This window comes from Pseudorhodoplanes sp. (assembly GCF_050250235.1).
GTDB lineage: Bacteria > Pseudomonadota > Alphaproteobacteria > Rhizobiales > Xanthobacteraceae > Pseudorhodoplanes.
Genome location: NZ_JBFWPA010000052.1, coordinates 1 through 49,038 on the forward strand (window position 1 = coordinate 1; position 49,038 = coordinate 49,038).

Here is a 49,038-nt window from a genome sequence, read left to right on the forward strand (position 1 = left end):
GGCCCGGCGGTCCGGCCGCCCTAATCGCACGGCTTCGGATCGGTGCTGATCAATCGCAGCATTCCTTACGATCTCGGAGGAGAGAGCGACATCAGCTTCGACGCCGGCGGGGTCAGCGCGCGCTTTTTGATTCCGGCCAAATACATCACGCATGCTTTGAAGTCGGAGCGGCGCAGCACCACGGAGGCGATCACCGACGCACCGCACGAAACGCTGGACGGTTTAAAGCTCCTGCTGGTCGAGGATCAGCTCGTGATCGCGATGGACGTCGAGATGATGCTTGCGGGCAAAGGCGCCGCTACTATCGAGACTGCAGCCTCGCCGGGCGAGGCGCTGCGCAAGCTTGCGAATTTCGAGCCTGACGCTGCAGTCCTGGACGTCAACCTCGGCACCGAGACCTCGTTGCCGGTCGCGGAAGAACTGACCCGCAGGAAGATTCCGTTCGTGTTCGCGACCGGCTACGGCGACAACATCATGGTGCCGCAGTCGTTCGCGGCGCCCACCATTCGCAAGCCCTACAACGAAACCGCCTTGGCCCGCGCCCTCAACAAGGCGATCAAGCAGGCGGGGCGATAACGGGCCACAAGCCCGCTTACCGTGTGACCGGGCGGTGGCGCAGATCCAGTGGCTCGAAAGCCCAGCGAGCCACGCTCGACGCGGTCATCGGCCGAAGCGCGGATTGCGCATGCAGGAACTGCCGGTGCCAAACGCTGCCTTCCGGCATTGCTCCAGCGTGTGATAGCCGCAGGACTGACCGCCGCTCGGCCCGCGCAGGCACCATTTCGTCTCCGGACGCGATCGCCGCTGCGCTTCGGCGATGTCGGGCAGCGCCGCGATCGCCGCTGTCGCAATCGCAGTCATCAGCAGCGCCTGTTTCACCAATCCGGTCATCAGCAAGATTTTCTCCGCGTCCCTGAATTCCGGGTTCGCCTCCCGCGCAGGCAACCCGGAGTGACAACCTACCCGATCACCGGGATACCGATCATCGCCTCTTCGAGCTTTTCCTCGACGGTCAGCGGCTTCGGCTGGCGCGCCAGCGCCTTCTTGTTGATCTTGCGCTTGGCGATATCGGTCAGCTTTTTGTCGGTCGCCTTCTCTTCCTTGAGATTGTCGAACAGAAGCTTCGCGACGTCAGCATAGCCGAGCAGCTTCGCCCATGCGGTCAGCGTGCCATAGCGGGTGATCTCGTAATGCTCGACCGCCTGGGCGGCCGCGATCAGCGCCGCGTTCAGAACCACGGTGTCGCCGACATCGCCCACGATCTCGTTCGCTTCTTCGATGATGCCGTCGATCGCCGGGCATTTGGTGCCCTGCGGGGTGCGCTTGATCTTCTTGAAAACCCGATCGAGCCGTTTGATCTGCGCCCTGGTCTGGCGCAGATGCATCTGGAAGGCGCGCTTCAACTCGGCGTCGGACGCCTTCTCGACCATGTCGGGCAGCGCCTTCTCGATCTGGTGCTCGGCGTAATAGATATCCTGCAGCGAATGGACGAACAGATGCTCCATCGTCTCGATGTCTTCGGAAAACCAGCCCATGCCAGGGACTCCCTTCGCGTTCATTCGATCGAGATCAATAAGAAGCGGGGCGCAAGACAAGTTCCCGGCGCGACTGTGCGCCGCGCCGGGTGTGACAACAGGTTACGACAGCAAGCCTCAGGCCTTGGCCGGCTCGGCCGGCGCCGGCGGCGTATTGGCGCTCTCGCAATAGATCGCGGCGGTGATCAGCGCCACACCGGTGAACAGCAGGTTGATCCCGACCAGGAGGCCGAGCACCCAGATGGCGCTGCCTGGCAGCCCGGCAAAGATGATCACGCCCAGCGCGATATCGACCAGCGCCGAGAACAGCATCCAGCCCCAGGCCTTCGGGATGGCGTTGCGATAATGGAAGGCCATGATGCCCTTGGTGACCCCCGTGGCCAGCAGATAGGCCGCAAGGATGATGGTCAGCGTCAGGACGCCCCTGATCGGATTGAACAGGATCACGCCGCCCGCAAGCACGCAAACGACCGCGGTCAGGAGATTCCACCAGAAACCGGGCGAGCTCGACCCGGACTGGAACACCGAGATCAGCCCGAAAATGCCGCCGGCGATCAGCAGCCAGCCCACCGTGATGGTGGTGGCGAGAGTCGCGATGCCGGGCAGGATGATCGATGCCGCCCCCAGCAGGATCAGGATCACGCCGTAAATCTTGAACCAGAGCTTGAATTTTCGCAGGGTTTCAGGGTCTACCGAAAAAGCCGCTACAGGCATGGCCGCCTCCGTCGCCGTTGATTCACTTGAGCAATCTAGCAGCATTCGGCTTGCGCCGACACATGCCATCGCAGCAAGGCTGCGAAGCTTTTTAACAAAGCGTCACCAGCGGTGACTTGATCTGTTGCAATTCCAACTCTGCTGTCGCAGGAAAGCTGCCGCAATGCGACATGAATTACGGGGAACGCCATGACAGTCGAACGTCACGAAGTCGGGCCACGGATGAGCCAAATCGTCATCCACGGCAACACGGTCTATCTCGCCGGCATCGTCGCGCAGAATAGCGGGGGCAAGAGTGTCACCGATCAGACCAGGGAAATTCTCGCGACCATCGACGGCTATCTGGCGAAAGCCGGCACCGACAAGTCGAAGCTCCTCACCGCCAATATCTGGCTCGCCAACATGGACACCTTCGCCGAGATGAACGCGGTGTGGGACGCATGGGTCTCGCCCGGCCATACCCCGGCGCGCGCCACCGTGCAGGCCCGGCTGGCGGCGCCGCAATATACCGTCGAGATCATGGTGACGGCGGCGAAATAGCATTCGCCGTTTGCATTCAATTCAAGGCGCGCAAGGCGCGCTTGCCACTTTCCGGAAGACCGCAAATGCCGACCGTCTTTGTCCGTCTGCTCGATCAGACCTGGTTCGCCGTGCTGGCGCGCATCGTGCTCACCTTCGCATTCTGGGGGAGCGGCCTCGCCAAGCTCATCGACTTCCAGGGGGGCGTGGCCGAGATGGCGATGTTCAACCTGCCGAATCCGGTGCTGATGAATATCCTGACGATCGTCACCCAGCTCGGCGGCTCGCTGCTGATCATCCTCAATCGCTGGACCTGGCTCGGCGCCGGCGCGCTGGCGGTGTTCACGCTGCTGACGATTCCGCTGGTGCACCATTTCTGGTCGATGCCCGAACCCAAGGCCACGCAGGCGTTCCACACCGCGACCGAGCATATCACGGTGATCGGCGCGCTGATGCTGGTCAGCATCCTGTCGCGCCATACCGGCGGCGCGGGCAACGGACCGAAGCGGAACTGAGCGCGAGCTTGCGGCCTGTCGATCCGCCTTCTACCGTCGCGGCCCTTGCCGCCGGGAGAGCGAAACCACATGGCCGCCTTCGACTTCACGCCGCTGCTGCCGCCCGGATCGCCGCCGCCTGCCGCGAAATGGACAGGCTCGCCGAAATACAATTTCACCGGCGGCAACAACGATCCGGCGCAGGTGCCGCTGGGCGGGCTGATGGCAGCAGCGGACGCGGTGCTGCGGCGCGAAGGCCGGAGCCTCGCCTATTATGGCGTCGCTCACGGACCGCAAGGCTATCGCCCGCTGCGGACGTTTCTCGCCGCCAAGCTCAAGCGCGATGCCGGCATCGCCTGCACGGCTGACGACATCCTGCTGGTGTCAGGATCACTGCAGGCCTTCGACCTGATCAACGGCGCGCTGCTGGCGCAAGGCGATACGGTGATCGTCGAACGCGACACCTATCAGGGCATGCTGAACCGCTATGCGCGGGCGGGCGTCAACGTGGCTGGCGTCCCGCTCGACAGGGACGGCCTGCGGATGGATGCGCTCGAGGAGACGCTCGCGGCGCTGAAAGCGAAGGGCATCCGCCCGAAATACATCTACACGATCCCGACCGTGCAGAATCCGACCGGCACCATCCTGCCGATGGAGCGCCGCACAAAGCTGCTCGGGCTGGCAGAGGAATACGGCGTCCCGATCTTCGAGGACGATTGCTATTCCGATCTGATCTGGAGCGGCGAGCGTCCGCCCGCGCTGCATGCGATGAGCAGGGCCGGCAACGTCATCCATATCGGCTCGTTCTCCAAGTCCATCGCGCCGGCCCTGCGTGTCGGCTTCATCGTCGCGCCCTGGCAGATTCTGTCCCGCATGATCGCACTGAAGGTCGATGCCGGGTCCGGCGCACTGGAGCAGATGGTGCTGGCGGAATATTGCACGCCGCATTTCGCCTCGCATGTGCCGGCACTGCGGCGCGGCCTGCGCGAAAAGCTTGAGGCATTGATGGACGCGCTCGACGAGCAGTTCGGCACTGCGGCCGAATTCGACGATCCGCCCGGCGGCATCTTCCTGTGGGTGAAGCTGCCGGATCAGGTCGACACGATGAAGCTCTATCAATCCGCGCTCGCCGCCGGCGTCGCAATCAATCCGGGGCCGGAATGGTCGACGGATGCCGCCCACAGCCGGAGCCGGATGCGGCTGTGCTTCGCGAGCCCGACGGAATCCGAAATCCGCGAGGGGGTCGCGATCCTCGCCGATATTTGCCGCAAGGAATTCGGCGTCCCGGAACGCAGCGGCAATGTCGCGCGGCGGGCCGCCCGGCGCTAGCGACGACGGAACCCGCACCACTTGGCGACGTCAGCGGCTCCGCCCGCGACCATGCCGGGAAGCTGCGACAAACCTGCCTGCCGATTCATCCCAGCGTCCGTGAATTGTCACCGGGCCGTCGCCCAACCTTCATACAGGGACCGTACGAGCGGGCGATCTTGCATCGCAGCATCCGCCAAGGTCCGAGATGATCCGAACCGAGAATCTCGAAGTCTCCTATTCGTCCGGAACGCGCGCACTCCATCCGTGCTCGCTCCGCTTCGAGGACGGCGCCTTCACGGTCCTGCTCGGCGCTTCCGGCGCCGGAAAATCGACGCTGCTCCGCGCGCTGAACGGCCTTGTCACGCCGACCGGCGGGCGGGTCGTCGTTGAAGGCATCGGCGACCTCACGACACGTCGCGCCCTTCAATCACACCGGCGCCGCACTGGCATGGTGTTCCAGCAGCATCAGTTGATCGGCCGTTCCAGCGTTCTGCAAAATGTGCTGACCGGCCGGCTCGGCTTTCATTCCGGGCTGCGCACCCTGCTGCCCCCCGCGCGTGCCGAGAAAACCAGGGCCCTCGAAGCGATCGAACGCGTCGGACTGCTCGACTTTGCCTTGCGGCGCGCCGACCAGCTCTCCGGCGGGCAGCAGCAGCGTGTCGGCATTTCTCGTGCCATCGTGCAGCAGCCGGCGCTGATCCTGGCCGACGAGCCGGTCGCAAGCCTCGACCCTGCGACCGCCGACCGTGTGCTCTCGCTGCTGCACGGCATCTGCAAATCCGACGGCATCACCGCCATCGTCAGCCTGCATCAGCTTGATTTCGCCCGCCGCTATTCGGATCGAATCGTCGGGCTCGCGCAGGGCGCGGTGGTGTTCGACGGCCCGGCCGCCAGGCTCGGCAAGACGGAAGTGAGCCGCATCTACGGCACGAAGCCCGCCGAAGCCACCGATCACTTCGAACCCCTCCCACTCAAGACAGGAACCTACGCATGATCAACCGCCGCTTCTTTCTGCACGGAACCGCCGCTGCGCTTGCGCTGTCGCCAGCCGCCGCATTTTCGCAAACCAGCGATCCGGCAAAGCTGCGCGTTGCGCTGCTGCCCGACGAAAATGCCGCCACGCTGATCCAGCAGGCGCAGCCGCTCAAGACGTATCTCGAGAAGGCGCTCGGCAAGCAGATCGAGCTGATCGTGACCACGGACTATTCCTCGATGATCGAGGCGATGCGCTTTGGCCGTATCGAGATCGGCTATTTCGGTCCGTTCTCCTATGTGCTGGCAAAGTCCAGGGCGCCGGGCATCGAGCCGTTCGCGGTCGGAATCGAGAAGGGCTCGCCAACCTACAATTCAATCATCGTCGCGCAGGCCGACGGGCCGGTGAAGACGCTCGCCGATATCAAGGGCAAGCCGTTCGGCTACGGCGATCAGGCCTCGACTTCGAGCCACCTGATCCCGCGCGCGCATCTCCTGAAGAACGGCCTCGACGGCAACAAGGACTACAAGCCGGTGCATCTCGGCACGCATGACGGCGTGGCGCGCGCCGTGCAGAACGGCCAGGTACCGGCCGGTGCGCTGTCGAAGGCGATCTACGAGGCGCTGCTGGCTCGCAAGAGCATCGACGGCGCCAGGCTGAAGGTGCTCGCGATCACCGATCCGATCCCGAATTATCCGATGACCATGCAGGGCGCCCTCTCGCCGGCATTGAAGGACAATATCCGCAAGGCGTTTCTCGAACTGAAGGATCCGGTAATCCTGAAGTCGTTCCGCGTCGAGGGCTTCGCGCCAACCGACGACAAGGCCTACGACATCCTTCGGGAGACCGCGAAAATCCTCGACCTCGACCTCGGCAAGATGAGCTGATGTCGGACGTCGCTGCCCGTCACGACGCAATCCTCGCTGAAGACCGGCGTGCCGCGTTGCGGCATGCCGGTCTCGTCGCCGTCATTGTCATCGCCTGCATCGCGTCGCTCTGGATCACCGGCTTTTTCGACGCGCAGCGTCTGATGGAAGGCCTGCCCGCTCTTGGGCAATTGTTCAGCGAGATGGTGCCGCCGGATTTTTCCCGCTGGCAGCACTGGGTCAAGCCGCTGATCGATACGCTGGCAATGTCGGTCGCCGGGACCGCGCTTGCGGTGGCGATCTCGCTGCCGCTTGCACTCTTCGCGGCGCCGAATACGTCGCCCAGTGCCGCCGTATATCAGGCGACGCGCATCGTGCTTGCCGCCTTGCGCTCGGTGCCCGAAATCATCATGGGCATCATCTTCGTTGCCGCCGTCGGTTTCGGCGCGCTGCCGGGCGTACTGGCGCTGGCGCTGCATTCGGTCGGCATGGTCGGCAAGTTCTATGCAGAGGCGATCGAGCATGTCGATCCGCGGCCGCTGGAAGCCGCACGCGCGGCCGGCGCAAGCCGTTTCCAGGTGATCACGCACGCGGTGCTGCCGCAGGTCCTGCCGCAATTGGCCGACATCACGATTTATCGCTGGGAATACCATTTCCGCGCCTCGGCGGTCCTCGGCATCGTCGGCGCCGGTGGCATCGGTTTCGAGCTGATCGCGGCGCTCCGCATCATCCGTTACGATCAGGTCTCCGCCATCCTGATCACCATCCTGCTCTGCGTGATCGTGGTGGACGGCATCGGAGCCCGGCTGCGCAAAGCATTGAAATGACCATGCGGCCCCGGATTCTGGTCACCAACTGGGTGCATGAGACGACGCTGCAGCAGCTCAGCCTGCTCGGCGACATCGATGCGAACGAGACCCGCATGCCATGGCCGCGCGAGCAGATCATCCGGCGTGCGGAACAGGCCGACGCGATCCTTGCCTTCATGACGGACTGCATCGACGCGTCCTTTCTCGCGCGCTGCAAACGGCTTCGCGCGGTCGCCTGCGCACTGAAGGGCTATGACAATTTCGACATGGACGCGTGCAATGCTGCGGGAATCTGGATCAGCATCGTCCCCGATCTTCTGACCGAGCCCACGGCTGAACTCGCGGTCGGACTCGCCATCGGCCTCGCCCGCAACATCCGCGACGGAGACGCGCTGGTGCGATCCGGCGCCTTCGAGGGCTGGCGTCCGGTGCTGTACGGGACCGGGCTTGACGGATCGACCGTCTCCATTGTCGGCATGGGGCGGGTCGGGCGCGCGGTGGCGCAGCGGCTGTCCGGCTTCGGCTGCCGGTTGCTCGGCATCGATCCTGTGGCCGAGGTGCCGCCCGGCATGATCAAGGTCGGTCTCAATCGCGCGCTCGAAACCTCGGACTACGTCATTCTATGCGCGCCGCTCTCGCCGGGTTCGCGGCATCTGATCGGCGCCGATGCGCTGGCGCGCATGAACGCGGATACGCTGCTGATCAATGTCGGACGCGGCTCGGTGGTCGATGAAAGCGCGGTTCTTGCCGCGCTCGAAGCCGGCAAGCTCGGGGGCTATGCGGCCGATGTATTCGAGATGGAGGACTGGGCGCTGCCGGAGAGGCCGAAAGCGATCGACGAACGCCTGCGGACGCATTCGCGCACGCTGTTCACGCCGCATCTCGGTTCTGCCGTCACGGAGGTGCGCAAGGCCATAGAAATGCGCGCGGTCGATAACATCGCCGACGCGCTGGAGGGCCACCGTCCGCGCGACGCGATAAATGCGCCCGCTTCATTGGCGAGGACGGGCTAGACTTCCATCTCCGCGCGGACCTTGGCGCGCAGATCGTCGATCGAGGTCAGCCCTCCCCGCGTTTCGACATGCCAGAAGGTCCAGCCGTTGCAGGCTTCCAGTCCCTGCGCGACCGCGCCCATGCGGTGGATCGAGCCGACCTTCTCGCCGAGCATGACCGCGCCATCGGCGCGCACCAGAACCTTGTGCCGCTTCTTCGAATCGACAAGGTTCACCCCGGGCGCGATCAGTCCGCGCTCGATCAGTGCGGTAAACGGCACCCGTGGCGCCTCGCGCGCGGTCATGAAAGGTGCGATCGACGGCGCCTCCAGCGGTTCGATCGCGGCAATCCGCTTCATCGCGGCCCTGGCATATTCGGGATCGCGCTCGGTGCCGATGAATCTGCGGCCGAGCTTGGTGGCCACAGCACCGGTGGTCCCGGTGCCGCTGAAGGGATCGAGCACCAGATCGTCCGGCCGCGACGCTGCGAGTATCACGCGAGCAAGCAGGGCTTCCGGCTTCTGGGTCGGATGCAGCTTCTTGCCGTCGCGGCCTTTCAGGCGCTCCTCGCCGGTGCAGAGCGGGAAGGTCCAGTCCGAGCGCATCTGCACGTCGTCGTTGCCGGCCTTCAGCGCTTCATAGTTGAAGGTGTAGCCCTTGCCGCCGGGATCGCGCGCGGCCCAGATCATGGTCTCGTGGGCATTGGTGAAGCGCCGGCCGCGAAAATTCGGCATCGGGTTGGACTTTCGCCACACCACATCGTTCAGGATCCAGAATCCGAGGTCCTGCAGGATCGAGCCGACGCGAAAGATATTGTGATAGGAGCCGATTACCCAGAGGGTGGCGGAGGGCTTCATGACGCGCTTGCAGGCGGCGAGCCAGGCGCGCGTGAAGTCGTCATATTCCCTGAAGGAGCCGAACTTGTCCCAGTCGTCGGTGACGGCATCGACCCTGGAATCGTCGGGACGCTTCAGATCGCTCTGCAATTGCAGGTTATAGGGCGGATCGGCGAAGACGAGGTCGACGCACTCCGCCGGCAACGTCGCCATTTGTGCGACGCAGTCGCCCACCAGAACGCGCGGGCCTTCACTGTGACTGAGAGTCAAACGGGGCGTCCGTCTGGACGCCCCGCGACGCGACTCTACCATGACTCAGAACTCTGACCCAGGCGACGCGGCCGGTGACGCGGGACCTACAACCGACGTTTCGGATACTGCCGGCCCAAGGTAAAAATCCCCTTAAATTGCAATGGCTTTTGCAGGCTGGCGCTTACGCTGAACAACAACCATTTGGTAACGAAACGTCCGATCGTTTTTTGCGTTCTCAGGCGTGGACGGATGCCTGGCGATCGGCAAGACTGCCGGTGACCGAGGAGGGATGGATGCGTTGGGAGGACTTCCGCCGCAGCGACAACATCGAAGATGTGCGCGGCGAGGGCGGATTTGGCGGCGGCGGCGGGTTTCCGATGCCGGGTGGGGGCCGTGGACTTGGCATCGGCACCATCATCATTCTCGGCCTGATCGGCTGGTTTCTCGGCATCGATCCACGCATCCTGATCGGGGGCGCGGAGGTATTTCAGGGTCCCGGACAGCAGACGCAACGGCAGGCCCCGCCCGCCCAGAAAGGCGCGCCGAAGGATCGACAGGGCGATTTCGTCGCCGCGGTCGTCGGCTCGACCGAAGACGTGTGGTCGGACATTTTCCGCGCGAACAACATGCAGTATCGCGCGCCGCGGCTGCGGCTGTTTTCGGGGGCGACCGGAGCCGGCGCCTGCGGCATGGCACAGTCGGCGATGGGGCCCTTCTATTGCCCGCCGGACAAGCGCATCTTTCTCGATACCGCCTTCTTTCGGGAGATGGAGCAGAAGTTCCGTGCCTGCAAAGGCAAGCAATGCGAGTTCGCGCAGGCTTATGTGATCGCGCATGAGGTCGGCCATCACGTACAGAACCTGCTCGGTATCCTGCCGCGCGTGCAGCAGATGCAGCGGGCCGCCGGCAGCAAGGCGCAGGCCAACAACATCCAGGTGCGGGTCGAATTGCAGGCCGACTGCCTCGGCGGGGTCTGGGCCAATCACGCGCGGCGCCGGAAGGACTTCATCGATCCGGGCGACATCGAGGGCGCGATCGGCATCGCATCGGCGATCGGCGACGACCGCATCCAGCGGCAGACGCAAGGTCGGGTGGTGCCGGATTCCTTCACGCACGGATCCGCCGAACAGCGCGTCCGCTGGTTCAAGCGCGGGCTGGAAAGCGGCCGGGTCTCCGACTGCGATACGTTCAAGACGGCGAATCTATAGATGGTCATTCCGGGGCGCGAACGCAGTTCGCGAACCCGGAATCCATAAACACCACCGCGAATATGGATTCCGGGCTCGCTCGCTTCGCTCGCGCCCCGGAATGACGGAACCCATGCCCGGCATCGACCAATCCCGAGATTTCATCCCGCTCAACATCGCGGTGCTGACCGTCTCCGACACCCGCGAACTGGCCGACGACAGGTCCGGAACGACGCTGGCGGAGCGGATCGCGGCGGCCGGCCACAAGCTTGCCGCGCGCGCGATCGTGACCGATGACGTCGAGAACATCCGCGCACAGGTCAAAGGCTGGATCGCCGATCCCGGCATCGACGTGGTGATCTCGACGGGTGGCACCGGCTTCACGGGCCGCGACGTGACTCCGGAAGCACTCGAACCGATGTTCGAGAAGCGCATGGAAGGTTTCGCGACGCTGTTCCTGATGGTCAGCCACGCCAAGATCGGCACGTCCGCGATCCAGACGCGGGCGACCGCCGGCGTCGCCGGCGCGACCTATATCTTCTGCCTGCCGGGATCGCCCGGCGCCTGCAAGGATGCCTGGGACGACATCCTCGTGCATCAGCTCGACTACCGCTACCGGCCGTGCAATTTCGTCGAGATCATGCCGCGGCTCGACGAGCATCTGCGCCGGCCGAAGGCGCAGGGCGCGACGGTGTAGGCCGGCACGCGATGCCGGCGGAGCGAACGATGGCCGACGACGTCTCCTTCGCAGCAAGTGGCTGGGCGTTACTTCGCGGTTTTCTCGACCCCGGCGAAGTCGCTGAAACCGGCCATCTGATTTCTGACGCACTTCGCACCCCGCAGGCAGCCTGCACCTCCCGTCCGGGGAACGATCTGCACCCGTTGCGCTGGGACGACCAGATCGTTGCGCGGATGCTGACGTCAAACGCTCGGGTGCGCCGGGTCGGCAACGCGGTGTCGGCGAGCGACTTGCGATGGATTTCCGGCTATCTGTCCACCAAACCTGCGCGCAGTCCGGCATTGGCCTGGCACCAGGACTGGTGGTGCTGGGATCATCCTGTCAGTTTCCGCCCGTGCGCCGCACAAGTTGCCGTGCTGTGTTACCTCACGCAGACCACCAGCACCAACGGAGCGCTTCGCGTGCTGCCGGGGTCACACCTAAGACATACGCCGCTGCACCAGCATTTGCCGGAGCCACATGCGGCGGACGCCGACGTGCTTCCGGCAACGCATCCAGCCGCAGTCGACAGTCCCGGCCAGATCACGATGACAGTTGAGGCCGGCGACGCCGTCGTGATCGACTACCGCCTGTTGCACGGCACGCATGCGAACGACGCTGCCGAGCGGCGCGATTGCATTCTGCTGTCGTTCACGCCCGACTGGTGCGCGTTGCCGGCAGATATAAGGGCGCATCTGATTCAGCATCCGGCGTTACCGACAATTGCGGAAGCGGATCGCGGCCTGGCGTGCAGCTATTCCGGTCTGCTGCCGGACTACGAAGGCACGCACCGCGACTTGCCGATCAATCGCCTTCCTCCCTCTGCTTTCAACGTAATCGCGCGGTCATAAGCACGCGCTGATGCCGAGCACGAGACCGCGCGTCACCCGATACTCCGCAGCAGCCCGCCCTCGACGCGCAAGGCGGCGCCGGTGGTCGCCGACGCCTCCTTCGAGCAGGCATAGACCACCATGTTCGCGACCTCATCCACCGAGGCCAGCCTTCGGATGATCGAGGTCGGGCGATGCTGCGCGATAAAATCCTTCTCCATCTGGGCGTGAGACACCCCCTGCTCCTTCGCCATCTTGCCGAAGAACTCGATCACGCCTTCCGAGCGAGTCGGTCCGGGCAGCACCGAATTCACCGTGATGCCGGTGCCGGCCAGCGATTCCGCAAGTCCGCGCGCGACCGCGATCTGCGCGGTCTTGGTCATGCCGTAATGGATCATCTCGAGCGGAATATTGAGGCCGGACTCCGACGAGATGAAGACGATGCGGCCCCAGTCCTTCGCTTTCATGCCGGGAATGTAGGCACGCGACATGCGGATGCCGCTCATCACGTTGGTCTCGAAGAAGCGCAACCAGTCCGCGTCCGGAATGTCCTCGAAATTCTTCGGCTCGAAGATGCCGAGATTGTTGACGAGAATGTCGGCCTGCTTCACGCGCTTCACGAAGGCATTCACGCCCTCCGCGCTCGCGAGATCAGCGGCCACGCCGTCGACCGTTGCGGAAGGGACCTCCTTCTTCAGCGAGTCGATCGCCTGGGCCACCTTGGCCTCGCTACGTCCGTTGATGACCACGGAGGCGCCCGATTTCGCGAGCCCCCTGGCAATCGCGAAGCCAATCCCTGCGGTCGAGCCGGTCACGACCGCATGTTTGCCACTCAGATCGATGTTCATTTCTGTTCGCCCATTGCTGAAACGGTGGACATGGCGAGGCCCGGCGGCGGATGAAGGGCGCCCTGCTCAAGAGCCCGTGACATTGGGCGCAGACGAGCCATGCACCGCGCAAGCTGGTGACGAAAGTCCAGGTCCAGAGACTACAGCGTCAATTCCCAGGTCTCGCTCGGCTCGGGCTTGCCGAAATCCTCGTGCACCCATTGCCGGACCAGCCGGAAGCCGGTCTTCTGATAAATCGCGCGCGCCGCGGTCAATATGCCATGGGTCCACAGCGTGATCTTGCGGTAGCCGGCCTCACGCGCGAACGCGATGCACCGCTCGACGAGTTCGCGGCCAAGACCAAGCCCGCGGGCCTTCGGATCGACGATGAGGAGCCGCAGCCTGGCCACGCCTTCGCTTTCCTTGACGAGAAAGACCGAACCGACGATCTCGCCGTCCATCTCCGCGATCCAGCAATGCTCGCAAGCGGCATCGAAGTTTTTCAGAAAGCTGCCGACGATCTCGGCGGTGATCGCCTCGATATGGGTTCCCCAGCCATACTCGGACGCGTACAGCGTGCCGTGACGCTGGACCACCCAGCCCATATCGCCGGGTCGGTGCGACCGAATCGTGCAGTGCGGCTGCGCCGTTGCGCCGGCCTCGATCAGCTGCTCGATCGTCTCCATCGCCGCAACCACGCGCGCCTGGGCTGCCTCGTCGAGATGCTTGAGCAGGCCGCCGGTCTCGCGCTGGGAACGATGGTCGAGCGAGGCGAAGGCCTTGTGGCCTCTAGTGGTCAGCGAAATCACAGCCTGCCGGCCATCATCCTTGCTGCGCCGTCGCGCGATCAGATCGCGCTCCTCGAAGGCGCGCAGGATACGACTGAGGTAGCCGTGATCGATACTCAGCGCAGCAACAAGAGCCGTCGCCGTGGACTCGCGCTGCTGGGCCAGCTCGTAAAGAACGCGCGCCTGCGTGAGCGAGAATGGACTTTCGAGCAGCCCCTCGTCGAGCAGGCCGATCCGGCGGGTGTAGAAGCGTGCGAACCGCCGCACGGCGCCCACACGCTGCTCGAATCCGGAATCGGGCACAATGGACATGGGTCACCCCTGATACTTGACAACGTCAACTATCTATTTGATGGAGTCAAGTATCGGAGGGCGTGACGATGCCGGTCCGCAGCATCGTCAACCGCCGCTTGCCGATGCGGCGGAGCACGTCCGCTTCAGGGTCGTTCTGATTGCCGAAGCCGCCAAGCTCGCGCAGGGAAGCCTTGCTGATCAGCAGGCCGCGGCCGGGCGCAAGGCTCTTGCGACGCGCTCGCCAGACCGCGAGCACGGCGCGCAGCATCGAGCCCTCGCCCTGGGGGGGCGGCGCATCGCTGAATGCCGCCGCAATGCCTGTGGGTGCAAGGCCCGCGGATGCACGATCGATGAATTGCTGCAGCTCTGCTACCCAGCCCGGTTCCAGCACCGAACCTGCCGGCACGAACAGAAGCCAGTCACCGCGCGCGGAGCTGACCGCGAAATCAAGCCGCGGCCCCACCGGTCCCGGGAGCGGCAGGAAGCGGCACCCCGCGACATCACCGACTTCAGCCGTCTCATCGGTTGAGCCGCCGTCAGCCAATATTACCTCCCGAATCAGCCCGGCCGTGGCTCCGGGAACGAGGCAGGCCAGCGTCCGCACGAGTACGCGCTCTGATTCGTGGGTGGGGATGATGACACTCAGCATGGAACGGGACGGGTGAGCTCCGGTTGGTCTGGAAGTGTTTCAACCAACCCAGATGGTGGGGCTGTGCAGAACTGATGCCACGATATTCAGCCGTTCCGATCAACTTCGTTTATGTTCTTGTTTTGTTCGTTCGCGCGCATTAGATATCCGCTATGGCACGATCCTCCGCAGCCCTGAGACACCCGCCGGCGCCTGTGCCCTCCGCGCCTGCGGGTGACTTTGCAAGGAAGGCCCCGGACGGGACTTCCGACCAATCCGGCTTCCTTGGCGCCGGCGTTGACAGACAGCGCCGGCGCGGCCGCGGAACCCTTTCCAACGCTTCCGGCCGCTACGAGCCGCTCGCTCGCATCGCCTTCGATGACGGCTGGCAGAGCCTCGACGAATTGCCGCCATTCAGGACGGATGTCCAGGTCGACGCCACGCGCAAGATCATCACGCGCAACGATTCGCCCGACATCTCGTTCGACCGCTCGATCAATCCGTATCGCGGCTGCGAGCACGGCTGCGTCTATTGCTTCGCGCGGCCGACCCACGCCTATCTCGGACTGTCACCGGGGCTCGATTTCGAGTCCAAGCTGTTCATGAAGCCGGACGCCCCGCTGCTTCTGGAGCGCGAACTCGCCGCGCCCGGCTACACGCCGCGCACCATCGCGATCGGCACCAATACCGATCCCTATCAGCCGATCGAGAAGCAATACCAGATCATGCGCCGCATCCTCGAAGTGCTGGAGCGCGCCGGACACCCGGTCGGGATCGTGACAAAGTCGGCCTTGGTGACGCGCGACATCGACATCCTGTCGCGCATGGCGAAGCGAAACCTGGCCAAGGTGGCGATTTCGGTGACCACGCTTGACGGAAAGCTGGCGCGCACCATGGAGCCACGAGCCTCAACGCCTGCGAAGCGGCTCGAAGCGTTGCGGCAATTGTCGGAGGCCGGCATTCCGACAGCAGCGATGATCGCGCCCGTGATCCCGGCGATCAACGATGCCGATATCGAGCGCATCCTCGATGCGGTCGCGCTCGCGGGCGTGCAGAGTGCGGGCTACGTGATGCTGCGCCTGCCGCTCGAAGTACGCGACCTGTTCAAGGAATGGCTGATGGCGAATTACCCGGATCGCTTCCGCCATGTGATGAAACTCGTGCGCGAGATGCGAGGCGGCAAGGACTACGATTCGAGCTGGGGCAAGCGGCAGAGCGGCGACGGTCCCTATGCCTGGCTGATCGGGCGGCGCTTCGAGGCGGCTTGCAAGCGGCTCGGACTGAACACCGAAAGGGCGAAGCTCACCACCGAGCACTTCCAGAAGCCGGCAAAGGGAAGCGAGCAGCTGAGCTTGTTTTAGCGGTCATTCCGGGCCGCACCCGAGCGGCGCGGGCCCGGAATCCCAACCACGACCGAGACCACGGATCCCGGGGTTCGCCGCTTCGCGGTGCCCCGGAATGAAGTAGAACGGGAACCCATGCCCCATGCCCATATCAGCCTGATCACGCTCGGCGTGACCGACGTGCCCCGTGCCGCGCGTTTCTATGAGGCGCTGGGCTTTGAACGAAAAGTGCGCGGCGCGCCGCAAGACACGGTCGCATTCTTCAATGCCGGCACGCTGGCGCTGTCGCTTTATTCGGTGAGCGGACTGGCGCAGGATGCCGGCTTCCCGTCGCAGGCAAGGGTGTCCGCCTTCCGCGGATCATCGCTCGCCTGGAATTGCGCGAGCGAAACCGAGGTCAATGACGTGATGGCGCTGGCGCTGAAGGCCGGTGCGACCGAACTGGTTCCGGCGAAGACGGCTGCCTGGGGCGGCTATCATGGCCACTTCGCCGATCCGGACGGGCATATCTGGGAGGTCGCGCACAATCCCCGGTTTCCACTGTCGGCTGATGGGCGGCCGACCTTGCCGGATTAGCGATTGCGCTTTCTCGCCGGACCGGCTCACCATCGCATGCATGAGTCGGAAAGCGACGCCGGTCCGCCTGCCCCTGAAAGAGGACATAATCCGCCCGAGCTTCCGGCGCGAGCGGACGGCCTATAAGCGCGGTATCTGGCCGGTAGCGGGGTGCGACGAGGCCGGCCGCGGGCCGCTGGCCGGTCCGGTGGTGGCCGCCGCGGTCGTGCTCGACCCACAGCGCATCCCACGCGGACTGAACGATTCCAAGAAGCTGACGCATCAGGAGCGCGAAAAGCTGTATGGGCGCATCTGCGCGACAGCAGAAGTCGCTGTCGCCTTCGCCTCGCCGGCACGAATCGACCGCGACAATATCCTCCAGGCCTCGCTGTGGGCGCTGGCGCAGGCGGTCGCGGCGCTGCCCTGCCGGCCGAGGCTGGTCTATGTCGACGGCCGCGACCGCATCAAGGTGCCGTGCGACTGCGAGCCGGTGATCTCCGGCGATGCGCTGGTCCTGTCGATCGCGGCCGCTTCGATCGTCGCCAAGGTCACGCGCGACCGGCTGATGATGCAGATTGGCGCCGCCCATCCCGGCTACGGCTTCGAGCGGCATATGGGCTATTCGGTGCCGGAGCATTTCGCGGCACTGCAGCGGCTCGGCCCGACCATCCACCACCGCCGGAGCTTCTCGCCGGTCGCGATCGCCGACGGCCTCCGGGCACCGCCCGTCGCGGATGACCCCGCTCTCGGGTTGCCACTCTGACGCGCGCGGGTTTATCTCTGCCGCCCCATCCGGCTCTGCGAAGAGCCGGCTTCATGCCAGCGGCATTCATGCTCACAGTCACCCTGCCGATCGAAATCCTGCGTACCAGGCCGCGCCTGATCTTCTGGCTCGCGACCCTGTCGCAGGCGCTGCTCTGGCTGCTGGTTCCGACGCTGTTCTATTCGGCGCCGCCCGGCGAACTCGTCGACGTGCTCGCGGTAGGGCGCGAGTTGAAATTCGGGTCGGAACTTGGCCCACCGCTCGCCTTCTGGCTCGCGGAGATTGCATTGCGGGCGACCGGCGGACACATGTTCGGCCCATACCTGCTTTCGCAGCTGTGCATCATCGCGACGTATTGGGCGGTGTTCCAGCTCGGCCGCGCGACGGTCGGGGAGCGCCATGCGGTCCTGGCCGTCCTGCTGATGGCGGGAATTTCGGTGTTCACGATCGGCTCTCCGGATTTCGGGCCCGATATTCTGATGATGCCGTTCTGGGCCCTCGCCATCCTGCATCTGTGGCGGGCGACCGGCGAGAACAAGCAGCTGTACTGGCTGGCCCTTGCCTTCGATTTCTGGCTGTTGCTGCTCACCTCGCATCTTGCGCTGCTGCTGCTCGCGATCGTGGTCGGCTTCGTGCTCATAAGCGCGCGCGCCCGCCGGGCCGCCGCCAATGCCGCAGCCGGCATGGCCGCGATCACCGTCGCCTGCATGACTCTCCCGAGCATCGCTCTCATTCAGCAATACGGTTTCGGATTCACCCCGAATCTCGACCGTCTGCGCAACTTCGAGGCGGTCGATCAGAACATCATCGCCTGGGCGCGCCTGCTCGCCCTGGTGGCGGTCGCACATGCCGGCGCCGGCATCCTGGTGGCGCTGGCGAGCAATCTCGCGCGCACCAAGAGGGTCGAGGCCGCCGCTGTGACGGGTCAGGCAGCCGATCCATTCGCGCGCAGCCTGATCTATACGTTCGCGCTGGCGCCGCTGATCGTGGTCACCGCGTTCGCGGTGATTTCCGGCAAATCTGGCCTTTCCGGCATTCCACCGCTGCTGATCCTGTCCGGGCTCGCGATCGTGATCGCGGCCGGCGACACCGTCATGCTGCATCACCAGCGCATCCTGACCATCGCGTGGATCAGCCTGCTGCTGGTGCCGCCTGTGCTGGTCGCCGCGGGCGCGCTGCTGCTCCCGTCGATCCTTGCGGTCGATCTCAAGGTGGCGCAACCGGCCGACGACATTGCGAAATTCTTCACCGACAATTTCGAGCGGCGCACCGGGCGCAAGCTGGAAATCGTGGCCGGCGACCCGCGCCTCGCCGGGCTCGTCTCCGCCGCTTCATCGAGCCGCCCGCGCGTCCATCACGGTCCACAATCGGGCAAACCGGCACTGGCCACCCGTCAGGAAGCGGCGGAAAAAGGCGCGGTGGTGCTCTGGCGGGCGACCGACAGCGCCGGCACGCCGCCGCCGGAGATCAAGGCGCAATTCCCCGAACTGGTGCCGGAGGTGCCGCGGGCGTTCGATCGCATGCTGCCTGGACGGGCGCCGGCGTTGCGGATCGGCTGGGGTGTCGCGCGGCCTCAGACCGTCACCCCGGCGCCGCAGTGACCGGCGCCGATCGCGCGACGCCTCAATGGCCGCGATGCGCTCCGTCAGTGATACGCTTCGCCTTCCTTCACCTTGCCGCGGAAGATCCAGTAGATGAAGATGATGTAGCCGAGGATGATCGGCAGCAGGAACACGGTGCCGATCAGCATGAATATCTGGCTCGCGGGCGCGGCCGCCGTATCCCATACGGTCAGTGACGGCGGCACGAGATATGGATAGCTCGAAATCACGAGCCCAAGATAGCCGAGCAGGAACAGCGCGATGCACGCGAAGAACGGTAGCGCGTCGTGCTTCCTGTCGATCCAGCGCCACAGCAGGAACGCCACCAGCGCAGTCACCAGCGGCACCGGCCACAGATAATAGAAATTCGGCAGCGAGAACCAGCGATCGGCGATCCGCTCGAATGCATAGGGCGTATAGATCGAGACCAGCGCCATGAATCCGAGCACCACGAACAGCAGGACCTTGGCTTGCCGGCGCCCCCGTTCGGCCACCTCTCCTTCGGTTTTCATGATCAGCCAGGTGGCGCCGAGCAGTGCATAGCCTGCAACCAGCGCCAGGCCGCACAGGATCGAGAAGGGCGTCGCCCAGTCGAAATGCCCGCCGGCGAATTGCCCGTTCTCGACCCTGATGCCCTGTATGAGACCGCCGAGAATCACGCCCTGCGAAAAGGCCGCGAGCAGCGAGCCGAGGGTAAAGGCGAAATTCCACCACACCTTGCTCTTCGAGACGATTCGAAACTCGAAGGCGACACCGCGGAATACGAGGGCCAGCAGCATGACAATCACCGGCAGATACATCGCCGGCATGATGACGGCATAGGCGACCGGGAACGCCACCCATAATCCGCCGCCGCCGAGCACCAGCCAGGTCTCGTTGCCGTCCCAGAACGGCGCGATCGAGCGCATCATCTGGTCGCGCTGCGTTTCGTTGCGTGCGAACGGAAACAGGATGCCGAGCCCGAGGTCAAACCCGTCGAGGATGACATACATCGCGACCGCGGTGCCGATCAGGCCGGCCCAGATGACGGGAAGATACCATTCCATGGCTAGTGTCCCGAATCCGAAGGCCGCTTGAAGCTGCGGTTTGCTCGCGTGCGGCCTTCGGATTCGAAGGACACGAGCAAACTTAAAATTCCAGTGCCGCTTTCGATTTGAAGTTCCTTTGATCACTCGCGGCAAGCAATGAAGGAACTTCAAATCGGCGGCACTGGCTAGCCTTTCTGCCCGATGGCGTCGCGGGCGGCATCTCCGGCGCCGGACAGCGGACGGCTCGGCACCCCTTCCTCGGGCTGGATCACCCGATCTTCCGGTCCCTTGTTGATCAGCCGGTTGATGTAATAGATGCCCATCGAGAACACGATGCCGTAGCAGATGACGAACAAAGCGAGCGTGCCGAGCAGGCTCGCCGCCGGCACCGGCGAAATGGCGTCGGCGGTGCGCAGGATATTGTGGACGAGCCAGGGCTGGCGCCCGCTTTCGGTGACCACCCAGCCTGCGATCACGGCGACGAAGCCGCACCACCAGGTCCATGAAACGATGCGCAGATACCAGCGCGTCTCCCACAGCGTGCCGCGCCACCACAGGAAGCATCCGAACAACGCCGCCGCGATCATGTAGAGGCCGATCCCGACCATGATGCGAAAACCGAAGAAGACGTTGAGCACCGGCGGGCGATCCTGCGGCGGCACGCTTTTCAGGCCGGGGAACAACCCATCATAGCTGTGGCGCAGGATCAACGAAGCGCCATGCGGGATGGCGATTTCGAAAAGATTCTTCTCGGCCTTCTCGTCGGGCCAGGCAAACAGCACCAGCGCGCCGGGCTTCGATCCGTCCCAATGCGCTTCGATCGCCGCAATCTTGATCGGCTGGTGCTCGAGCGTGTTGAGACCGTGCTGATCGCCGATGAAAAGCTGAAGCGGCGCCAGGATCGCCATCAGCCACAGACCCATCCGCATCATGGTGCGCGCATCCTCGACGTGCCTGCCCTGAAGCAGATAGCGCGCGCCGACCGCGAGCACGACAAAGCCCGTCGTCAGATAGGCCGCATTCAACATGTGCGAAAAGCGATACGGGAAACTCGGATTGAAAACGATCGCCAGCCAGTCGACCGGGAATGCGACGCCGTCGCGCATTTCGTGTCCGGTCGGCGTCTGCATCCAACTATTGGCGGACAGGATCCAGAACGCCGACATCGCGGTACCGATGGCGACGATCGCGGCCGACAGCACATAGAGGCCGGGCGGCACGCGGTTGAAGCCGAACAGCAGGATGCCGAGAAAGGTCGCCTCCAGGAAAAACGCGGTCAGCACCTCGTAGCCGATCAGCGGGCCGACGACGTTGCCCGCGACCACGGAGAAGCGGCTCCAGTTGGTGCCGAACTGATAGCTGAGCACGATCCCGGACACGACGCCCATGGCGAAGGAGACCGCGAAAATCTTGGTCCAGAACCGCATCAGGCGATGGTAGCGCTCGTTGTCCGTGCGCAGCCACATGACACCCAGGGTCGCGATATAGGCCGACAGCCCGATCGTGAAGCTCGGGAAAATGATATGGAAGGTGACCGTGAAGGCAAACTGGATACGGGCCAGAAGAACGGGATCGAGATCCATAGACTGCTCCCTTGATCCGCTCACTTGGGACGCTGCGTATCCCGCCCTTCCCGGTCGCTTCAAAGCGGCCGATCTGCCCGTTTGCGAGGCAGTTGCGGGACACTTAATGCGCTTCTTCGGACAATTCCAAGCCTAACTGCCTGCGACATCGCGACTATGCGGGTTTGGCATGAGTTTGGCTTTTCTTGCGGTGGACAACGTCACAAATCGGTCAGAATGCGCAGCCGGGACGCGCTAGTCTTGCTGGTCGAGACGGGGCATGCAGGGGGAGACACATGGCCACGGACACAACGCCATCCGGCAAAAGCGCAAGCACCGGCTTTCTGGATAATTATTTCGGATTGACCGCGCACAAGACCGATGTCCGCACCGAGGCAGTCGCCGGGCTGACCACGTTTCTGACGATGGTGTACATCGTCTTCGTCAACCCGACGATCCTGTCGAAAGCCGGCATGGATTATGGGTCGGTGTTCGTTGCGACCTGTCTTGCGGCCGCGATCGCCACCTTCATCATGGGCCTCTATGCCAATTACCCGATCGCGCTGGCGCCCGGCATGGGGCTGAACGCTTTCTTCGCGTTCACGCTGGTGCTGACCTACAAATACACCTTCCAGCAGGCGCTGGCTTTCGTCCTGATTTCGGGACTGATCTTCATCCTGATTTCGGTCACGAAACTCCGGGAATACGTGATCAACGCGATACCGATGAATCTCAAGCTTGCGGTCTCCGCAGGTGTCGGCCTGTTTCTGGGAATCATCGCGCTGCAGAGCGCCGGTATCGTGGTCGATCATCCCGCCACTCTCATCACCCTTGGCAATCTCACCAAGCCGGCATCGATCCTGTTCCTGATCGGATTTGTGATCATCGCCGCCCTCAGCAGCCGCAATGTGCTGGGCGCTACGCTGATCGGCATTCTGGTCGTCGCAATTGCCGGGCTGCCGTTCGGGGTCGCTGAATTCAAGGGCATCGTCTCGATGCCGCCGTCGATTGCGCCCACCTTCCTGCAATTCGACTTCTCGCGGGTATTCGAAGCCACCGCGATCGTGGTGATCTTCACGCTGCTGTTCATCGACCTGTTCGATACCGCTGGCACGCTGGTCGGCGTCGCGCATCGCGGCGGGCTCCTGGACAAGGAAGGGAAGCTCGAGCGCATGCCGCAAGCCCTGCTGGCGGATTCCACAGCCACCGTGGTAGGCGCCGGCCTCGGAACGTCGAACACGACGAGCTACATCGAGAGCGCGGCAGGCGTTGCGGCGGGCGGACGAACCGGCCTGACGGCGGTGTTCGTCGGCCTTCTGTTTCTGCTCACCCTGTTCTTCTCCCCGCTGGCGGGCATGATCCCGGCCTATGCATCGGCGGCGGCCCTGCTTTACGTGGCCTGCGTGATGGCGCGCGGACTGGCCGAGCTGGACTGGGAGGACATGACCGAATATGCGCCGGCCGTGGTCGCGGCCATCGCCATGCCGCTGACCTATTCGATCGCAACGGGTATCGGTCTTGGCTTCATCACCTATGCCCTGGTCAAGGCACTGGCCGGCCGCTGGCAGGAGGTCACACCCGCGATCTGGGTCCTTGCGGTTCTGTTCGCGTTCAAGTTCGCGGTATCGTGAACGACGCGGCCTCTGTCTCTCCGGCAGAGGCCGTCATTTCCCGAGCGCCTTCTTGATCGCCAGGAAATCGCGCCAGGCGAAACGCTTCTCGATCGGGTTTCGCAGCAGGTATGCCGGGTGGAAGACCGGCATTGCGCGGATGTCGCGCGCATCGGTCTTGTAGCTGAACCAGCGGCCGCGCGCGCGCTTGATTCCGTCCGTGACGCCGAGCAACGTCACCATGGACGGCTTGCCGAGGCAGACCAGCAATTCCGGATCGACCAGTTCGATCTGGCGCTGGATGAACGGCAGACAGATCTGGGTTTCGTGGATCGCGGGGTCGCGATTGCCCGGCGGCCGCCACGGAACGATATTGGCGATATAGACCTCCGAACGTGCAATCCCGATGGCGGCCAGCATCTTGTCGAGCAATTGACCGGACTTTCCGACGAACGGAATGCCGGTCTGATCCTCCTCCGAGCCCGGTGCCTCGCCGACGAACATCAGGCGCGCATCCGGACTGCCGTCACCGAACACGAGCTGCTTTGCGGTGGTGCGCAGCGCGCAACCCTCGAAGGCATTCATGATCTCGCGCAACGCCTCCAGCGAGGCGGCGGATTTTGCGGCCGCGCGCGCCGCCATGATCGCCTCCTCGGGCGGCGGCGGTGCCGCGGGCGCCGCCGCCGGCATGGCCGGTGCGGGATCGGCACGCAACCTTGCGGCGGGCGGGGTTGAGGCCGGCGCGACCACCTCAAGCGAGGCGTCCGCAAAACGGTTCGCCGGCGCTTCGTCGAGCGCCACGTCGACGCCCGCTTCGGCGTAAAAGTTCAGCAGGTCGCGGGCGGGCCCGGCATCGGCGGGTGTCAGGGCTGAATTCATGGCTCGACTTTAGCATGGAGACCGGGGCGGACCGATTGTCCGATTTGCCCAAACGTGGAAAAACGGCAGCCTGATAAGAGGAAGTCTAATGTCCGAGCTGCCACCCCGTGAAAGCATGGAATTCGACGTGGTCATCGTCGGTGCCGGGCCCGCCGGCCTCGCCGCAGCGATCCGTCTGAAGCAGATTTCGCCGGACGCCAGTGTCGTCGTGGTGGAGAAGGGGTCCGAAGTCGGTGCTCATATTCTGTCGGGCGCGGTGATCGACCCTTCCGGGCTCGATCGCCTGCTCCCCGACTGGCGCGAGGACCCGGACCGGCCGCTCAAGACTGCCGTAAGCGACGACCGCTTCGCCTGGATGACGGAACGCTCGGCGATTTCGGTTCCGCTGTTTCTGGCGCCGCCACTCATGAGCAATCACGGCTGCTTCATCGGCTCGCTCGGGCTTGTCACGAAGTGGCTCGCTGCCAGGGCCGAAGCGCTCGGGGTGGAAATCTATCCCGGATTTGCAGCTGCCGAACTGATCTATGGCGAGTCCGGCGAGGTACGCGGCATCGCGACCGGCGACATGGGGATCGGCAAGGAAGGCGAGCCGACCGACGCCTTCACCCGCGGCATGGAATTGCTCGGCAAGTACACGCTGTTCGCGGAAGGCGCGCGCGGATCGCTCAGCAAGATTCTGATTGCGAAATACGGGCTGGCGAAGGATTGCGAGCCGCCGAAATTCGGCATCGGGCTCAAGGAAATCTGGCAGGTCGATCCGGGAAAGCACAAGCCGGGTCTGGTGCAGCATTCGTTCGGCTGGCCGCTCGGCAATTCGACCGGAGGCGGCTCGTTTCTCTATCACTACGACGACAACCTGATCGCGGTCGGCTTCGTCGTGCACCTGAACTATGAGAACCCGTATCTCTCGCCGTTCGAGGAATTCCAGCGCTTCAAGACGCATCCGGCGGTGCGCGACATCTTCGAAGGCGCGAAACGCCTCGCCTATGGTTCGCGCGCCATCACCGAGGGCGGCTATCAGTCGGTGCCGAAGCTCGCCTTCCCGGGTGGCGCGCTGATCGGCTGCGCCGCGGGCTTTGTCAATGTGCCGCGCATCAAGGGATCGCATAACGCCATTTCTTCGGGGATGCTCGCCGCCGAACATGTGAGCGAGGCGCTGGCAGCGGGCCGCGCCAACGACGAACTCACCGGCTACGAACAGGCCTGGCGCGGCTCGCCGGTCGGCAAGGACCTTTGGCCGGTGCGCAACGTGAAGCCGCTCTGGTCGAAATTCGGCACCATCGTTGGCATCGCGCTGGGCGGCCTCGACATGTGGACCAACACGCTCGGATTTTCTCTTTTCGGCACGCAGAAGCACGGCAAGGCGGATTGGCAAACCCTCAAGCCCGCGCGTGAATGCACCCCGATCGTCTATCCGAAGCCGGACGGCAAGATCACCTTCGACCGGCTGTCGTCGGTGTTCCTGTCGAATACCAACCACGAAGAAAACCAGCCGCCGCATCTCAAGGTGGCGGACATGGCACTGCAGAAATCATCGGAGCACGACGTTTACGCAGGTCCCTCGACCCGCTATTGTCCAGCCGGCGTTTACGAGTGGATCGGCGAAGGCCCCGATCTGCGATTTGTGATCAACGCGCAGAATTGCGTTCACTGCAAAACCTGCGACATCAAGGACCCGAATCACAACATCACCTGGGTTCCGCCGGAGGGTGCGGGCGGGCCCAATTACCCGAATATGTGACCCCCGCCGCGGCGGAATGTCACGATAAAGCCCCCATTGCGGCTGAAAGGCGTAGCCAAAGGTGCGGACGGCTGTCCTTGCGGCAACAGCCCAAAAAGGCCATCCTCGATCGGAGCCGGCGGGACCGCTTCGCGGCGCCCAAATGGAGATTTTCGACGTGACCCTGTCGACCCTCATCAAGCCCGTGGCCATCGCGGCCACCGCCTTCGGTATTCTCATGTTGCCCGGCCTTCTGGCGGCGCAGGCGCCCACAAAGCCGGATGCCTCGCGCACTTCGGCTTCCGGCAATTACCTCGCCGCACGTCACGCCGTTCAGCAGCGCGATGCCGCCGCAGCCGCCACCTATTTCCGCGCCGCGCTCCGATCCGATCCGAAGAATCCCGATCTGCTGCAGCGCGCGTTCGCCGCCGCGCTGACCGAAGGCGACATGGACGAGACATTCCGGCTCGCCGAACGGATCATTCAGATCAACAAGACCGACCGCGACGCGCGGCTCGTGCTCGGCGTCCGGGCGATCAAGAACAAGCAATGGCAGACCGCGCGCTCGAATATCGCACAATCGGTTCGCGGGCCGGTAACCGACCTTACCTCGGCCTTGCTGATCGCATGGACGCAGCTCGGCTCAAACGATTCCAAGGCCGCGGTCGAGACCATCGACCGGCTGCAGGGTCCGGACTGGTACAATATCTTCAAGGATCAGCATGCCGGCCTGATCCTCGACGTCGCGAACCGCAAGAAGGATGCCGCGCGCCGCTTCGAGCGGGTGCAGAAGCTCGACGGCACCAACCTGCGCGTTGTCGAATCCTACGGCAGCTTCCTGTCGCGGCACGGAGCCAAGGGCGAGGCGCTCGACGTCTTCCAGACCTTCGACAAGGCGCTGCCACGGCATCCTCTGGTGACGCAGGCGATGGCCAAGGTCGAGGCCGGGCAGAAATTGCCGCCGCTCGTTCAGAATGCGCAGGCCGGCGCCGCCGAGGTGCTTTACGGCATCGGTGCCGTCATCGGGCGCCGCGGTGGCGAGGATCTTGGACTGGCCTATCTTCAGCTTGCCCTCTATCTGGATCCGCGCCATCCGCTGGCGCTGCTGTCGCTGGCCGATCTTTACGAGACGATGAAAAAGTCTCAGCTCGCGATCGACATGTACCGGCGCGTGCCGCACGACTCGCCGCTTCACCGCAATGCCGAGATCCAGCTTGCCGCGAATCTCGACTCGCTCGGAAAGACCGACGAGGCCAAGGATCATCTGCGCAAGTTGATCGAGGAAAATCCTTCCGACCTGGAAGCGATCCTGATGCTCGGTCATATCGAACGCTCCCGCAAGCAATATGCCGAATGCGCCGTGACCTACGGTCGGGTCATCGACCAGATCAAGGAGCCGACGCGCGCCAACTGGAACGTGTTCTATTCCCGCGGCATCTGCAACGAGCGCAACAAGGACTGGCCGGGCGCCGAAGCTGACTTCAAGAAGGCTCTCGAGCTCTATCCGGACCGCGCCGATGTCCTGAATTATCTCGGCTATTCCTGGATCGATCAGGGAATCAATCTCGACGAAGGCATGAAGATGATCCGCCGCGCGGTCGAGCAGAAGCCGGATGACGGCTACATCGTCGATTCGCTGGGCTGGGCCTATTTCCGGCTCGGCAATTACGAAGAGGCCGTGAAGCATCTCGAGCGCGCGGTCGAGATCCGGCCCGAAGACCCCACCATCAACGATCATCTGGGCGACGTGTACTGGAAGGTCGGGCGACAGCTCGAAGCCCAGTTCCAGTGGTCGCATGCTGCGGCGCTGAAGCCGGAGCCCGACGAACTCGTCAAGATCCAGGAAAAGCTCAAGAACGGGCTGCCCGGCGATGGCCCGGCCGCGGCCGCCGAACAGAAATCGAAGCCGGACAACGGCGGCTGACCGGATCGTGAGGTTCGGCTCGACCGGGCATGTCGAATTCGCTCCGGCCAAGATCAATCTGACGCTTCGGGTCGGACAACGGCGCCCGGACGGATATCATGCGCTGGAAAGCCTCGTGGCTTTCGCGCATCTCGGCGATGAGCTGCGCCTCGTACCGGGCGGGGAGCTTGCCCTGTCGCTCACCGGTGAAACCGCATCCCATGCCGGGCCTCGGAACGACAACCTGGTTCTGAAGGCCGCCCGCGCGCTCCTGGCGGAAATCGCAGACCCGCAAGCCGGCCATTTTCATCTGACCAAGCAACTCCCGGTGGCTGCCGGCCTCGGCGGCGGCTCGTCGGACGCTGCCGCCGCGCTGCGGCTGATCGCGCGGATCAACGATCTGCCGGCGCAGGACCCGCGCGTGATGGCGGCCGCACGGACGACCGGCGCCGACGTCCCGGTTTGCCTTGATCGAGAGTCGCGGATCATGCGAGGCATTGGCGAGATATTGTCCACGCCGCTGCGCCTGCCGACGCTCCACGCGGTGCTGGCAAATCCGGGCGTTCCGGTCCCGACCGCGGCGGTATTTGGCGCGCTGGCAAGGAGTCGCGACGGCAACATGCCGCCCGCAATCGATGATGACCCGGCTACGCGGCTCCTCGAAGCAGGCCGCGAGCCGGCCGCTGGCGCGCTGATCGACGCGCTCGCATCGTCTGCGAACGATCTCGAAAGACCGGCGATTGCGCTATTCCCGGCGGTCGGCGAGACACTCGACGCCTTGCGCGCGTCAAGACGATGCGGGCTCGCCCGCATGAGCGGGTCAGGCGGGACCTGCTTCGGATTGTTTGGTTCCGCCGAAGACACGAAGGAAGCGGCGGCGCGGCTTGCCCGCGAGCATCCGGACTGGTGGGTGCGCGAGACAATACTCGGGGCAGCCCCGGTTCAGTAGGCGCGCGCGATACAGAAGGCGACCGTCTCCTCCAGCGAAGCCTTCATCGGCGAGGGCGGAAACAGCGCAAGCGCGTCGATTGCCATGGCGCCGTAATGCTGGGCGCGGCCGATGGTGTCTTCGAGCGCGCGATGCCTGGTCATCAGCGCGATCGCGCGTTCGAGATCGTCCTCGGTCGCGCTGCCCTGCTCGAGACAGCGCGTCCAGAACGCACGCTCCTGCGCGCTGCCGCGGCGGAACGACAGAACAACCGGAAGCGTGATCTTTCCCTCGCGGAAATCGTCACCGATATTCTTGCCGAGCTTCGCCGACTTGCCGCCGTAATCGAGCGCGTCGTCGACCAGCTGGAACGCGATCCCGAGATTCATCCCGTACGACCGGCATGCGGCAAGATCGGCCTTGCCGCGTCCGGCGAGCACGGGACCCACTTCGCAGGCCGCCGCGAACAATTCGGCGGTCTTGCCGCGGATCACGAACAGATATTCGTCCTCGGTTGTCTGGGTATTCTTGGCGGCCGAGAGCTGCATGACCTCGCCTTCGGCGATCACGGTCGCGGCCTGTGACAGGATATCCAGCGCGCGCAGGTTGCCGACATCGACCATCATGCGGAAGGCCTGGCCAAGCAGGAAGTCGCCGACCAGAACGCTCGCCTCGTTGCCCCAGAGCATGCGGGCCGCGAGCTTGCCGCGACGCATCTCGCTCTCGTCCACCACATCGTCATGCAGCAGGGTCGCGGTATGCATGAATTCAACCGCGGCCGCGAGCTTGATATGACCGTCCCCCTCGTAGCCGGACAGCTGCGCCATCGCGAGGGTGAGCATCGGCCGCAGCCGCTTGCCGCCCGAATTGATGAGGTGGTTCGCTACCTCCGGTATCATGGTCACTTGCGAGCCGGTGCGCGACAGGATCGCGGCGTTGACCCGTTCCATGTCAGGTGCAACCAGCTCCACCAGCCGGTTGATGGACGCCGATGGCTGCAATTCGAAGGGGATGACGACAGCCAATCGAGGCACTCCCGGAACTGACATGACAAGAAAACTAGCGCTATACTAGTGGCGGCGCCTTGAAGTTCCTACCATTGCCGCCAATTCGATGCGGAACTTCAAACCGAAATGCAGCGCGTCCGAAATTCGTGCGTCCAGATGGCAATCTAGCACGAACTTCCCAAGCGAAGCACCAGGGCGGCAAGCTGCGCCACCTTGCCGCGCACGTTATTGCACGCCATTGCGAAGGCAAGATCATTCATGGCCCGACCCGCACGTTCCAGCGGGCGGCTCTAGCGGCAGGATTTGATCCGTTGCGCGAAATCGTCCGGACCAACGACCTCGTCCTGATCAACGCCATTGAGGCGCTGTTTACCGGGGCCCGCATTCCCTACCTGGTACTCGACCAGAATATGAGCGTGCTGGAGGGCTCGATCGGCATGCTGCCGCGCCGGATTCTGGTCGACGACGATTCCGAGCGGGAGGCGCGCGCGCTCCTGACCGATGCCGGCCTCGGCAAGGAATTGCGGCCGCAAAAGCCATGACCCGTACCGGCGAGACCGTGTCCGACCTCACCTGCGATGCGATCCTGAACGGGCGGCTTCGCCTCGTGCAACCGAGGCGTGGCCACCGTTTCGGCCATGACGCAATTCTGCTGGCGGCCGCCGTGCCCGCGAATAGCGGCCAGCATGTCGCTGAATTCGGCGCGGGAGTCGGCGCGGCGAGCCTCGCGCTCCTGTCCCGCGTCCCGGCACTCGATGCCACCTTGTTCGAGATCGACCCGGCGCTGTGCGAACTCGCCGATCGGAATATCGCCCGTAACGGCTTCGCGGCCCAGGCCCGGACGATCCGGCACGACGTCGCTGCGCCGTTTGCCGGCCGTCGCTTCGATCACGTTTTCATGAATCCGCCGTTCAACGATTCGACCCTCCAGGCATCGCCCGATCCGGGACGCCGCACGGCCCATGACGCACCGCCCGACCTGCTGGTCCGGTGGCTTGGCGGCGCGTCGCGCATGCTCCGCGACGGTGGAACGGTCACGCTGATCTGGAGGGCCGCCGGCCTTTCGCATGTTCTGCACGCGCTGGAGGATGAATTCGGCGCCATATCGGTGTTGCCGATCTATCCCGCTCCGGACCGCCCGGCGATCCGCCTGATCGCAGCCGCCGCGAAAGGCGGAGGCGCTCCATTGCAGATTCTGCCGGGCCTGACGCTGAACGACGAGGCCCGGCAACCGAGCGGAAGGGCCGAGGCCATCCTGCGACAGGGTGCGCCGTTGCCGCTTGCGGCGGCAGCCCTCTAGCGGGCGCGTTCGGGGCCTTTCGAGCGACCGGACATCGTCGAGATGTGAGCAAATGTCGCGATCGTCCCGAGCAGGAGGATCAACATATATATTTTCATGACCACATGTCCCTGCGCACGACCGGTTGAACCCTGATCCCACCGGCCGGTTTCATCGTGCGGTATTCACAGCGCGTTTGGGTTAATGTCGCGTAACCGGCATGTCCGGTTCGAAGATTCGAGGAAACAATTCGATGGCGCAGATTTCGGGCGAACAGGTCCGCAACTTTTTTCACTCCCTGGTTCCGGCCCGTCTGCGCGGCGACATTCCGGTAGTCCCTGTGGTGCGGCTCACCGGGGCGATCGGCTTTTCCACCCCGCTGCGGCCCGGGATCACCCTTGCGGGGGTCGCCCGTCTATTGGAACGGGCCTTCTCGGCGAAACGCGCCAAGGCGGTCGCGATCCTGATCAACTCCCCGGGCGGTTCGCCGGTGCAGTCGCACCTGGTCTTCCGCCGGATCCGCCAGCTGGCGGATGAGAAGAAGCTGCCGGTCATCGTCTTCATCGAGGATGTGGGAGCCTCCGGCGGTTACATGATTGCCTGCGCGGGCGATGAAATTTACTGCGATCCGTTTTCCATCGTCGGCTCGATCGGCGTGGTGGGTGCCACCTTCGGCCTGAACAAGGCGATCGAGAAGCTCGGCATCGAACGGCGGGTTTACACCGCAGGCGACCGCAAGTTGACGCTCGACCCGTTCCTGCCGGAAAATCCGGAGGACGTAGCCCACGTCAAGACGATCCAGAAAGACATTCACGAAGGCTTTATCGCGCTGGTGAAGGAGCGCCGGAACAGCAAGCTGAGCGGCCCCGAATCGGCCTTGTTCTCCGGCGAATACTGGTCTGGCCAACAGGCGGTCCGGCTTGGGCTGGTCGATGGTTTCGGCGAGGTGCGGTCGTTGTTGCGAGCGCGGTTTGGTGAGAAGGTCAGACTGCCGCTGATCGCCGAACGGGGATGGTTCGGACGCCGGCTACCGGGTGTCGGAACGCAGGCCGCTGCCGGACTTGTCGGCGGCAATCTCGCTGAGGACTTCCTGTCGGCAATGGAAACGCGGGCGATCTGGGCTCGTTATGGTCTTTGAATTGAGCTTGATATGGGGGCGAATGTGATCCCGATCGTTCCTCGACTGGTGCTTTGGGCTGCGGGCGTGGTCGCAGGTTTAGCGGTCGCACACCTTGCGCGGCGCGAATTCCGTCGCGTCAATGACGAACTCGACGAGGCGCGCCTTGCGCCGGCGCGGGAGCGCGCGGAGCACCCGACCTTGCGACGCGATCCGCGAACCGGCGTCTACAAGCTGTGACCTGATCGCCGAAGCTTTTCCCGGCGGGACGAAGTTCTCCTATCCGCGCGTTGGGCCCCACGGACCGTCCTTGCGTCCGGGTGCCGGATCGGGCTGCGGATCGCTCCACGGGCCTTGCACCTGCTCCTGAGACTGCGGAAGCGGTTGAGGATGCTCGCGGTCCGAATCCGCATCGAGGAGGACATCGGGCTGCGGCGACGCAAGCGGACCCGGGTCATGACCACCCGCCATGCGTACCAGCGCATCGACCCTGCGGTCGATCGAAGGATGCGACGCGAACAGATCGGCAAATCCGGCGCGCGGATTGTCGACGCACATTTCCATCACCGCGGAGGTGACGCCTTCCAGCTCACCGCGCCCCTCGATCTTGCGCAGCGCCATGATCATGGCATCCGGATTCCTGGTGAGCTCGACCGCGCCGGCGTCGGCGAGGAACTCGCGAGAGCGCGAGAGCGCAAACCGGATCACGATCGAAAGCAGCCAGGCGACGGCGATCAGAACGATTGCAAGCAGAATCGCGGCGCCCGCTCCGCCCTTGCGGTCGCCGCCTCCAGATGAACTGCCGGCGCGAAGGCCGCCGCGGAACATCAGGCGGAAGAATATCTCCGCAAAGAATGACACCACGCCCGCGATGATCACCGCGACCACCATCATGCGAACGTCGCCGTTGCGGATATGTGTCAGCTCGTGCGCAAGGACAGCCTCCAGCTCGGCATCGTTCAGGCGCTGAATGAGACCGCTGGTCACGGTGATGGAATATTGTTTCTGATTGAGCCCTGTCGCAAACGCATTGAGCGCAGAGCTGTCCATGATTTTCAGCTTCGGCATCGGAATGCCGCGCGAGATGCAGAGATTTTCGAGAAGATTGTACAACCGCGGCTCATCGCGGCGCGTGACTTCACGGCCGCCAGTCAGTGCGTCGATCATCGACTGATGAAACCGGTAGGCTATCAGCATCCAGACGATCGCGCCGACCGTCGCGAACGGCGCCGCCGCAAGCAGGTCGCGCCAGGCGCGCGCGATCAGTTCCTCGAGCGAGGCCCGGCCGTCAAGAAAGGCTTCCGCCAGCAACGCGCCGGCGAAGGTCATGAGATAGACCAGGTAGACCAGGCCGATCAGCAACGCGATCGAGCGCCGGCGGTTGCTCTGGATATGCGTGTAGAGACCGTAGGCCGCCATGGTTCAACGTCCCGCGGCAGCGCCTCTCAGACGCCGCAAAGGTCCCGGCCGAAATGTCAGAACTTGACCTGCGGCGCCTGTTCGAGCGCCGGACGGGCCTCGCCGAGGTCGAAGAATTCCCGCTTGTGGAAGCCAAGGGAGCCCGCAACCAGGACAGCCGGGAAGCTTTCGATCGCCGTATTGTATTCCTGCACCGCATTGTTGAAGAAGCGGCGCACCGCGGCGATCTTGTTCTCGATGTCGGCGAGTTCGGTCTGCAATTGCTGGAAATTGGTATTGGCCTTGAGGTCCGGATAGGCCTCGGCCAGCGCGAAGAGCTGGCGCAGCGCACCGCTCAGCACATTCTCGGCGGCGCCCTGCGCGGCAGGTCCCTGCGCCGCGATCGCAGCGTTGCGCGCCTTGACCACTGCATCGAGCGTCTCGCGCTCATGCGTGGCGTAGCCCTTCACGGTTTCGACCAGGTTGGGAACGAGGTCGTGACGCTGCTTGAGCTGAACGTCGATGTCGGCGAAGGCCTGGCTGACGCGTTGACGCATCGCGACAAGGCCGTTGTAGATCGATATCGCCCAGGCGATGAGGCCGCCAATGACGGCAAGGACGATCAATGTCGAGGTCATGCAATCTCCCCCTGGCTCGCAGACACCTGCGCCGATGCCGGACCCTAGCTTGGCCGCAATATGGCAACAACTGCCCGCGAATTGCGTGCTTGTGTCACAAATTGCGTTGCAAAGTGCAAGGAACCGTCCGGCCGGTGCAGGCGTTTTAATTTTGCCCGCCCGTGAGGCGAATGCAAGGAGAACGACGAATGGTGTGGCGACGCATGCTTGGCAGAGAGGAATTGACCCCAGTGGAAGCCCGGCAGGGCTTTCTGGACCGTCCCGTTCTCGTGGTCCTCATCGCCAGCGTCGCGATGGTGTGCGTGCTGTTCGGGGTATTGTTGCTCGCGATCTGATTCCGGATTTCCGGCAGCTTCCTATGCCTTCTCCTGGTCGGGCGCCCGTTCCGCGCGCTGTTCGGCCGGCTTGCTGTAAGCCGAGAGATTGAACGCCGTATTGACCAGCGCGATATGTGAAAAAGCCTGCGGGAAATTTCCGAGCTGCATCCCCCCGGCGGGATCGTATTGTTCGCTCAGCAACCCGACATCGTTGCACAGCGCGACCAGCCTTTCGAACAATCGCTCTGCGTCAGTCCTGCGGCCCATCAGCACATAGGCATCGGCAAGCCAAAAGCTGCAGGCCAGAAATGCACCCTCGCCCGGCGGCAAGCCGTCCTCCGAGACGAGGGTATCGTAGCGATAGACGAGGCCGTCGCGCAGCAGCCGCTTCTCGATCTGCCGCACCGTGCCTGCAAAGCGCGGATCATCCGCCGCCAGGAAACCTACCTCCGCGAGCAGCAGCAGGCTCGCATCCAGCTCGCGCGTGCCGTAAGAGCGCACGAACGTGTTCAGCTCGGTGTCAAATCCATTGGTCAGCACATCAGCGCGAATATCCCCGCATATCCGCCGCCAGCGCCCCGCCGGACCGGGCAGGCCAAAACGCTCGACATCCTTCACCGCCCGGTCGAACGCGACCCAGGCCATCACCTTGGAATGGGTGAAGTGCTGACGCTGGCTGCGCACCTCCCAGATTCCTTCATCCGGTTCGCGCCATGCGCGCTCCAGATGCGCAAGCAGCGCGAGTTGCAGGTTCCAGCCCGCCTCCGACTGCGACAGACCGCCCGCTCGCCCCTGGTGCAAGGAATCAAAAAGTTCTCCATAGACGTCGAGTTGCAATTGCTGATGTGCGCCGTTTCCGATCCTGACCGGTCGCGCATTGCGGTATCCCGGCAGCCACGGCACCTCCCATTCAGTCAAACGGCGTTCGCCGGCGATCCCGTACATGATCTGGATCTGGTCCGGCGACCCCGCCACGGCACGCAGGAGCCAGTCGCGCCACGCCTCGGCTTCTTCGTAAAATCCGGCATTCATCAGGGCGAGCAGGGCGAGCGTCGAGTCCCGCAGCCAGCAAAAGCGATAATCCCAGTTGCGCTCGCCGCCGATCAGTTCGGGAAGCGAGGTCGTCGGTGCGGCCACAATGCCGCCGGTCGGAGCGTAGGTGAGCGCCTTGAGCGTGATCAGCGAGCGATGGATCAGGCCGGCAAAGCGGCCGCCCCCGCGCGCGGGCGCCACCCAGTTCTGCCAGAACCGTTCCGTCGCGATCAGCGCCTCTGCGGGGTCTATGGCCGGCGGCAACGGCAGGTGCGACTGCGAATGCACGAGCGTGAAAGGTATGGTCTCGCCGGCAGCAATGTTGAACTCTCCGACGGTCTTGAAACCCTTGCCCTGCAATTCCACAGGCGAGCGCAACAGCACCATGTCGGGCCCCGCAATTGCCCGCAGGGTTTCGCGATCCAGACGCACAACCCAGGGGATCACCGAACCGTAGCCGAATCGCAGCGTGAGTTCGGCGCTCATGGTCACCGTGCCGCGATCACCGCGGACAACGCGCACGAGATCCGAGGCATCCGACGCCCCGGTCCTTACCGGCATGAAATCGATGACGGTCGCCGCACCGTCCTTGGTCTCGAAGCTCGTCTCCAGAATCAGAGTGTTGTCACGGTAGCGGCGAGTAACCTGAGCCTCGTCCACCGGGGCTATCCGGAAACAGCCGTTTTCGGGTGTTCCGAGCAGCGCCGCAAAGCAGGCGTCGGAATCAAAGCGCGGCCAGCACAGCCAGTCGATCGATCCGTCGCGCCCGACCAGCGCGGCCGTTTCGCAATCGCCGATCAGGGCGTAATCCTCGATCCGCAATGTCTTCACGAAAATTCCAGCACGACTTTGATGTCATCGCGGCGCGGCGTGAAAGCCTCTCGCCATTGCGACAGAGGCACCCGGCGGGTGATCAACCGGTCGAGCCAGGACCGCTCCGCCTGCGCAAGCGACGCGGCAGCCTGAGTGTAATGCAGGCGGTTGGCATTCACCGCGCCGAATACGACTTCATTTCCGAGGACGAGCTTGCGGTTGAAGCCGCCAATGTCAAACTCGGTCCGGTGCCCGGCTGACGAAACCCCGAGCAGACAGACAATCCCCGACGGCGCGCAGCGGGCAATCGATTCCACGACCAGCGCGCTCGCCGCGGTACATTCCATCACGATGTCGAAGGACAGATCGCGCAGCGTTTGCGGCCCGGCATGATGCACGGCGCCGAGATCGCGGATCAGTCCGGGTTTCGGACCATCGGTGTGCCGGTCGAGCACATGGATGTCGAGATCGCGCTGCCGTCCCATCAGCGCGGCCAGGAGTCCGATCGGGCCGGCGCCGGTCACCAGGACATTGCGCGCGGCCCATGCCGTCGATCGGCGCCCGACACGCTCCACATGATCCCAGGCCTTGGCCACAATGCTTGCGGGCTCCATCAGGACGCCGGAAAGTCCGAGTTCTGGGTCGACCTTCACCGCGAAAGCAGGCTCGATCCGGAACAGCTCGGAGCCGAACCCGTTGCGTTCCTTGATTCCACGTTCCGTAAAGCCGCCGTTGCGGCACATATCCCATTCGCCGGCCGCGCAGGACGGGCACGGCACGGGATCGGGACGCCGCACAATTCCGACAACCGGGTCACCCGCATCAAACCCGCTCCCTGATGGCGCCTCCTCGACAATACCCAGCGATTCATGGCCGATCACCAGTCGCTCGACGCCCGGCGGCGCCGCGCCGTAAAGGCCCTGCAGGATCTCGTGATCGGTCCCGCAGATTCCGAGCGCACGAGTCCGGGCCAGGATGGCACCATCGGACAGCGGTGGCGCACCAACGTCATCGAGTCGGATCGAGTCCCTGACTCCCGGCAGCACCGTGACGGCACGCATCACCAGACTCCCGCTGCTCGGTGAAATAAGGGTGGCCGCCTACGACAATCCAAACAGAATCACTTTCCTTGCGAGGCGCGCATGACGCGGACCGGGTGAACGCGGGGCAGAAGGAACCGGTTCCTGACATTTGGATGTAAAGCGTCGCGCCTTGCAAGGGAACCGACGGGAACCTGCGGCGTTTGATCGCTGACGTCTCCATACGCGTCTCGATGGGCAAACGCGGCCATCACAGGCGCACAACGGTCGACATGCGTGTTTGCGCGCGCACGCTTCTTCAACTGCGGGAGTTTGGCTATGACGCTCGGCACTATTCTTGTCATCATTCTGATTCTGATCCTGATCGGCGCGATTCCCAATTGGGGTTACAGCCGCAGCTGGGGCTATGGCCCGTCCGGCATCGTCGGCGTTGTCCTTGTGGTCGTTCTGGTACTGTTGCTGATGGGCAGAATCTGATTGAAACAGACGAAGGTGGAGGAGGCCGGATCGACGATCCGGCCTCCTTTTTTCCGCAATTTATTTTCAAGCGCTGCTGACGAAACGGTACCGGGCGGATTCGCCGTCACGCGGCTGCGCCACAGCGGCGTCTCGCGGCACCTCAGGAATCGCAGCGAGCGCTGATATGCGCGTAAGCCGGGGTCGTGACCGGACTGAAGGCGGGTTCGCAGCCGACCGGCAGCGCACGGCGCTTCGGCTCCTCGTTCGGCACTTCCCGGACCGGCTGGATCGGAACGGTGCGGACCGTATTGCGCGGCGTCTGTACCGCGCTTTCGACACGGGCCGGACGCCTTGTCACGATGGTTGTGGCTCGCGCCGGAATTCCAAACGATACGACAACGTCGCCGTCGGCTCGTAGTCCGCCTTGCAACGGCAATCGATCGGTCTTTGCCGGGGTGTAAAGCCAGCGCAAATCGAAGCTCGCGTCACGCGAGGGCTGCTGGGCGAGCAGGGAAAGCGAATAGGCCGCCGCGCAAGCGATTGCCAAGCCCGCGGCGGCGCAAGTCGTCTTGCGCAGCATGTTCCAATGTCTCCAAAAATGTGCCCCGCGCTGGCGCTCTATGCCTTTACCGCGGCTCCCGGCCTTAACGCGCGCACAGACCCGCCGTTCCGCTATCCGGGTTTTTGTGCAACCAGCTGGCCGCCGGGAACCGCAACCCTGCAAATGAGCCCCTCGGCGGCGAAATCGAGATTCACCTGTGCATCCAGCGACCGGGTCAGGTTGTGCTCGATGACCATGCTGCCGAAGCCGCGACGCCTCGGCATACTGACTTTCGGACCGCGAGACTCGCGCCAGAACAGCTCAATGCCGCCATCGTCGGCGAGCGGTCGCCACCTGACCTCGACATGCCCCTCGGGCCTGGAAAGCGCTCCATGCTTGGCGGCATTGGCAGCAAGTTCGTGCAGGGCCAGTCCGAGGCTCTGGGCTGCCTCCGGCTTCAAGCGGATATCCGGGCCTTCGATCAATAGCTGATCAGGTTCGCGATCGAGATAATGCGCGAGTTGCGAGCGAACCAGCTCCTTCAGCGAAGCGCCATGCCAGCTTTCCTGCACCAGCAGGTCGTGCGAACGCGCCAGCGCCTGAACGCGCGCGCTGAAACGCTCAAGAAACGTCTGGATGCTGCCAGCATGCCGCGCGGTCTGCCGTGCCATCGCCTGGATGACCGCGAGCAGATTCTTGGAGCGATGCGTCAGTTCGCGCATCAGCAGCCGCAGATGCGCCTCGCCCTCCTTGCGCTCGGTAATATCAACCGCCGCACCGGTGAGACCAATCAGACCGCCCCGAATGTCGCACATCGGCTCGATATGGAAATCGTACCAGCGCGCGGCAGCGCCGGTTTCGATCCGCAGCTCGGCGTCGCGCGGTTCGCCCTGCTGCAGCACCTCGTTCTTGAGCGCGACGATCGCCCCGGCCCGCGCCCCGGCAAGCAGTTCAGAATCGGTTCGGCCGTAAAGGGCGCCGGGCTCGAGACCGAAGAGCGGCTTGCTGACCGATGTGTAACGCAGGTCGGTATCCTGAGTGAACACCGCGACATTCGACCCTCGCAGGGCGAATTCGTAACGCTGTACTGCGGTGGCCAGGTCTTCGGTCAGGCGCCGCTGTTCGCTTTCCAGCGAACGGATGCGGCTGACATCCACGGCGGTGCACATGATGCCATCGGCCTCGCCGGAAGGAGCCAGTACGGGCTCGATATGCAGTGCGAACAGCGCCCGCCGCTCCGGCATGATGCAGGAGACCTCGCAATCCTCGGGTATTCCGGTCGCGAGCACACGCCGTTTGACGGCAATAACGGCCTGCTGTTCGGGCGATGACCAGAGTTCATCATCTGTCCGTCCCAGCATGCGAAGCGCCGCCTCGTCGCCGTACGGGCCCGTAATCCATGTATAGCGAAGGTCGCGGTCCTGCGCGAAGGCATGGATTGCGGCGCCACGGAGCGCAATCTCGAACCGCGCCTTGAGCTCCTCGCATTCTTCAGACCTTTGCCGCGCCAGTTCTTCGGCGCGTTCGAGCCGCGCACGGGTCCGCGCATGCAGCGCGGTCTCACGCTGCAGCCGTGCGGCCGCCGACGTCTTTGAATTCGATTTCACCTTGATCTGACCCGGCCGTGCCGCTTTTTCGGCACCTTGCCCAACCGCTTTTCTCCCGGTCGTCTTCTTCACCACTTCCGTCTACCCGCATTCAGGCAACGGCGCGAGAGCGTAGCGGTAACAGCATCACCGCTTCGAGCCGATGCCTCTTGTCCGAGATGCTTGCCGCGCGATTTGGGCCTTGGAACCGATGCATGCCAACGCGCTCAATCGCCTCGCGTTTCCTGGACTTAGGGTCGCATTTATTTAATTCCACCGGGAGGCGGGCCAAACCCGCAACGGATCACGCAACGGTGTGGAACGATTCCGGGAGTTTGGAATTGGAGCATTAGCCGGCCGTCATCCCCTCCCCCTCGTGCTCGGTCGGCTGATTTCAAGGCGTGGCCAGCATCCGCCGGCCACGCCTTTTTTTGCGCCTGCGGGCATACGGCACGGCGACGGAACCATGCGGGTTCCGCGGCGTTGGTCCGGAGAATTTTCTCACAAGATTTCAAGCGACATCAGCGGGAGACAGACGATGGCACGGTCGCAAAACGGAGCGGCAAAGTCGCGGCGCAAGATGTCGAGCCGCAGACCAAGGGCAAGCCGCTCGCAAAGCGCCAGCGCTGTGATGGGCGATGCCGTGGCAGGCGACGTTGCGGCCATGCGCGCGGAGATTGCGGACATGATCTCGTCGCTCGACGAGCGCATCAATCGGCTGAACCAACTGACCAAGCAGGGTGCGGCCCATGCTGCCGATGGCGCTAACGATATCGTGCTCAACGCCATTTCGGACCTTACCGGCCGAGTCACCGGGAGGGCCCAGGCAGGGGTGTCATCGGCAAGCGACGAGGTCGCAAAATTCGGAACACAGGCGGTGAAGCGCTTCATCACCGAAGTCGACAGGCGTCCGCTGCTGACGCTCGCAATCGCGGCGGGGATCGGGTTCATCGCAGGGCTAGCCCGCCGGCCGGAGTGAACCGATGGCGCTCTCCGACATCGTTGCCGGCGGGCTTGACCGCCCGGTTGCGGCGATCCGCCGCCATGCCATTTCGCTGGTGGTCGCCGGGGTGGCGGCGATCGGCGCGGTTGTCTACGCGGCTTCGGCCCTGTTTCTGCTGCTGGAAGCGGCGCTGGGCCCGATCGGCGCCCGTCTCGCGGTAGCAGTGGTGCTGCTGATCGTGGCGATCGGGGGATATTTCGCACCAAGGCTGTATCGTGCCTCAGTTCGCCACGATAAGCCTCTGCCGGAAGCCGAAGGCATGACCCGCGACCAGCGCCTTGCGCTGGTGTTCGAGGCGCTGATGCTCGGTTTTTCGATGGGTTCCCGAAAGCCGGCTGAGAACTCCGACAATTCCAAATAGCTCCGTAACGAAAGGCGGCCGGAAAATCCGGCCGCCTGATTTGCGTGATGAGCGGCGGATTACCCGCCGTTAGCTGGCGCGGCGCTCACGCCTGCGCGCATTGCGTTCGAAGAACAGCGCCTGGCTGATGACGGCGGAAACGGTCGCCGGCTGAAACGGCTTCGCGATCAGGAAGGCCGGTTCCGGACGTTCACCGGTCAGGAAGCGCTCCGGATAGGCGGTAATGAAAATCACCGGCACTTCGAAGGAGCGCAGCAATTCGTTCACCGCGTCGAGGCCCGAAGATCCATCGGCCAGCTGGATATCCGCCAGGATCAGTCCCGGCCGCTTGGCCTTGGCGAGCGTGACCGCTTCGGAATGGGTACGGGCGACGCCGAGCACGCGATGGCCGAGGCTTTCGACGAGCCCTTCCAGGTCCATCGCGATGAACGGCTCATCCTCGATGATGAGGACATCCGTCGCGATCTCCGCGGCCAGCTCGCGTCCGGATTCCTCGACCAGTTGCCGGAGGGTCGGGATATCCACATCCAGGATGGACGCCGCATCGGCTTCGGAAAAACCCTCGAGCGCGACCAGAAGGAAGGCCTGCCGAGGGCGCGGCGTGATCTGGCTCAGGCGCTGCTCGGCCGGCAATGCGGCGGACTCGGGACCGCCTTTTGCATTCACGACCACCGAATTCCATATCTTGCTGAACAGCTGATAGAGCGCCACCCGCGGGGAGGACGAGCTGTCAAGAACCGATGTGTCCTCGATGAGTGCCTCCAATGCGGCTGCCACATAGGCGTCGCCGGAGGACTGGCTGCCTGTCAAAGCGCGGGCGTACCGACGCAGAAACGGCAGATAAGGTGCGATGGCTTGCGAAGCGGACACGTAATCCCTCCCGTTGGGCCTGAAGTCTTCGCGGCCCCAACGTGTCTTACCAAAAAAAGTTCCCGAAACAGGAACCTTTTGCGTGTTGAGGCATTTCGGATGGAGCGGGGACCGGCGCTGCCCCGTATCAGCAGCCCGGGCGAGGACGAAATGAGAACACGCAAGCCAGGCACATCACCTTCCATGCAGCCGGACGCCATGAGCCAGAAAAACGCATCCGGTCTGAACCGGGAAATTCAATCCAAGATCGGCCAGCAATTGCGGGCGATCTACGACGACGTCGTGCAGGAGGGCGTACCGGATCGGTTCACCGAGCTTCTCAAGCAACTCGACAAGGCGCCTGGGGAAGGAAAATCCGAATGAGTGTCGATCCGGTTCTCCGAGATCAGATTCTTGCGGCCATTCCGAGCCTGCGCGCATTCGCCATTTCGCTTTCGGGAAATGTGGATCGGGCGGACGACCTCGTGCAGGAAACCATTCTGCGGGCTCTTGCGAATATCGGGTCATTCCAGCCCGGCACCAATATGCCGGCCTGGCTTTTCACGATTCTTCGCAACCTGTTCCGCTCGGAATATCGCAAGCGGCGCCGCGAGGTCGAGGATACCGACGGCAGTCTGGCCGAAACGCTCACGTCGCATCCCGACCAGATCGGCAAGGTGGAGTTTCAGGAATTTCGCACAGCGCTTGCCCAATTGCCGGCCGAGCAGCGCGAGGCGCTGATCCTGGTCGGCGCCTCCGGCTTCTCGTATGAGGAGGCCGCAGACATCTGCGAGTGCGCCGTTGGCACCATCAAGAGCCGCGTCAACCGGGCCCGAAGCCGCCTTGCGAGGCTGCTCGAAGTCGAGAATATCGACGAATTTGGACCGGACCATGCCACGCGCGCTGTGCTGATGCGCCAGGAAAACTGATCCCGTCTGCACGCCTGGTTTCTGACGCCGCGCCCGCAAGTGCGCGGCGTTTTTTCTTGAGCGCGCCGGTCCAGGACGGTCGCCGTCGGAACGCCAGGCCGCCACATCCGTTATGGACCGCATTCAGGGACCCGGAGATAGTCGGATGCGCAAGACATCGAGAGCACGTGAACCGTCTGTCTCGCGCGCGGTCGGGGTTATCGAGAAGCACAAAGGCGCTGGCCCTGACCAACAGACCGCGTTCGTGCGCGCGGCGTGCGGAATCGCCCATCTCGCCGGCAAGCCTGCCACATTCCTGATCGCGGTGGCGCTGGTGGTCGGCTGGGCAATCAGCGGGCCGATATTCGGCTTCAGCGACACCTGGCAGTTGGTGATCAATACATCCACGACCATCATTACGTTTCTAATGGTCTTCCTGATCCAGAATACCCAGAATCGCGATACCGCCGCCATTCAGATCAAGCTTGCGGAATTGATTTTGCGGCTGGACGGCGCCGACGACAAGCTCGCCACGGCGGAAGACCTGTCCGACGAAGAACTGGAACACTTGCATCGCATGCTGAAGGAACGCGCCGAAAACGCGGCGGCATCGCTCGACCGCCGCCGCGGCAACAAGGCCGCCTGAAGGCTCTTAGGCGCCGGGTCATTTCTGGCAGACCGGACAATAAAAGGTCGAGCGCCCATTTTGCACAATGCGACGGATGATACCCGGACAGCGGCGCGTGGGGCACGGGGCGTTCTCTCGGTCATAGGCACGGAAGGCATGCTGGAAATAGCCGAGTTCGCCGTCGGTGCGGCGATGGTCGCGCAGGGACGAACCACCGGCTTCAATCGCGTCATTCAGCACGGCGCGTATCGCTTCGACCAGAGCCGCCGCGCGATCGTTCGGCGCGCCCTTTCGGCCGGCGAGCGTGGACGCCTTTCGCTTCGGCGACAGATGCGCACGATGCAGCGCCTCGCAGACATAGATATTGCCGAGACCGGCAACCACCCGCTGGTCGAGCAGCGCGGCCTTGAGGCTGGTCTGTTTCCCCGTACAGGCGGCCGCCAGCATCGCAGCATCGAATGCGTTGCCGAGCGGTTCCGGCCCGAGCGCACGCAGAAGCGGTTCCTGCTCCAGCGATCCCCGCGCAATCAGCTTCATGCAGCCGAAACGGCGCGGATCGTTGAAGGTCGCAACGCCCCCGCTCGACATGTGGAACACGACATGATCGTGGGCGGCCGACTTCGAACGCTCGTGGAGAAAATCCCCGGGAGTCTCTTCGTGGCCCGCCTGCGCGACGCGGAACGAGCCCGACATGCCCAGATGCATCAGCAGCACCTCGCCGGACGACAGATCGGCAAGAATATATTTCGCACGCCGGCCGAGACCGGTGACGGTCTGTCCTTCCAGCCGCTTCACGAAATCCTTGGGCAGCGGCCAGCGCAGATCGCCACGGCGCGCCTCCACCCTTTCGAACCGCGCGCCTTCCATCAGCGGCTGCAAGCCGCGGCGGACGGTTTCCACTTCGGGAAGTTCAGGCATTTGCAGTCAATCAGGCCTTCTTCTCGGGCATCTCGCCGAATCGGATGCGGTTGCCGAACGGATCGGTCACCGTCATTTCCGCTTCGGTCCAGTCGCGGCTCTCGACGCCCGGGCGCAAATAGCCATAGCCCCTGGCGCTGATTTCCGCATGATAGTCCCGCACTCCGCGCATGCGCACATAGGCCGTGGATCCCGGACACGCATCCCCATGGTGCTCGCTCAGGTGCAGCACCACCGGGCCGCGGGATATTTGCATGTATAGCGGCGTATCAGGCTCGAACCGGTGCTCCCAGTCGAGGCTGAATCCCAGAAAATCGAGATAGAATTCCCGCGCCTTCTCTACCGAGAAGATGCGGAAGACAGGCACCGGCGGTGTAAAGGACAGGGTCACGAAACGGTCCTGGCAGGTCTGTTTACGGCAAATCCGGTTACGGCTGGTCTCGTTCCGGCAGGTCTCGTTAACGAGGGCGATGCCGTTATGTAGCGCGCCCCCGCGGGCTGGGCTATCGTCCGGCGTGCAGGATGGAAATGATAGAGAATCCGACCAAAGAGGCCAATTTCGGCTTCCGGCGTGTGCCGCTCGACCACAAACAGGGTCTCGTGGACGACGTGTTTCGAACCGTGGCGCGCCGCTACGACCTGATGAACGATCTGATGTCCGGCGGACTGCACCGGGCCTGGAAGGCCGCTTTGGTCACCGCGGTCAATCCGCCGAAGAGCGGCCGCGCTTTCCGGCTGCTCGACGTCGCCGGCGGCACCGGCGACATCGCCTTTCGCGTGCTGGAGGCCGGTGGTTCGGGCACCCGCGCCACCATTCTCGACATCAACGGCGAGATGCTCGCGGTCGGACGGGAGCGGGCGCTGAGACGCGGGCTCGATACCGCCGTGACCTTCATCGAAGCCAATGCGGAGACACTGCCCCTGCCTGACCGATCGTTCGACGCCTACACGATCGCCTTCGGCATCCGCAACGTCCCCAGAATGGACGTCGCCCTGCGTGAGGCTCATCGCGTATTGCGGCCGGGCGGGCATTTCCTGTGCCTTGAGTTTTCGTCGGTCGATGTGCCGGCGCTGGAAGCACTTTACGACTTTTACTCCTTCAACGTCATTCCCGCACTCGGCCGCGCGGTGGCCGGCGACGCCGAATCCTACCGCTATCTCGTGGAATCGATTCGCAACTTTCCAAGACCGCAGGCTTTCGCGGCGATGCTTCGAGAAGCCGGGTTCGCGCGGGTTTCGTTTACGCCGATGACTGGCGGCATCGTTGCCCTGCATTCGGGCTGGCGGCTGTGACGAAGGTCGGTCGCACGCATCCGCAAGCATGATCTCCGCCCTCGCCAACTCGCTGCGGCTGATGCGCGCCGGATATGTGTTCGCGCGCGAAGGCGTTTTCAGCGAGCTTGATCCGGCGCTGCTGCCGGTATCCGCGCGGCTCGGCCTGCGGGCCGCCCGGCTGATCGAACGGCCGGGCAAGAACGATCAGGCCGGCCGGCTCGCCGCTGCGCTGACGCGCCTCGGACCGACTTATGTCAAGCTAGGGCAATTCCTGGCGACGCGCCCGGACGTTGTCGGCGTTGCGGTCGCGCGAGACCTCGAGAGCCTGCAGGATCGCATGCCGCCCTTTCCGCAGGCGCAGGCTGTTGCCATCGTCGAGCAGGCGTTCGGCAGGCCGATCAATGAGACCTTCCCCACTTTTGGCCCCTCTGTCGCTGCCGCCTCGATCGCGCAGGTGCATCGCGCCGAAATCCGCACGGCGGCCGATCCGCGCCCGGTCGCCGTAAAGGTGCTGCGGCCGGGAATCGAGCGGCGCTTCACGATCGACCAGGACGCCTTTGCCTTTGCGGCAGGCAAGGCGGAAGAATTTTCCGCGGAAGCGCGCCGGTTGCGGCTGGTCGAGACCGTGGCCACGCTGCGGCGCTCCGTGACGCTCGAGATGGACCTGCGTCTCGAAGCGGCCGCGCTCTCCGAAATGGCCGAAAATACCCGGAACGATCCCGGATTTCGCGTACCGGCCATCGATTGGGATCGCACCGCCAAAGAGGTTCTGACGCTTGAATGGATCGACGGCACGCATCTGTCCGACCATGCCGCGCTCGAAGCGAAGGGTTTCAACCTCAAGGAACTGGCGCGGATCGTGATCCAGAGTTTCCTGCGCCACGCATTGCGCGACGGCTTTTTCCATGCCGACATGCATCCGGGCAACCTGTTCGTGGACGGTGAGGGGCGCCTCGTTGCAGTCGATTTTGGCATCATGGGCCGCCTCGGGCCCAAGGAGCGGCGGTTCCTCGCCGAAATCCTGTACGGCTTCATCACGCGCAATTACCGGCGCGCCGCCGAAGTGCATTTCGAGGCAGGCTACGTCCCGTCGCATCATTCGGTGGAGGATTTCGCGCAGGCGATCCGCGCCATCGGCGAACCGATCCACAACCGGGCAGCCGACGAAATCTCGATGGCGAAGCTGTTGACGCTGCTGTTCGAGGTCACCGGCCTGTTCGACATGCGGACACGGCCGGAATTGCTGCTGCTGCAGAAAACCATGGTGGTGGTCGAAGGCGTGGCACGCTCGCTCGATCCAAAGCTTGACATGTGGTCGACGGCAGAACCGGTCGTGCGCGACTGGATCGAACGCAATCTCGGACCCGCCGGCCGCATCGAGGACGCCGCCGAGGGGGCTCTCGAGCTTGGGCGCTTTCTGGGTCAGGTGCCGGGGCTGATGTCACGCAGCGCGGTGCTGATCGAGCAGCTGGATGCCTCCACCCGCAACGGCATCGTGCTGGCGCCGGAAACCGTCGCCGAAATCGGCCGCGCGGAGGCAAGGCGAGGCCGCTCGACCGCGATGGCGCTCTGGGCGATCGCGGCATTGCTGGCCTACATCGTGTACCTGATCAAGTGACGGCCGCCGCCGTTAACCATGGAGACGGCCGGCATCGGCTTGTTTCGGCGCCCTGCCGCGATATGTGTTAACGACTGCGTCACTGGTTCGGCGGCTCTCATGACCGGCAAGCGCATCCTTCTGGTAATTGGCGGCGGCATCGCCGCCTACAAGTCGCTCGACCTGATCCGGCGGCTGCGCGAGCGCGGCGCCGCGATGCGCTGCATTCTGACCAGGGCCGGCCACGAATTCATCACTCCGCTTGCGGTCGGCGCGGTGACCGGAGAGCGGACCTTTACCGACCTGTTCGACCCGCAGAGCGAATTCGACGTGGGTCACATCCGGCTTGCGCGCGACACCGACCTCGTGATTGTGGCGCCCGCCACCGCCGACCTGATCGCGAAGATGGCCAACGGTCATGCCGACGATCTCGCCTCCGCGGTACTGCTGGCGACAGACAAGCCGGTCCTGATAGCGCCGGCGATGAATCCGACGATGTGGCGGAATGCGGCGACACGCCGCAATGTCGCGCAGCTTGCCCGGGACGGCGTGTCGCTGATCGGTCCCAATGACGGAGAGATGGCCGAAAGCGGCGAGGCCGGCACCGGGAGGATGGCGGAACCTTTGGAAATCGTCGAAGCCGCGATGAATCGGCTTGCCACGCACGCGGACCGGCCGCTCGCCGGCAGGCGCGTGCTGGTTACCTCGGGGCCGACGCACGAGCCCATCGATCCGATCCGCTATATCGCCAACCGCTCGTCAGGGAAGCAGGGTCATGCCATCGCCGCCGCCGCAGCGGAGGCTGGCGCCGAGGTGATCCTCGTGTCTGGCCCTGTGAATGTGCCTGATCCGGTCGGCGTTGCTCCGGTCCACGTTACCACCGCGCGGGAAATGCTGGCCGCGGTCCGCAGCAGCCTGCCGGCGGATGCTGCGATCTTTGCCGCCGCCGTCGCTGACTGGGGCATTGCCAAGCCGGAAACCCAGAAGATCAAGAAGACCGCGAAGTCAGGAGCACCTGTCTTTTCGCTGACCGAAAATCCGGACATTCTGGCGACCGTGGCCAGGCTCAGGACCGGCCGGCCGCGGCTGGTCGTCGGCTTCGCGGCCGAGACCGAGAAGGTGATCGATCACGCCAGGGCGAAGCTGAAGAGCAAAGGCTGCGACTGGATTGTCGCCAACGATGTGTCCCCCGCTTCCGGCGTCATGGGCGGGGATCGCAACACGGTACACCTCGTCACCACCGAAGGCGTGGAATCCTGGCCGTCGCAATCCAAGAACCAGGTGGCACGGCACCTGATCGGACGCATCGCCAGCGCGCTGAACGGATCTCCCCGGTGACACACGTCGAATTGCAGGTCGTACAGCTCCCGCATGGAGCCGGGTTGCCGCTGCCGGCCTATCAGAGTGCTGCGGCGGCCGGCCTCGACCTGCTGGCGGCAATCCCCGACGGACAGCCGGTCACGATCGCACCCGGACGATACGCAACGATCCCCACCGGCATTGTGATCGCCCTGCCCGCGGCAATGGAGGGGCAGGTGCGCCCGCGTTCCGGGCTCGCCGCGAAGCACGGGGTCACCGTTCTCAACGCACCCGGGACCATCGATGCGGATTATCGCGGTGAGATCGCGGTTCTGCTCATCAATCACGGCACCAAACCGTTCTCCATCGAACGCGGGATGCGAATCGCGCAACTCGTGATCGCGCCGGGTGTGCGCGCGCATATCCGTCCGGTTGAGAAGTTGAGTGAAACGGCGCGCGGCGACGCCGGAGTCGGTTCCACAGGTACGAAAAGTGTCAATACCGCGAT

The 49,038-nt window shown here is 64.1% G+C and carries 53 protein-coding genes and 1 pseudogene; 34 read left to right on the forward strand and 20 right to left on the reverse strand.

Features of this window, described 5'->3' with window-relative positions; all coding sequences use genetic code 11:
• The first annotated feature begins 42 nt into the window (after positions 1–42).
• Positions 43–576, forward strand: a complete 534-nt coding sequence (locus AB7F49_RS21160; RefSeq protein WP_428525968.1) for a response regulator — start codon at positions 43–45, stop codon at positions 574–576.
• 84 nt (positions 577–660) lie between these two features.
• Here the strand turns inward: AB7F49_RS21160 and AB7F49_RS21165 are convergent, their stop codons facing one another.
• The 3 genes from AB7F49_RS21165 to AB7F49_RS21175 all read right to left on the reverse strand — a co-directional run bounded on the left by AB7F49_RS21165 (position 661) and on the right by AB7F49_RS21175 (position 2,249).
• Positions 661–891 carry a DUF3551 domain-containing protein gene (locus tag AB7F49_RS21165; RefSeq protein WP_428525970.1) on the reverse strand — a complete coding sequence of 77 codons (231 nt, stop codon included), beginning with the start codon at positions 889–891 and terminating at the stop codon, positions 661–663.
• A gap of 68 nt (positions 892–959) precedes the next feature.
• The gene (locus AB7F49_RS21170; protein ID WP_428525972.1) at positions 960–1,535 is read right to left on the reverse strand and encodes a ferritin-like domain-containing protein; all 576 of its coding nucleotides are present in this window, start codon (positions 1,533–1,535) and stop codon (positions 960–962) included.
• A 117-nt stretch (positions 1,536–1,652) separates the two neighbouring features.
• Positions 1,653–2,249: an HdeD family acid-resistance protein gene (locus AB7F49_RS21175; protein WP_428525974.1), complete on the reverse strand. Its 597-nt coding sequence runs from the start codon at positions 2,247–2,249 to the stop codon at positions 1,653–1,655.
• Positions 2,250–2,438: 189 nt separating this feature from the next.
• On the opposite strand from AB7F49_RS21175, the gene AB7F49_RS21180 reads away from it, so the two are divergent.
• The 7 genes from AB7F49_RS21180 to AB7F49_RS21210 all read left to right on the forward strand — a co-directional run bounded on the left by AB7F49_RS21180 (position 2,439) and on the right by AB7F49_RS21210 (position 8,234).
• Positions 2,439–2,789, forward strand: coding sequence for a RidA family protein (locus tag AB7F49_RS21180; RefSeq protein WP_428525976.1), 351 nt, complete (start codon positions 2,439–2,441; stop codon positions 2,787–2,789).
• A gap of 65 nt (positions 2,790–2,854) precedes the next feature.
• Positions 2,855–3,283, forward strand: a complete 429-nt coding sequence (locus AB7F49_RS21185; RefSeq protein WP_428525978.1) for a DoxX family protein — start codon at positions 2,855–2,857, stop codon at positions 3,281–3,283.
• Positions 3,284–3,352: 69 nt separating this feature from the next.
• Positions 3,353–4,591 carry a PLP-dependent aminotransferase family protein gene (locus AB7F49_RS21190; protein WP_428525982.1) on the forward strand — a complete coding sequence of 413 codons (1,239 nt, stop codon included), beginning with the start codon at positions 3,353–3,355 and terminating at the stop codon, positions 4,589–4,591.
• 187 nt (positions 4,592–4,778) lie between these two features.
• Complete coding sequence (gene phnC, locus AB7F49_RS21195) at positions 4,779–5,567, forward strand: phosphonate ABC transporter ATP-binding protein (RefSeq protein ID WP_428525984.1); 789 nt, start codon at positions 4,779–4,781, stop codon at positions 5,565–5,567.
• Entirely contained in the window at positions 5,564–6,433 is an 870-nt protein-coding gene (gene phnD / locus AB7F49_RS21200) for a phosphate/phosphite/phosphonate ABC transporter substrate-binding protein (protein ID WP_428525986.1), read from the forward strand. Before phnC ends, phnD begins: the two co-directional genes overlap by 4 nt.
• On the forward strand, positions 6,433–7,239 hold the full coding sequence (phnE, locus tag AB7F49_RS21205) for a phosphonate ABC transporter, permease protein PhnE (protein WP_428525988.1): 807 nt from the start codon (positions 6,433–6,435) through the stop codon (positions 7,237–7,239). The genes phnD and phnE overlap by 1 nt, the downstream gene beginning before the upstream one ends.
• Positions 7,236–8,234, forward strand: a complete 999-nt coding sequence (locus tag AB7F49_RS21210) for a phosphonate dehydrogenase (RefSeq protein WP_428525990.1) — start codon at positions 7,236–7,238, stop codon at positions 8,232–8,234. The genes phnE and AB7F49_RS21210 overlap by 4 nt, the downstream gene beginning before the upstream one ends.
• Here AB7F49_RS21210 and AB7F49_RS21215 read toward each other — a convergent pair.
• Positions 8,231–9,361 carry a site-specific DNA-methyltransferase gene (locus AB7F49_RS21215; protein ID WP_428525992.1) on the reverse strand — a complete coding sequence of 377 codons (1,131 nt, stop codon included), beginning with the start codon at positions 9,359–9,361 and terminating at the stop codon, positions 8,231–8,233. The genes AB7F49_RS21210 and AB7F49_RS21215 overlap by 4 nt on opposite strands.
• 233 nt (positions 9,362–9,594) lie before the next feature.
• Here AB7F49_RS21215 and ypfJ point away from each other — a divergent pair, with 233 nt between their 5' ends.
• From ypfJ to AB7F49_RS21230, 3 genes are all read left to right on the forward strand, one after another.
• Positions 9,595–10,509, forward strand: coding sequence for a KPN_02809 family neutral zinc metallopeptidase (gene ypfJ, locus AB7F49_RS21220; protein WP_428525994.1), 915 nt, complete (start codon positions 9,595–9,597; stop codon positions 10,507–10,509).
• Positions 10,510–10,621: 112 nt separating this feature from the next.
• On the forward strand, positions 10,622–11,185 hold the full coding sequence (moaB, locus tag AB7F49_RS21225) for a molybdenum cofactor biosynthesis protein B (RefSeq protein ID WP_428525996.1): 564 nt from the start codon (positions 10,622–10,624) through the stop codon (positions 11,183–11,185).
• A gap of 29 nt (positions 11,186–11,214) precedes the next feature.
• Positions 11,215–12,057: a phytanoyl-CoA dioxygenase family protein gene (locus AB7F49_RS21230; protein WP_428525998.1), complete on the forward strand. Its 843-nt coding sequence runs from the start codon at positions 11,215–11,217 to the stop codon at positions 12,055–12,057.
• Positions 12,058–12,089: 32 nt separating this feature from the next.
• Here AB7F49_RS21230 and AB7F49_RS21235 read toward each other — a convergent pair whose 3' ends face one another.
• From AB7F49_RS21235 to AB7F49_RS21245, 3 genes are all read right to left on the reverse strand, one after another.
• On the reverse strand, positions 12,090–12,884 hold the full coding sequence (locus tag AB7F49_RS21235; protein ID WP_428526000.1) for an SDR family NAD(P)-dependent oxidoreductase: 795 nt from the start codon (positions 12,882–12,884) through the stop codon (positions 12,090–12,092).
• Positions 12,885–13,024: 140 nt separating this feature from the next.
• Positions 13,025–13,963, reverse strand: a complete 939-nt coding sequence (locus AB7F49_RS21240; protein ID WP_428526002.1) for a bifunctional helix-turn-helix transcriptional regulator/GNAT family N-acetyltransferase — start codon at positions 13,961–13,963, stop codon at positions 13,025–13,027.
• Between the two features lie 46 nt (positions 13,964–14,009).
• The gene (locus AB7F49_RS21245) at positions 14,010–14,594 is read right to left on the reverse strand and encodes a glycosyltransferase (RefSeq protein ID WP_428526004.1); all 585 of its coding nucleotides are present in this window, start codon (positions 14,592–14,594) and stop codon (positions 14,010–14,012) included.
• Positions 14,595–14,746: 152 nt separating this feature from the next.
• Here AB7F49_RS21245 and AB7F49_RS21250 point away from each other — a divergent pair, with 152 nt between their 5' ends.
• The 4 genes from AB7F49_RS21250 to AB7F49_RS21265 all read left to right on the forward strand — a co-directional run bounded on the left by AB7F49_RS21250 (position 14,747) and on the right by AB7F49_RS21265 (position 18,835).
• A complete protein-coding gene (locus AB7F49_RS21250; RefSeq protein ID WP_428526006.1) occupies positions 14,747–15,934 on the forward strand; it encodes a PA0069 family radical SAM protein in 1,188 nt (395 codons plus the stop codon).
• Positions 15,935–16,051: 117 nt separating this feature from the next.
• The gene (locus AB7F49_RS21255) at positions 16,052–16,492 is read left to right on the forward strand and encodes a VOC family protein (RefSeq protein ID WP_428526008.1); all 441 of its coding nucleotides are present in this window, start codon (positions 16,052–16,054) and stop codon (positions 16,490–16,492) included.
• Positions 16,493–16,532: 40 nt separating this feature from the next.
• Positions 16,533–17,234, forward strand: a complete 702-nt coding sequence (locus AB7F49_RS21260; RefSeq protein ID WP_428526010.1) for a ribonuclease HII — start codon at positions 16,533–16,535, stop codon at positions 17,232–17,234.
• 53 nt (positions 17,235–17,287) lie between these two features.
• A complete protein-coding gene (locus AB7F49_RS21265) occupies positions 17,288–18,835 on the forward strand; it encodes a glycosyltransferase family 39 protein (RefSeq protein WP_428526012.1) in 1,548 nt (515 codons plus the stop codon).
• A 44-nt stretch (positions 18,836–18,879) separates the two neighbouring features.
• Here the strand turns inward: AB7F49_RS21265 and cydB are convergent, their stop codons facing one another.
• Both cydB and AB7F49_RS21275 read right to left on the reverse strand, forming a co-directional pair.
• Positions 18,880–19,881 carry a cytochrome d ubiquinol oxidase subunit II gene (gene cydB / locus AB7F49_RS21270; RefSeq protein ID WP_428526014.1) on the reverse strand — a complete coding sequence of 334 codons (1,002 nt, stop codon included), beginning with the start codon at positions 19,879–19,881 and terminating at the stop codon, positions 18,880–18,882.
• Between the two features lie 167 nt (positions 19,882–20,048).
• Positions 20,049–21,446 carry a cytochrome ubiquinol oxidase subunit I gene (locus tag AB7F49_RS21275; protein WP_428526016.1) on the reverse strand — a complete coding sequence of 466 codons (1,398 nt, stop codon included), beginning with the start codon at positions 21,444–21,446 and terminating at the stop codon, positions 20,049–20,051.
• Positions 21,447–21,721: 275 nt separating this feature from the next.
• On the opposite strand from AB7F49_RS21275, the gene AB7F49_RS21280 reads away from it, so the two are divergent.
• Positions 21,722–23,056 (forward strand): NCS2 family permease, encoded by a 1,335-nt coding sequence (locus tag AB7F49_RS21280; protein WP_428526018.1) that lies wholly within the window; start codon positions 21,722–21,724, stop codon positions 23,054–23,056.
• 33 nt (positions 23,057–23,089) lie between these two features.
• On the opposite strand, the gene AB7F49_RS21285 is transcribed toward AB7F49_RS21280, so the two are convergent.
• Positions 23,090–23,902 carry a uracil-DNA glycosylase gene (locus tag AB7F49_RS21285; RefSeq protein ID WP_428526070.1) on the reverse strand — a complete coding sequence of 271 codons (813 nt, stop codon included), beginning with the start codon at positions 23,900–23,902 and terminating at the stop codon, positions 23,090–23,092.
• A gap of 100 nt (positions 23,903–24,002) precedes the next feature.
• On the opposite strand from AB7F49_RS21285, the gene AB7F49_RS21290 reads away from it, so the two are divergent.
• From AB7F49_RS21290 to AB7F49_RS21300, 3 genes are all read left to right on the forward strand, one after another.
• Entirely contained in the window at positions 24,003–25,655 is a 1,653-nt protein-coding gene (locus AB7F49_RS21290) for an electron transfer flavoprotein-ubiquinone oxidoreductase (RefSeq protein ID WP_428526020.1), read from the forward strand.
• 142 nt (positions 25,656–25,797) lie between these two features.
• The gene (locus AB7F49_RS21295) at positions 25,798–27,558 is read left to right on the forward strand and encodes a tetratricopeptide repeat protein (RefSeq protein ID WP_428526022.1); all 1,761 of its coding nucleotides are present in this window, start codon (positions 25,798–25,800) and stop codon (positions 27,556–27,558) included.
• Positions 27,559–27,565: 7 nt separating this feature from the next.
• Positions 27,566–28,486: a 4-(cytidine 5'-diphospho)-2-C-methyl-D-erythritol kinase gene (locus AB7F49_RS21300; protein WP_428526024.1), complete on the forward strand. Its 921-nt coding sequence runs from the start codon at positions 27,566–27,568 to the stop codon at positions 28,484–28,486.
• On the opposite strand, the gene AB7F49_RS21305 is transcribed toward AB7F49_RS21300, so the two are convergent.
• Complete coding sequence (locus AB7F49_RS21305) at positions 28,480–29,490, reverse strand: polyprenyl synthetase family protein (RefSeq protein WP_428526026.1); 1,011 nt, start codon at positions 29,488–29,490, stop codon at positions 28,480–28,482. The two genes, AB7F49_RS21300 and AB7F49_RS21305, sit on opposite strands and share 7 nt — an antisense overlap.
• Before the next feature lie 293 nt (positions 29,491–29,783).
• Between AB7F49_RS21305 and AB7F49_RS21310 the strand changes: the two genes are divergently transcribed.
• The 4 genes from AB7F49_RS21310 to AB7F49_RS21325 all read left to right on the forward strand — a co-directional run bounded on the left by AB7F49_RS21310 (position 29,784) and on the right by AB7F49_RS21325 (position 32,108).
• Positions 29,784–30,014 carry a DUF2007 domain-containing protein gene (locus AB7F49_RS21310; protein WP_428526028.1) on the forward strand — a complete coding sequence of 77 codons (231 nt, stop codon included), beginning with the start codon at positions 29,784–29,786 and terminating at the stop codon, positions 30,012–30,014.
• Entirely contained in the window at positions 30,011–30,772 is a 762-nt protein-coding gene (locus AB7F49_RS21315; protein ID WP_428526030.1) for a tRNA1(Val) (adenine(37)-N6)-methyltransferase, read from the forward strand. The genes AB7F49_RS21310 and AB7F49_RS21315 overlap by 4 nt, the downstream gene beginning before the upstream one ends.
• A 232-nt stretch (positions 30,773–31,004) precedes the next feature.
• Positions 31,005–31,889, forward strand: coding sequence for a S49 family peptidase (locus tag AB7F49_RS21320; protein WP_428526032.1), 885 nt, complete (start codon positions 31,005–31,007; stop codon positions 31,887–31,889).
• A gap of 12 nt (positions 31,890–31,901) precedes the next feature.
• The gene (locus tag AB7F49_RS21325; protein WP_428526034.1) at positions 31,902–32,108 is read left to right on the forward strand and encodes a hypothetical protein; all 207 of its coding nucleotides are present in this window, start codon (positions 31,902–31,904) and stop codon (positions 32,106–32,108) included.
• Between the two features lie 39 nt (positions 32,109–32,147).
• Here the strand turns inward: AB7F49_RS21325 and AB7F49_RS21330 are convergent, their stop codons facing one another.
• On the reverse strand, positions 32,148–33,287 hold the full coding sequence (locus tag AB7F49_RS21330; protein WP_428526036.1) for a M48 family metallopeptidase: 1,140 nt from the start codon (positions 33,285–33,287) through the stop codon (positions 32,148–32,150).
• A gap of 56 nt (positions 33,288–33,343) precedes the next feature.
• Positions 33,344–33,904 carry a LemA family protein gene (locus AB7F49_RS21335; RefSeq protein ID WP_428526038.1) on the reverse strand — a complete coding sequence of 187 codons (561 nt, stop codon included), beginning with the start codon at positions 33,902–33,904 and terminating at the stop codon, positions 33,344–33,346.
• 188 nt (positions 33,905–34,092) lie between these two features.
• Here AB7F49_RS21335 and AB7F49_RS21340 point away from each other — a divergent pair, with 188 nt between their 5' ends.
• Complete coding sequence (locus tag AB7F49_RS21340) at positions 34,093–34,239, forward strand: hypothetical protein (protein WP_428526040.1); 147 nt, start codon at positions 34,093–34,095, stop codon at positions 34,237–34,239.
• 21 nt (positions 34,240–34,260) lie between these two features.
• Here AB7F49_RS21340 and AB7F49_RS21345 read toward each other — a convergent pair whose 3' ends face one another.
• Both AB7F49_RS21345 and AB7F49_RS21350 read right to left on the reverse strand, forming a co-directional pair.
• Positions 34,261–36,084: a glycoside hydrolase family 15 protein gene (locus AB7F49_RS21345; protein WP_428526042.1), complete on the reverse strand. Its 1,824-nt coding sequence runs from the start codon at positions 36,082–36,084 to the stop codon at positions 34,261–34,263.
• Positions 36,081–37,127 (reverse strand): glucose 1-dehydrogenase, encoded by a 1,047-nt coding sequence (locus tag AB7F49_RS21350; protein WP_428526044.1) that lies wholly within the window; start codon positions 37,125–37,127, stop codon positions 36,081–36,083. The genes AB7F49_RS21345 and AB7F49_RS21350 overlap by 4 nt, the downstream gene beginning before the upstream one ends.
• 297 nt (positions 37,128–37,424) lie before the next feature.
• Between AB7F49_RS21350 and AB7F49_RS21355 the strand changes: the two genes are divergently transcribed.
• A complete protein-coding gene (locus AB7F49_RS21355; protein WP_428526046.1) occupies positions 37,425–37,583 on the forward strand; it encodes a DUF3309 family protein in 159 nt (52 codons plus the stop codon).
• Between the two features lie 142 nt (positions 37,584–37,725).
• Here the strand turns inward: AB7F49_RS21355 and AB7F49_RS21360 are convergent, their stop codons facing one another.
• Together AB7F49_RS21360 and AB7F49_RS21365 are read right to left on the reverse strand one after the other, a co-directional pair.
• On the reverse strand, positions 37,726–38,145 hold the full coding sequence (locus AB7F49_RS21360) for a hypothetical protein (protein ID WP_428526048.1): 420 nt from the start codon (positions 38,143–38,145) through the stop codon (positions 37,726–37,728).
• Between the two features lie 92 nt (positions 38,146–38,237).
• Positions 38,238–39,785 carry a sensor histidine kinase gene (locus AB7F49_RS21365; protein WP_428526050.1) on the reverse strand — a complete coding sequence of 516 codons (1,548 nt, stop codon included), beginning with the start codon at positions 39,783–39,785 and terminating at the stop codon, positions 38,238–38,240.
• Between the two features lie 445 nt (positions 39,786–40,230).
• Between AB7F49_RS21365 and AB7F49_RS21370 the strand changes: the two genes are divergently transcribed.
• The gene (locus tag AB7F49_RS21370; RefSeq protein ID WP_428526052.1) at positions 40,231–40,671 is read left to right on the forward strand and encodes a hypothetical protein; all 441 of its coding nucleotides are present in this window, start codon (positions 40,231–40,233) and stop codon (positions 40,669–40,671) included.
• Positions 40,672–40,675: 4 nt separating this feature from the next.
• Entirely contained in the window at positions 40,676–41,056 is a 381-nt protein-coding gene (locus tag AB7F49_RS21375) for a hypothetical protein (RefSeq protein ID WP_428526054.1), read from the forward strand.
• A 69-nt stretch (positions 41,057–41,125) separates the two neighbouring features.
• Here the strand turns inward: AB7F49_RS21375 and AB7F49_RS21380 are convergent, their stop codons facing one another.
• The gene (locus tag AB7F49_RS21380; protein WP_428526056.1) at positions 41,126–41,926 is read right to left on the reverse strand and encodes a response regulator; all 801 of its coding nucleotides are present in this window, start codon (positions 41,924–41,926) and stop codon (positions 41,126–41,128) included.
• Positions 41,927–42,109: 183 nt separating this feature from the next.
• Between AB7F49_RS21380 and AB7F49_RS21385 the strand changes: the two genes are divergently transcribed.
• The 3 genes from AB7F49_RS21385 to AB7F49_RS21395 all read left to right on the forward strand — a co-directional run bounded on the left by AB7F49_RS21385 (position 42,110) and on the right by AB7F49_RS21395 (position 43,459).
• Positions 42,110–42,289 (forward strand): NepR family anti-sigma factor, encoded by a 180-nt coding sequence (locus AB7F49_RS21385; protein ID WP_428526072.1) that lies wholly within the window; start codon positions 42,110–42,112, stop codon positions 42,287–42,289.
• Positions 42,286–42,834 (forward strand): sigma-70 family RNA polymerase sigma factor, encoded by a 549-nt coding sequence (locus AB7F49_RS21390; protein WP_428526058.1) that lies wholly within the window; start codon positions 42,286–42,288, stop codon positions 42,832–42,834. The genes AB7F49_RS21385 and AB7F49_RS21390 overlap by 4 nt, the downstream gene beginning before the upstream one ends.
• A 145-nt stretch (positions 42,835–42,979) precedes the next feature.
• Positions 42,980–43,459 (forward strand): low affinity iron permease family protein, encoded by a 480-nt coding sequence (locus tag AB7F49_RS21395; protein WP_428526060.1) that lies wholly within the window; start codon positions 42,980–42,982, stop codon positions 43,457–43,459.
• Positions 43,460–43,477: 18 nt separating this feature from the next.
• On the opposite strand, the gene mutM is transcribed toward AB7F49_RS21395, so the two are convergent.
• A complete protein-coding gene (gene mutM / locus AB7F49_RS21400) occupies positions 43,478–44,359 on the reverse strand; it encodes a bifunctional DNA-formamidopyrimidine glycosylase/DNA-(apurinic or apyrimidinic site) lyase (RefSeq protein WP_428526062.1) in 882 nt (293 codons plus the stop codon).
• A 10-nt stretch (positions 44,360–44,369) separates the two neighbouring features.
• Positions 44,370–44,744, reverse strand: a pseudogene (locus AB7F49_RS21405) (glyoxalase superfamily protein); the annotation flags it as partial.
• A gap of 137 nt (positions 44,745–44,881) precedes the next feature.
• Between AB7F49_RS21405 and ubiE the strand changes: the two are divergent.
• From ubiE to dut, 4 genes are all read left to right on the forward strand, one after another.
• The gene (gene ubiE, locus AB7F49_RS21410) at positions 44,882–45,652 is read left to right on the forward strand and encodes a bifunctional demethylmenaquinone methyltransferase/2-methoxy-6-polyprenyl-1,4-benzoquinol methylase UbiE (RefSeq protein WP_428526064.1); all 771 of its coding nucleotides are present in this window, start codon (positions 44,882–44,884) and stop codon (positions 45,650–45,652) included.
• A gap of 28 nt (positions 45,653–45,680) precedes the next feature.
• Positions 45,681–47,252 carry a 2-polyprenylphenol 6-hydroxylase gene (gene ubiB, locus AB7F49_RS21415; RefSeq protein WP_428526066.1) on the forward strand — a complete coding sequence of 524 codons (1,572 nt, stop codon included), beginning with the start codon at positions 45,681–45,683 and terminating at the stop codon, positions 47,250–47,252.
• Between the two features lie 99 nt (positions 47,253–47,351).
• Positions 47,352–48,569, forward strand: coding sequence for a bifunctional phosphopantothenoylcysteine decarboxylase/phosphopantothenate--cysteine ligase CoaBC (gene coaBC / locus AB7F49_RS21420; RefSeq protein WP_428526068.1), 1,218 nt, complete (start codon positions 47,352–47,354; stop codon positions 48,567–48,569).
• Positions 48,557–49,038: dUTP diphosphatase (gene dut, locus AB7F49_RS21425; protein ID WP_428526074.1), on the forward strand; the 482-nt coding region annotated here is incomplete at its 3' end. The genes coaBC and dut, both read left to right, overlap by 13 nt.

What these genes read in the sequence shown, in the direction of transcription:
- AB7F49_RS21165 (WP_428525970.1), bottom strand. Translation starts at nt 891, where the DNA reads ATGACCGGATTGGTGAAACAGGCGCTGCTGATGACTGCGATTGCGACA.
- AB7F49_RS21170 (WP_428525972.1), bottom strand. Translation starts at nt 1,535, where the DNA reads ATGGGCTGGTTTTCCGAAGACATCGAGACGATGGAGCATCTGTTCGTC.
- AB7F49_RS21175 (WP_428525974.1), bottom strand. Translation starts at nt 2,249, where the DNA reads ATGCCTGTAGCGGCTTTTTCGGTAGACCCTGAAACCCTGCGAAAATTC.
- AB7F49_RS21180 (WP_428525976.1), top strand. Translation starts at nt 2,439, where the DNA reads ATGACAGTCGAACGTCACGAAGTCGGGCCACGGATGAGCCAAATCGTC.
- AB7F49_RS21185 (WP_428525978.1), top strand. Translation starts at nt 2,855, where the DNA reads ATGCCGACCGTCTTTGTCCGTCTGCTCGATCAGACCTGGTTCGCCGTG.
- AB7F49_RS21190 (WP_428525982.1), top strand. Translation starts at nt 3,353, where the DNA reads ATGGCCGCCTTCGACTTCACGCCGCTGCTGCCGCCCGGATCGCCGCCG.
- phnC (WP_428525984.1), top strand. Translation starts at nt 4,779, where the DNA reads ATGATCCGAACCGAGAATCTCGAAGTCTCCTATTCGTCCGGAACGCGC.
- phnD (WP_428525986.1), top strand. Translation starts at nt 5,564, where the DNA reads ATGATCAACCGCCGCTTCTTTCTGCACGGAACCGCCGCTGCGCTTGCG.
- phnE (WP_428525988.1), top strand. Translation starts at nt 6,433, where the DNA reads ATGTCGGACGTCGCTGCCCGTCACGACGCAATCCTCGCTGAAGACCGG.
- AB7F49_RS21210 (WP_428525990.1), top strand. Translation starts at nt 7,236, where the DNA reads ATGACCATGCGGCCCCGGATTCTGGTCACCAACTGGGTGCATGAGACG.
- AB7F49_RS21215 (WP_428525992.1), bottom strand. Translation starts at nt 9,361, where the DNA reads ATGGTAGAGTCGCGTCGCGGGGCGTCCAGACGGACGCCCCGTTTGACT.
- ypfJ (WP_428525994.1), top strand. Translation starts at nt 9,595, where the DNA reads ATGCGTTGGGAGGACTTCCGCCGCAGCGACAACATCGAAGATGTGCGC.
- moaB (WP_428525996.1), top strand. Translation starts at nt 10,622, where the DNA reads ATGCCCGGCATCGACCAATCCCGAGATTTCATCCCGCTCAACATCGCG.
- AB7F49_RS21230 (WP_428525998.1), top strand. Translation starts at nt 11,215, where the DNA reads ATGGCCGACGACGTCTCCTTCGCAGCAAGTGGCTGGGCGTTACTTCGC.
- AB7F49_RS21235 (WP_428526000.1), bottom strand. Translation starts at nt 12,884, where the DNA reads ATGAACATCGATCTGAGTGGCAAACATGCGGTCGTGACCGGCTCGACC.
- AB7F49_RS21240 (WP_428526002.1), bottom strand. Translation starts at nt 13,963, where the DNA reads ATGTCCATTGTGCCCGATTCCGGATTCGAGCAGCGTGTGGGCGCCGTG.
- AB7F49_RS21245 (WP_428526004.1), bottom strand. Translation starts at nt 14,594, where the DNA reads ATGCTGAGTGTCATCATCCCCACCCACGAATCAGAGCGCGTACTCGTG.
- AB7F49_RS21250 (WP_428526006.1), top strand. Translation starts at nt 14,747, where the DNA reads ATGGCACGATCCTCCGCAGCCCTGAGACACCCGCCGGCGCCTGTGCCC.
- AB7F49_RS21255 (WP_428526008.1), top strand. Translation starts at nt 16,052, where the DNA reads ATGCCCCATGCCCATATCAGCCTGATCACGCTCGGCGTGACCGACGTG.
- AB7F49_RS21260 (WP_428526010.1), top strand. Translation starts at nt 16,533, where the DNA reads ATGAGTCGGAAAGCGACGCCGGTCCGCCTGCCCCTGAAAGAGGACATA.
- AB7F49_RS21265 (WP_428526012.1), top strand. Translation starts at nt 17,288, where the DNA reads ATGCCAGCGGCATTCATGCTCACAGTCACCCTGCCGATCGAAATCCTG.
- cydB (WP_428526014.1), bottom strand. Translation starts at nt 19,881, where the DNA reads ATGGAATGGTATCTTCCCGTCATCTGGGCCGGCCTGATCGGCACCGCG.
- AB7F49_RS21275 (WP_428526016.1), bottom strand. Translation starts at nt 21,446, where the DNA reads ATGGATCTCGATCCCGTTCTTCTGGCCCGTATCCAGTTTGCCTTCACG.
- AB7F49_RS21280 (WP_428526018.1), top strand. Translation starts at nt 21,722, where the DNA reads ATGGCCACGGACACAACGCCATCCGGCAAAAGCGCAAGCACCGGCTTT.
- AB7F49_RS21290 (WP_428526020.1), top strand. Translation starts at nt 24,003, where the DNA reads ATGTCCGAGCTGCCACCCCGTGAAAGCATGGAATTCGACGTGGTCATC.
- AB7F49_RS21295 (WP_428526022.1), top strand. Translation starts at nt 25,798, where the DNA reads ATGGAGATTTTCGACGTGACCCTGTCGACCCTCATCAAGCCCGTGGCC.
- AB7F49_RS21315 (WP_428526030.1), top strand. Translation starts at nt 30,011, where the DNA reads ATGACCCGTACCGGCGAGACCGTGTCCGACCTCACCTGCGATGCGATC.
- AB7F49_RS21320 (WP_428526032.1), top strand. Translation starts at nt 31,005, where the DNA reads ATGGCGCAGATTTCGGGCGAACAGGTCCGCAACTTTTTTCACTCCCTG.
- AB7F49_RS21325 (WP_428526034.1), top strand. Translation starts at nt 31,902, where the DNA reads ATGGGGGCGAATGTGATCCCGATCGTTCCTCGACTGGTGCTTTGGGCT.
- AB7F49_RS21330 (WP_428526036.1), bottom strand. Translation starts at nt 33,287, where the DNA reads ATGGCGGCCTACGGTCTCTACACGCATATCCAGAGCAACCGCCGGCGC.
- AB7F49_RS21335 (WP_428526038.1), bottom strand. Translation starts at nt 33,904, where the DNA reads ATGACCTCGACATTGATCGTCCTTGCCGTCATTGGCGGCCTCATCGCC.
- AB7F49_RS21340 (WP_428526040.1), top strand. Translation starts at nt 34,093, where the DNA reads ATGGTGTGGCGACGCATGCTTGGCAGAGAGGAATTGACCCCAGTGGAA.
- AB7F49_RS21350 (WP_428526044.1), bottom strand. Translation starts at nt 37,127, where the DNA reads ATGCGTGCCGTCACGGTGCTGCCGGGAGTCAGGGACTCGATCCGACTC.
- AB7F49_RS21355 (WP_428526046.1), top strand. Translation starts at nt 37,425, where the DNA reads ATGACGCTCGGCACTATTCTTGTCATCATTCTGATTCTGATCCTGATC.
- AB7F49_RS21360 (WP_428526048.1), bottom strand. Translation starts at nt 38,145, where the DNA reads ATGCTGCGCAAGACGACTTGCGCCGCCGCGGGCTTGGCAATCGCTTGC.
- AB7F49_RS21370 (WP_428526052.1), top strand. Translation starts at nt 40,231, where the DNA reads ATGGCACGGTCGCAAAACGGAGCGGCAAAGTCGCGGCGCAAGATGTCG.
- AB7F49_RS21375 (WP_428526054.1), top strand. Translation starts at nt 40,676, where the DNA reads ATGGCGCTCTCCGACATCGTTGCCGGCGGGCTTGACCGCCCGGTTGCG.
- AB7F49_RS21385 (WP_428526072.1), top strand. Translation starts at nt 42,110, where the DNA reads ATGCAGCCGGACGCCATGAGCCAGAAAAACGCATCCGGTCTGAACCGG.
- AB7F49_RS21390 (WP_428526058.1), top strand. Translation starts at nt 42,286, where the DNA reads ATGAGTGTCGATCCGGTTCTCCGAGATCAGATTCTTGCGGCCATTCCG.
- AB7F49_RS21395 (WP_428526060.1), top strand. Translation starts at nt 42,980, where the DNA reads ATGCGCAAGACATCGAGAGCACGTGAACCGTCTGTCTCGCGCGCGGTC.
- mutM (WP_428526062.1), bottom strand. Translation starts at nt 44,359, where the DNA reads ATGCCTGAACTTCCCGAAGTGGAAACCGTCCGCCGCGGCTTGCAGCCG.
- ubiE (WP_428526064.1), top strand. Translation starts at nt 44,882, where the DNA reads ATGGAAATGATAGAGAATCCGACCAAAGAGGCCAATTTCGGCTTCCGG.
- ubiB (WP_428526066.1), top strand. Translation starts at nt 45,681, where the DNA reads ATGATCTCCGCCCTCGCCAACTCGCTGCGGCTGATGCGCGCCGGATAT.
- coaBC (WP_428526068.1), top strand. Translation starts at nt 47,352, where the DNA reads ATGACCGGCAAGCGCATCCTTCTGGTAATTGGCGGCGGCATCGCCGCC.